Consider the following 50246-nt stretch of genomic DNA (forward strand, 5'->3'; position numbering starts at 1 on the left):
ACCCCCCAGGTCATCCGTTCGACAGAGGGGACACAGTCATACCGGGCCCGGAGGCCAGCAGCCCCATTGCAGGACCGCGAAAAACATAACGGGGGAGGCGGGTGGCTACGTTCGCCGAAAGAAGCTCGACGAACGCAAACAAGAACGGCCCCCGTCCAGGACTAGCACTCCTGGAGCGAGGGCCTCACCGATCAGGAAGCATAGGCCCTTCCCAATGGCTGATTGGCAGTCTAGCGCGCGCGTGCGCGCCGCCGCCGGAGCTCCGACATCCGGCGTGATTCATGTACGTACCCGCCTCACCACCGACTTCACCGTGATCTCCAACGCCCTCGCCCAGCGGCGCTGCAGCGCGGTCACCGTCGGCGTCGCGGTCTACATCTCCTCGCTGCCCGAGGGCTCCCCCGTGACGATCGCCGCCCTGTGCGCGCACTTCACCGAGGGCGAGATCCTCATCTCGCGCGCCCTGCGGGAACTGGAAGCCGCCGGCTACCTGGAACGCCGCCGCGAGCGGCTGCCGAACGGCCGGATCCGCACGCGGACGTACTTCTACGCCGTACCGGGCGCCGACGGCAGCACCGATCCGGACCCGGACGGGCCGCCGCCGCCCGAGCCGCCCGCTCCGCGAAGGGCCCGCGAACGGCCCGCCACCGCACCGGCCGCGACCGCGATCGTGACCGAGCCCGCGCCGCCGGTGGCACTCGCCGACGCCGACCCCGAGGCCGTTGCCGTTCTCAGTGCCCTGCAACGGGTCGATCCCCGCCTGAGCCTGTCCGTGCGGGAGGCGGCACGGCTCGCGCCGGCCGTCTCCGAGTGGCTCGCGGCGGGCCTCGGAAGGGTGCAGATCGTCAAAGTGCTGACAGAGGGCCTTCCCGACCACCTCCTGACCCGCCCGGCGGGCATCCTCGCCTACCGCCTGCGCGACGTCCCACTGGCCGCCCCACCCCTCGCACCGACACCGGCGCACGGCGACGCACACCCCGCCGTCCTCCCCTTCCAGACCTGCGACGGCTGCGACAAGGCGTTCCGAGCAGCGGAGCCTGGACAGTGTCGTAGCTGCCGGTCGGTGGGCCGTCTCCGTGTCGCCGGCTGAGCCGATGGCTGCGACCCCGTCCGGGCCGATCTCACGGCCGTGCGGCAGCACTCGGTCGCACGGCACGGTTCGCCGTATCCTGACCGCACAGGGGAAGGAGCCGTCCATGAGCGCCGACGCGATCGTGCACACCGAGTTTCCCGAGGGGTACACGGTCCTGTTCGGGGCCGACGGCAAGGTGATCATGACCCCGCAGAGCGAAGAGCACTCCAGCACCATCAGGTCGATGCAGATCGACTCCGCTCTCGCCCTCGGACGCCACGCGAAGGTCACCTCGGATGTCTGCATCGACTTTCCCGCCGACGAGAACTCCGCCCCCGATCTGGCGATCCTGCGCGAGGACGCCCGCCGGGAGGGCAAGCGTTACAGCTTCGAGGACGTCCTGCTGATCTCCGAGGTCGTCTCGACCTCCTCCGCACGCAAGGACTACGACGACTGCACGGAGAAGTACGGCCGCTACGGAATTCCCATCTACCTGGTGGTTGACCCCTACGCCCAGGAAGTCGTCCTCCACACGCAGCCGACCGGCACCGGTTACATCGCGGCCCACACCCACAAGTACGGCACGGGCAAGCTCCCCATCCCCCTGTCCGACGGCCGCACCTTCACTCTCGACCTCGACGAACTCCCCCGTCCGGAGCCCGAGACGACCACCGGTCCTTGAGGCGCCGGGCGGCCTCCTCCAGGACGGACGTCTTCTTGCAGAAGGCGAAGCGGACGAACGGGGCGCCCATGTCGTGGTGGTCGTAGAAGACGGCCGTGGGGATGGCGACGACGCCGGCGCGTTCGGGGAGGGTGCGGCAGAAGGTGATGCCGTCGGTCTCGCCCAGGGGGCGGATGTCGGCGGTGATGAAGTAGGTGCCGGAGGGGCGGTAGACGGTGAGGCCCGCTTGCTCCAGGCCGGTCGCCAGGAGGTCGCGCTTGGTCCGCAGGTCGTCCCGGAGCCCGGTGAAGTACGCCTCGGGGAGGGCGAGGGCCTCGGCGATCGCGTACTGGAAGGGGCCCGCGGAGACGTAGGTCAGGTACTGCTTCGCCGAGCGGACCGCCGTGATCAGGGGCGGGGCGGCCGTGACCCAGCCGACCTTCCAGCCGGTGAAGGAGAAGGTCTTGCCGGCGCTGGAGATGGTGACCGTGCGCTCGCGCATGCCGGGGAGGCCGGCCAGGGGGATGTGTTCGGCGTCGTTGAAGACGAGGTGTTCGTAGACCTCGTCGGTGACGACGAGCAGGTCGCGTTCCACCGCCAGTTCGGCGATCGCGGTCAGTTCCCCGCGGGTGAGGACCGTGCCGGTCGGGTTGTGCGGGGTGTTGAGCAGCAGCAGGCGGGTGCGGTCGGTGACGGCGTCGCGCAGTTCGTCCAGGTCGAGGCGGAAGCGGCCGTCGCGCGGGCGGAGCGTGACGGGGACGCGGGTGCCGCCGGCCATGGCGATGCAGGCCGCGTAGGAGTCGTAGTACGGCTCGAGGGCGATCACCTCGTCGCCGGGTTCCACCAGCGCGAGCAGGGCGGCCGCGATGGCCTCCGTGGCGCCCGCGGTGACCAGGACCTCGGTGTCGGGGTCGTAGGAGAGGTCGTAGCGGCGGCGCTGGTGCGCGGTGACGGCGGTGCGCAGTTCCGGGACGCCGGGACCCGGCGGGTACTGGTTGCCGCGGCCGTCGCGCAGCGCCCGTACGGCGGCGTCCCTGACCTCCTCGGGGCCGTCGGTGTCGGGGAAGCCCTGGCCCAGGTTGATGGAACCGGTCCGCAGGGCCAGGGCCGACATCTCGGCGAAGACCGTCGTCCCGAACTCGGCGAGCCGGCGGTTGAGGAGGGGGCGCGCGCTGGAGGTCATGGCGGTCATCCTGCGCCGAACCTCTGGAGTTGCTCAACTCCGCTTTGGGCCGCCCGGGCGCCGGGCATCTCCCGGTCACCCGCGTGAGCGAGGTGCCCACGGGGGGCTGCTTCGGGGGTCACGGGGGACGGAAGGAGGGGTGGGGCCATGGAGATCGGCGTCATCTCGATCGTGCTGGCCGTGCTGTTCTTCGGGATCGGCTGGGCCGGCACCAGGGGGTCCACGCGCCGGATGGAGCGTCGGGCGGGACGAGCGTCCGGGGGCCGCCGCGGGCGGGCCGGCAGCGAGAGCTGGTGGGCCCGCAGCGGCGACGGGGGTGGCGGGCACGCCGGGTGCGGATCGTCCTCCGGCGGTGGCCCGTCCTGCGGAGGCGGGTCGTCGTGCGGGGGCGGATGCGGCGGCGGAGGCGGCTGACACGGGGCAGCTCGCCTCCGCTTCGGGGGAAGGCGCATCCGCGCCGGCGGGGTCCGCACCTGGGCGGGCCCCGCCGATGTCGTGGAGCGGTGGCGGGGAGTCCGGTTCCGGTTGGCCTGCGGGCCGGTGGAGCGCGCGGGCGTACGCCGTCTCCCGGGGGCGTACTCACGTGTTGAACAGTTGAACTGGGGAGCCCCCGAGGGGATGTAAAGCCCCCGAAGTTGGGTAAAAACGCTGTGGTGGCGCCACAGTTCATGATTCCCTATAAATCACCAGCGCAGCCCTCGGACTCCCCGCGGATCCTTCCTCCGGCCGGGCGACCGGGCTGACGGGCCGAGTTCCCCGATGCGACCGGGGCGCGCGGACCCATATCTCCCCTCCTTGTGCGCTTGCGGAGCCGATCCATGCTCACGACCCTGAAGACCGCCTATTCCGACACGCGCGCGGCCGACCTCGCCTGGGCCCTGGGGCGTGAGCCGCTCCCCGCGCTGGCCGTACTCGACCTCGAACTGACCGGAGTGAAGCTCCAGTTGCGTCTGCTCGGCGCGTCCCACCAGGTGCTGGTGGAGGAGGAGCGGGGCGTCTGCTCGGAGACGGTGGCGTGCATTCCGGGCAGCAGTACGCCCCTTCCGCTGGGCGTGGCCAAGCGGGTGGGCGACTGGGAGTACGAGTTCGCCGCCCGGGTGGAGGTGCTGACGCCGGGTTCCTTCGCGGGCCGGGCGCAGGAGCTGCTGGCCCTGGTCTCCGACCATCCGCAGGGCCTCGCCGGGGTGTTCCCGGGCAGCCCGCACGCGTTCACGGCGATGCTCGCCCAGCGGCACGAGGGCCAGGTGCACTGGCGGACCTGGCACGCGTACCCGCAGGACGGGCAGTTGGTGGCCACCCGGACCCGGGTCGGGGTGCGGGCGATGGCCCATTCCGGAGTGGGGTGGGCGTAAACAAATTTCACGCGTGTGGGTGACGATGCGCGGTGGGGCCGTGACGTAACGTCGCTGGGGTGATCGAACCGCAGGCCCCCGCACCGCCCGGTTCCGCGCAGTCCTGGGACGGGCCCGGTGGCGACGCGGGGAGTGCGCTGCGGCTGCCCGTGCGGCAGGGCACCGGGCGGTTCCTGGTCCTCGCGGGCGTGTTCGTGTGCGCCGCCTGCGGACTCGTGTACGAGCTGGAACTGGTGGCGCTGGCCACGTACTTGATGGGCGACTCGGTCGCGCAGACGTCCGTCGTGCTGTCCGTGATGGTCTTCGCGATGGGTATCGGCTCGCTGGCCGCGAAGCGGCTGCGGCGGCACGCGGCGGCCGGTTTCGGCGCCGTCGAGGCGGCCCTGGCGCTGGTCGGCGGATGCAGCGCGATGGCCCTGTACGCGGTGTTCGCCTGGACGGGCGACTGGGGCGGCGTGTGGGCCGGCGGACCGCGCACGCTGCTGGTGGCCTTCTCCCTCGCCACCGGGTTGCTGATCGGGGCCGAGGTGCCGCTGCTGATGGAGCTGATCCAGCGGATCCGCCGGCAGGACGCGGGGGGCGCGGTCGCCGACCTGTCCGCCGCGGACTACGTGGGCGCCCTGGTGGGCGGGCTCGCCTTTCCCTTCCTTCTCCTGCCGCTGCTGGGGCAGTTGACCGGCGCGCTGATCACGGGCGCCGTCAACGCGGTCGTCGGCGCGGCGCTGGTCCTCGGACTGTTCCGGCAGGACCTCACCCGCCGCGCCCGCCGGCTGCTGGTGGTTGTCAACGTGTGCGTGCTCGCGGTCCTCGGCACCGCCGCCGCCCTGGTCGACGACTTCGAGCGGGCCGCCCGGCACGCCATGTACGGCCCGGACGTACGGGTGGCCCTGCACACCGGCGTGCAGGAGGTGCTGATCACCGGCGGCCGGGACGGGCGGCCGGTGAACCTGTTCCTCGACGGGCGGCTGCGGGTCAGCGGCCGGGACGAACTCCGCTACCACGAGGCGCTGGTGCGTCCCGCGATGAACGGGCCGCACACACGTGTGCTCGTCCTCGGCGGCGGGGACGGGCTGGCCGTGCGCGAGGTGCTGCGCCACGGCGGTGTGCGCCGGGTCGACGTCGTCGACCTCGACGCGGGCGTGGTGCGGCTGGCCCGCCGCGACCCGGCCCTGTCCGAGCTGAACGCGCACGCCCTGGACGACCCGCGCGTGCGCGTGACCACCGCGGACGCCTTCGACTGGCTGCGGGGCGCGCCCCCGGCCGCGTACGACGTGGTCGTCTCGGATCTTCCGCATCCCGGGATCACCGCGAGTACGAAGCTGTACTCGCAGGAGTTCTACGGGCTGGCCCGGCGGGTGCTGGCGCCCGGCGGGCGGCTCGTGGTGCACGGGGGAGCGGTGGCGCACCGCCCGCGCGACTTCTGGACGGTGGACGCGACGCTCCGCGCGGCGGGATTCCACACCGCCGCCTACCGGGTGCGCGGCCGGCAGGCCGGATTCGCCGCCGGGCCCGACCGCAGCCCCGTGAGCACCGCCCACGCCCACCGCGACTGGGGGTTCGTGCTGGCGGCCCGCCACCGTCGTCCCGAGCCGGCTCTGGACCCGTCCGGACCGCCCGCCCGCACGCTCACCGACGCCTCCCTCGCGGCGGACCTCCGCGCCGCCGAGCGCACCCGCGTGCGCGGTCTGCCGCCGTCCACGCTGCTCCACCCGCGCTACGCCGACTGAGCCCCATACCGCGTTCCGCACCGACGCGCGCGACTTCCCGCCGACGGGGGTGCAGCCACGCGTCGGCTGGGTAGGCTCCGCACTCATGGAGCACGAGGTGTTCGTTCCGGTCGAGGAGGAGCGGCTCAGGGAGGTGCTGGACGACCCCGCGCGGGTCGCCCGGGCGGTGCCCGGGCTCCAGCACGACGCCGGCGCGGATCCCGTCGCCGGCCGCCTGAAGGTCCGCGTCGGCAGCCACTCCGTCACCTACCGGGGGGCCCTGCGGGTCTCCGCGCGGGGCGACGGCTCCCACGCCGTCGAGGGTGAGGCGTCCGAGACGCGGGGCAGCGGCTCGGTGAAGCTGGCGCTGCGGTTGCGTACGCGGTCGGAGGACGCCGGCACGACCCTGGTCGTCACCGGCACGGCGACGGCCGACGGCCGCGTCACGGAACTGCCCCCGGAGGCGGTCGCGGCGGCCGTGACCCGCCTGCTGAACCGCTTCGCGCAGAACCTCGGACGCGTGGCGGCGGAGCCCGCCGCCGTGAACCCGGAATCACCCGAACTCCTCTCCACCGGTGACTTCGAGCCCCAGGCCACCACCGACTTCGAGACCACCCCGGACGCGGACGACACCCCGCCGCCGGTGCCCGCTCCGGACGAGTCCGGCACCTCCGTCTTCGACACGGAGATCCCGCCGCCCTCCCTCGCCGACGAGGCCGACGACGAGGATGGCGACGAGGCCGACGACGAGGCCGACGACCACGACTCCGGCGACATCCCCGACGGGGATTCCGTCGCGGAGGCGGCCCACGCCCGGCGGACGATGATCGGCCGCAGCGCCGAGGAGGTGGACCACGCTCCGCCCCGCGGCCGCTACGCCCCCGTCCCGGCCCCCCAGACGGTCTCCTCCCCCACCTCCCTGCGCTGGGCCGCCCCCGCGGCAGCCCTGGCGGTCGCCTCGGCGGTGGTGGCGATCCGCGCCCTCCGCAGACGCCGCTGAGCCCTGGCCGGGCGGGTGCGCGGCCGGCTCCGTCGCGCCGCGCGGTACGAACCGGGTGGGCGTGCGTGCGGGGTCGCCGCGGCGGCTCACGCGCTGTCGGGTGTTCGTGGTCCGTCCTGCGTGAACGTGGCGAGCGTTGCCCGCCGGGGCTGCCAAGGGTGGCCGGCTCCGTCGTGCCGCGTGGCCGCGGTCGGGGTTCGTGCGGTTCGGGGGTGTCTCGTGTCGGGCGACGTGTACCGGGCGGGCCCGGCGCGGTGGCTCAGGGGCTGTCGCGTGTTCGTGGTCCGGGCCGCATGGCGTGGCGGGGGGTGGTGGTCGCCCACCGCGCGGGAGGCGGCTCGGCGCTCCGGCTGTGGAGCGGGCGTCGGCCGTTGGGCAGGGCGCCCGTGCGGCGCGGGGCCTCGGTGGCCCCGCGGTTCCGGGCGAGAGCAGGGCGCGGGCGCGCTGCCGTACCGCTCGGGGCGAACCGGTACCCGTCGCCCACGTCGCGAGGGCGTCGCCCCGGCCGGGTGCCCGCGTTCCGGCAGGGGCACGTCCTCTTGATCGTCCCAGTAGGGTCGTTGGTGTGAGTAACGAACACATCACGCTGACCGCGGGCGACGCGGAAGCGGACGTGCTGCCGGGGAACGGCGGGCGGGTCGGTGGGCTGCGGGTCGGGGGCGTGGAGTTGCTGCGACAGGGGGAGCGGTTCGGGTGCTTCCCGATGGTGCCCTGGTGCGGACGGATCCGTGAGGGCCGCTTCCAGGACGGCGCCACCGTACGGCAGATGCCGCTCAACGCCCCGCCGCACGCCATCCACGGCACCGCACGCGACGCCGCCTGGCGCACCGCCCGCAAGACCGCCGACGAGGCCGTCCTCACGTACGACCTGGCCGAGCCGTGGCCGTACCCGGGGCGGGTCACCCAGCAGGTCGCGCTCACCGGGGACTCCCTGACGCTGACGATGAGCGTGGAGACGTACGAGTCGTCCTTCCCGGCGCAGATCGGCTGGCACCCCTGGTTCAACCGCGGCCTCGGCGGCGAGGACGTGGTGATCGACTTCGCGCCCGCCTGGCAGGAGGAGCGGGGCGAGGACCACCTGCCCACCGGGCGGCGGACCGACCCGCGGCCGGGCCCCTGGGACGACTGCTTCGGGATGCCCGGCGGCGTGGACGTCACCCTCACCTGGCCGGGCCTGCTGGAGCTGAAGGTGACCAGCCGGGAGGAGTGGGTCGTGGTGTACGACGAGCAGCGCGAGGCCGTCTGCGTGGAGCCGCAGACCGGACCGCCCAACGGGCTGAACACGCATCCGCGCCTGGTCACCCCCCTGGAGCCGCTCGAGGCGTCGACCACCTGGACCTGGACCCGCCTTTAAGCTGACCGGTATGACGGACACACGCGGCGCGCTGCTGCAGCAGATCAAGGACAAGGCCGTGGTGCACGGCAAGGTGACCCTCTCCTCCGGTCTGGAGGCCGACTACTACGTCGACCTGCGCCGCGTCACCCTCGACGGCGAGGCCGCCCCGCTGGTCGGGCAGGTGCTGCTGGACCTGACCGCGGAGCTGGAGTTCGACGCCGTGGGCGGGCTGACCATGGGCGCCGACCCGGTCGCCGCCGCGATGCTGCACGCCGCCGCCGCGCGGGGCCGGAGGCTGGACGCCTTCGTCGTGCGCAAGGCCGCCAAGGCGCACGGGCTGCAGCGGCGCGTGGAGGGCCCGGACATCAGGGGCCGGCGCGTGCTCGTCGTCGAGGACACCTCCACCACCGGCGGCTCCCCGCTGACCGCGGTCGAGGCCGTGCGCGAGGCCGGCGCGGAGGTCGTGGCCGTCGCGACCATCGTCGACCGGGCCACCGGCGCCGCCGAGAAGATCCAGGAGGGCGCCGGGGTGCCGTACCTCTTCGCCTACGGCAAGGACGAGCTGGGCCTGGACTGACCGGCAGGGCCCCGGGCCGGCGGGCCCGACCGGTCCGCGGACGGAGGGATGGACCTTCCGGCCGAGTCTGGAAGGATGGGCGCGACAATGACGTCGCTTCCAAGGTTCCAGGTCAGGGCCGACAGTACGCAGCACGCCACACCGCACGCTTAAGGAGCGGACAGATGCCCATCGCAACTCCCGAGGTCTACAACGAGATGCTGGACCGGGCGAAGGCGGAGAAGTTCGCCTACCCGGCCATCAACGTCACGTCGTCGCAGACCCTGCACGCGGCACTGCGCGGCTTCGCCGAGGCGGAGAGCGACGGCATCGTCCAGATCTCCACGGGCGGCGCCGAGTTCCTGGGCGGCCAGCACAGCAAGGACATGGTGACCGGCGCGGTCGCCCTGGCCGAGTTCGCGCACATCGTCGCCGAGAAGTACGACGTCAGCATCGCCCTGCACACCGACCACTGCCCGAAGGACAAGCTCGACGGGTACGTACGCCCGCTGCTCGCGGTGTCCGAGGAGCGCGTCAAGGCCGGCCGCAACCCGCTGTTCCAGTCGCACATGTGGGACGGCTCCGCCGAGACCCTCGCGGACAACCTCTCCATCGCCCAGGAGCTCCTCGAGCGCGCCCGCGCCGCGAAGATCATCCTGGAGGTCGAGATCACCCCGACCGGCGGCGAGGAGGACGGCGTCTCGCACGAGATCAACGACTCCCTCTACACCACGGTCGACGACGCGGTCCGCACCGCGGAGGCCCTCGGCCTCGGCGACAAGGGCCGCTACCTGCTCGCCGCGTCCTTCGGCAACGTGCACGGCGTGTACAAGCCGGGCAACGTCGTCCTCCGCCCCGAGCTGCTGAAGGAGCTCAACGAGGGCGTCGCCGCCAAGTACGGCAAGCCGGCCGGCTCCCAGCCGTTCGACTTCGTCTTCCACGGCGGCTCCGGCTCCACCCCGGAGGAGATCCTCACCGCGCTGGAGAACGGCGTCGTGAAGATGAACATCGACACCGACACCCAGTACGCGTTCACCCGTCCGGTCGCCGACCACATGTTCCGCAACTACGACGGCGTCCTGAAGGTCGACGGCGAGGTCGGCAACAAGAAGACCTACGACCCGCGCACCTGGGGCAAGCTCGCCGAGGCGTCCATGGCCGCCCGCGTCGTCGAGGCCTGCCAGAACCTGCGCTCGACGGGCACCCGCATCAAGTAGCACGCCCGTGGAACGTGAGCCCGGCACCGCACGCGGTGCCGGGCTCTTCCGTATGCTCGCCGCATGCCCGACGTCCGGCTGGCCTCACCGCAGGGCAAGTGGATCCTCCTCACCACGGTGCTCGGCGCCGGCATGGCCCTGCTCGACTCGACCGTCGTCAACGTGGCCCTCCCGCGCATCGGCCGCGACCTCGACGCCGACCTCGGCGCCCTCCAGTGGACCGTCAACGCCTACATGGTCACGCTGGCCGGGCTGATCCTGCTCGGCGGGGCGCTGGGCGACCGGTTCGGGCGGCGCCGGGTGTTCGTCGTGGGGGTGCTGTGGTTCGCGGCGGCCTCCCTGCTGTGCGGGCTCGCCCCGAACGCCGAGGCGCTCATCGCCGCACGTGCCCTCCAGGGCGTCGGCGGGGCGCTGCTCACCCCCGGCTCCCTCGCCCTCATCCAGGCCTCCTTCCACCCCGACGACCGGGGCCGCGCGGTGGGCCTGTGGTCCGGGTTCGGCGGGGTCGGCGCGGCGGTCGGCCCGTTCCTCGGCGGCTGGCTGGTGGACGGGCCCGGCTGGCGCTGGGTGTTCCTGATCAACGTGCCGCTCGCCCTGGTGTGCGCCCCCGTCGCCGTACGGCACGTCCCGGAGTCGTCGGGCGGGAAGGCCGAGGGCCGCTTCGACGTCCTCGGCGCCGCGCTCGGCGCGATCGCCCTCGCGCTGGTGACGTACGCGCTGATCGAGGCCGAGGGGGGTTCCCCGTCGGCCGTCGTCTCGGCCGTCGCCGGCCTGGCCGCCGCGGTCGCCTTCGTCCTCGTCGAAAGGCGCCGCCCGGACCCGATGCTGCCGCTCGGCATCTTCGCCTCCCGCCAGTTCTCGGCGGTCAACGCCGTCACGCTGTGCGTATACGCGGCGTTCGGCGGGTTCTTCTTCCTCGCCGCGCTCCAGCTCCAGGTCGTCGTCGGCTGGTCGGCGCTGGCCGCCGGTACGGCCCTGCTGCCCACCACCGCCCTGATGCTGCTGCTCTCCGCCCGCTCGGGCGAACTCGGCGACCGGATCGGCCCGCGCGTCCCGCTCACCGTCGGACCGCTGCTGTGCGCCGCCGGGATGCTGCTGATGCTGCGGGTCGGGCCGGGCGCCTCGTACGCCGGCGACGTCCTGCCCGCGCTGCTCGTGCTCGGCCTCGGCATGGTCACCCTGGTCGCGCCGCTCACCGCGACCGTCCTCGCCTCCGTGGACACCGCCCGGGCGGGCCTGGCCAGCGGCATCAACAACGCCGCCGCCCGCGCGGCCGGCCTGGTGGCGGTGGCGGCGCTGCCGCTGCTCGCCGGGATGGGCCCGGAGGCGTACCGGCTGCCCGACGCCTTCGACGGCGCGTTCCGGCGGGCGATGGTGCTGTGCGCGGCCGTCCTGGTGGCGGGCTCCGCCCTCGCCTTCACGACCGTGCGCCGCCCCACCCCGGACTGCCGCCGGCCCGAGTGCCGCACGCACGGCAGCGTGGCGGTGCCGCCGCTGGAGGCGGGGGAGCGGCGCGGCGGTGGGGCGCGCTGATGTACGAGACTGGACCCATGTCGATTCACGAGAACCTCCTCGGGGGCCCGCCCCCGACCCACCTCCCCGACGACCCCGGCCCGCGCGAGCTGCTCGCCTCGGGCACCTCGCCCGCCGACGTCGCCGGCAAGTACCCCACCTCCTCGCTGGCCTGGGCCCGGCTGGCCGACGAGGCGTTCGAGCGGGGCAGCGTCGTGGAGTCGTACGCGTACGCCCGTACGGGCTACCACCGCGGACTGGACGCGCTGCGCCGCAACGGCTGGAAGGGCCACGGCCCGGTGCCGTGGGAGCACGAGCCGAACCGCGGCTTCCTGCGCGCCCTGCACGCCCTCGCCCGCGCCGCGCAGGCGATCGGCGAGCAGGAGGAGTACGAGCGCTGTTCGCAGTTCCTGAAGGACTCCTCGCCGACGGCGGCACAGGTCCTCGGCTGATCCGTGATGCCCCCGGGCCCGCCTGTGCGCAGGTGGGCCTTGCGGTCGTGGGGGACGATTGCGCAGGATGCACCGTGGGGACCGGGGCCCCCGTGCCGGTAACGGCAGGGGCGGACCGCTACCCGGAGTACACGTACAGGAGACAGCGATGTCCCACGAGGCTCATGAGCCGGAGACCCCGCATCTCGACTTCCGAGGAACGACCCCTTACGAGGACTACGTCAAGGCCGATGTCCTCACCCACCTCCAGCACACCCTCTCCGACGATCCGGGAGAGATGGTCTTCCTGGTCACCACCCAGGTGATGGAGCTGTGGTTCACCGTCATCGTCCACGAGTGGGAGACCGCGGCGAAGGCGCTGCGCGAGGACGACGTACCGGCCGCGACCGACGCGCTGAAGCGCTCGGTGCGGGAGCTGGAGGCGCTGAACGCGTCGTGGACGCCGCTGAGCGGACTCACCCCGGCGCAGTTCAACTCCTACCGGGGCGCCCTCGGGGAGGGCTCCGGCTTCCAGTCGGCGATGTACCGGCGCATGGAGTTCCTGCTCGGCGACAAGTCCGCGTCCATGCTGGTCCCGCACCGGGGCGCGCCGCGCGTGCACGCCGAACTGGAGAAGGCGCTGCACGAGCCGAGCCTGTACGACGAGGTGCTGCGCTTCCTCGCCCGGCGCGGGCACACGGTCCCCGAGGACGTGCTGCGGCGGGACGTGTCGCGCAAGTACGAGCCGTCGGCGGAGGTGGAGGCGGTCTGGACGGCCGTCTACTCGGGTGACGAGCGGGACGAGGTGGCCCGGCTCGGCGAGGCGCTGACCGATGTGGCCGAGCTGGTGTGGCGCTGGCGCAACGACCACCTGGTCGCCACCCGCCGCGCGATGGGCGCGAAGACCGGCACGGGCGGCTCCGCCGGGGTGGCCTGGCTGGAGAAGCGCGCGCAGAAGAGCGTGTTCCCCGAGCTGTGGACGGCGCGGTCCCATGTCTGAGCTCGCGGTGAGGGCGGAGAAGCTCGACGGAGCCGATGAACTGCGGTCCCGGCGTGCCGGGTTCGTGCTCGACGACGTGGTCTACCTGGACGGCAACTCGCTGGGCGCGCTGCCGGTGGCCGTCCCCGGACGCGTCGAGGACGTGGTGCGCCGGCAGTGGGGCGAGCTGCGGATCCGGTCCTGGACGGAAGGCGGCTGGTGGACGGCGCCGGAGCGGATCGGTGACCGGATCGCCCCGCTGGTCGGCGCGGCGGCCGGGCAGATCGTCGTCGGCGACTCGACCAGTGTCAATGTCTTCAAGGCACTTGTGGGAGCGGTGCGGCTGGCCCGGCTGTCCGGCCCGGAGCGGGACGAGATCGTCGTCGACGCGACCACGTTCCCCACGGACGGCTACATCGCCGAGTCGGCGGCCCGGATGACCGGCTGCACCCTGCGCCCGGTGACGCCGTCCGAGGTCCCGGGCGCGCTCGGCGACCGCACGGCCGCCGTGCTGCTCAACCACGTGGACTACCGCACCGGCCGGCTGCACGACCTGCCGTCGCTGACGGCGGCGGTGCACGCGGCGGGGGCGTACGCCGTCTGGGACCTGTGCCACAGCGCGGGCGCGCTGCCGGTCGGGCTGGACGGGCACGGCGTGGACCTGGCGGTCGGCTGCACCTACAAGTACCTGAACGGGGGCCCCGGTTCGCCGGCGTTCCTGTATGTGCGCGCGGAGCTGCAGGACCGCTTCGACTCCCCGCTGCCCGGCTGGAACTCCCATGCGGAGCCCTTCGGGATGCGTGCGGAGTACGAGCCGGCGGCGGGCGCGGTGCGCGGGCGGGTCGGCACCCCGGACATCCTCTCCATGCTCGCCCTGGAGGCGGCGCTGGAGGTCTGGGACGGCGTGACGATCGACGCGGTCAGGGCCAAGTCGCTGGCGCTGACGGACTTCTTCCTGGAGTGCGTCGAGACGTACGTTCCCGGGGGCCGCGTGGAGTGCGTGACACCGCGTGCGCATCCGGAGCGGGGCAGTCAGGTCGCGCTGCGCTGCCCGGACGCCGGTGAGGTGATGAAGCGGCTGATCGAGCGGGGTGTGGTCGGCGACTTCCGGCAGCCGGACGTCCTCCGGTTCGGCTTCACCCCGCTGTACGTCGGTTTCGCCGATGCGGAGCGGGCGGCGCGGGTGCTGGCGGAGGTCCTGGCGGAGGTGCCGGCGTAGGCGCGGCCCGGGAGGCGGTGCCCGCGATGCGGTGCCGGGGGTGCCGCCTCCCGGGCGCGCTGACCGAGAGTGACATCCGCATGTCGGGGCGGTCGGACGCCCTGATACCGTCCCGGCCAAACGGCCGCGCGAGTCCCGTCGGACCGTCACCTACGTTGTATCGCTGAGAGGTTGAGCATGACGGACGACGTCGCAGCCGCCCGGGCCGCAGCCGAGGAGGAGTCGGCCCTCTCCCACACACCCGTGGAACCCGATGCCACGGCGGCCTACGGCGACGACCCGGACCAGCTGATCGACTTCCACGTCCCGCGCGGGGCGGGCGGGCCCGCGCCCGTGGTCGTGGTCCTGCACGGCGGCGCCTGGCGGGCACCGTACGACAGGCGCCACATCAGCCCGTTCGCGGCGTTCCTCGCCGGGCGGGGCTTCGCCGTGGCCAGCGTCGAGTACCGGCGCGGGGACGCGGGCGGCGACCCCGCGGTCGCCGGGCGGTGGCCGGACACCTTCGACGACGTCGCCGCCGCGATGGACGCGCTGCCCGCGCTGATACGCCGGCACCTGCCGCGGGCCGACCCGCGGCGGACCGTCCTCACGGGGCACTCGGCGGGCGGGCACCTGGCCCTGTGGGCCGCCGCGCGGCACGTCCTCCCGGCCGGCTCCCCCTGGCGCACCGCCGCCCCCGCGCCACTGCGGGGCGTCGTCGCCCTCGCCCCGGTCGCGGACTTCGCGGTCGCCGGCAAGCTCGGCGTCTGCGGCGAAGCGGCCCGGCAACTCCTCGGCGGAGACGACCACTTCGCCGAACGCCGCCCCCACGCCGACCCCGCCCTCCTGCTCCCCACCGGCATCGCCACCACCCTGGTGCAGGGACGCACCGACCTCGACGTCCCCCAGGCGGTCGCCGAGTCGTACGCGGAGGCGGCGGCGCAGGCGGGCGAGGTGGTGGGGATGACCCTCCTGGAGGACGTCGGCCACTTCCCCCTGATCGACCCGGCGGCGGACGCCTGCGCGGTGGTCGCGGAGGAGATCGCCCAACTGGCCTGGTGAGCCACCCGGGCGGGGGCTCCCGTCATACCCGTAATACCTGAGAGCCACCTCGCGGCTGAGTTCCCCGGCGGGACGCGGGTCACGTGCGGTGATCCGTAACTTCCCTTACCGACGGGCCCGGTGGGCGGGCCGGCGAGGAGGGTGGCGATGAGGAGCCGGCGTGGGGCGGGGGGCACGGGGGCACCGGTGTCGGTACGGGCCGGGCGGTGGTGGCGTGGAGTGCTCGCGCTGGTCGTGGCGGGGGCCGTCGCCGTACCGCTCGCCGGGGCGGCCCGGCCGCGGGTCCCCGCACCGGGGCCCGCCGAGCTCGCGGCGCCCACCGCGACGACCCTCGACGCGACCTACGCGGCCCACCGGGCCAACGCCCTGGAAGCGGCCCGTATGGCCGACGCGTACGGGGACCGGAAGCGAGCGTCGGTCGACCGGGCCCTGGCCGGGCGGCAGTTGCTGTACTTCGACGGGCGGGGGGACGGGCTGGTCACCGAGGTGTTCGGTGACCTCCCGCGAGCCGACCGCGTCGCCGTTCTCGTGCCCGGCTCCGACACCGGACTCGACACCTACGGCCGGTTCCGTGCCGCCGCCCTCGCCCTGCACGAACGCCTTGGTACGCGTACGGCCGTCGTGGCCTGGCTCGGTTACGAGACGCCCGGCACCGTCAGCACCGCCGTCGCCACCACGGGGCGGGCGGAGGAAGCGGCTCCCGGACTCCGGGACGCCGTACGCGACCTGCGTGCCGTCGCCGGACGGCAGGCCCGCGTCTCCCTCCTCTGCCACTCCTACGGCTCTGTCGTCTGCGCCGAGGCGGCACCCGGCCTCGACGCCGACGACATCGTCCTCCTCGGCAGCCCCGGCACCGGCGTCGACACCGCCGCCGCGCTGCGCACCCGGGCCAGGATCTGGGCCGCCCGCGGCGCCGACGACTGGGTCGGGAGCGTTCCCCATCTCAGCGCCGGCCTCTTCGGCACCACGATCGGCTTCGGCGCCGACCCCGTCTCCCCGGGCTTCGGTGCCCGGGTTTTCGCGGCCGGGGACGGCGGCCACAGCGACTACTTCGACCCCCGCTCCACCTCCCTGACCAACCTGACCCGGATCGTCCTCGGCCAGACCCGGGCGGTGACCCCGTGAGCCACCTCACCACCGCGATACGCACGCGCGCCGCGCGGCTCGACACCGCCACCCCCACCCACCGCGACCGCGCTGTCGACGCCCTGCGCGCCCTCGCCATCCTCGGTGTGGTCCTGGGCCACTGGCTGGTCACCGCCCTCGTCTCCGACGGCCGCACCCTGCACACCGCCAGCCCGCTCCAGCACATGCCGTGGCTGGCTCCCGTCTCCTGGGCGTTCCAGACCCTCGCCGTGTTCTTCCTGGTCGGCGGCCATGTGGCGACCCGCGGTTACGTTTCGGCGCGCTCCCGCGGCGTCCCGTACCACCACTGGCTGCGCGACCGGCTGACCCGGCTGTTCGCACCGGTCGCCGCCGTCCTCACCCTGTGGACGACCGTCACCGCCGCGCTGCTGCTCTCCGGGGCCGAGTACGGGACCGTCCGCACCCTGGTGAAGCTGGCCCTGTCCCCGCTCTGGTTCCTCCTGGTCTTCGCCGCCCTCACCGCCGCGACCCCGCTCCTCACCCGCCTCCACCCGCTGTGGCCCCTCGCCGTCGTCCTCCACGTCGACCTGCTCCGCTTCGGCCTCGGCGCCCCCGACCGGCTCGGCTGGCTGAACCTGGCAGCCGGCTGGCTGGTGCCGTACACCCTGGGCGCGGCCTGGACACTCGGTGAGCTGGAACGTCGTAGGACCGGCTGGGTCCTTCTCCTCTCCGGTACGGCCGCCACGGCCGCGCTCGTCGCCTGGGCCGGCTACCCGGCGTCGATGGTCGGCGTGCCGGGTGCCGGGGTCTCCAACCTCGATCCGCCGACGCTGGCCGCCGTCACGTTCGGCCTCGCCCAGTGCGGGGCGGCGCTGCTGCTGCGGGACCGGCTGCGCGGCGCGATGCGGCGTCCCGTCGCGTGGGCGGCGGTGACGCTGGTCAACCTCTCCGCGATGACGGTCTTCCTCTGGCACCAAACCGCCCTGATGGCGACCACCGCCACCGGCCTGCTCGCCGGCCGCCTGCCCGGCCTGCACACCGTCCCCGACGGCCTCGGCTGGGTCGCCGCCCGGCTGGTGTGGCTGCCGGTGTTCGCCGTCGCCCTCGCGGTCTGCAGGTCGGCGTTCCGGTCCTGGGAGCGGGGCGGTGGCGGACGGCGTCGCGGACGGAGCCGGGTGGTCCGCGAACACGGGCCGGCGGCGAAGGACGTACGGCATGTCTAAGCTGAACCGCGTGACGGACAAGGGGGCGGGGCTGGTCCGGCGGTGGCTGGGGGTGCTGCGCAACGACCTGTTGACGGTCCGTGTGGACCCGATGCCCCCGTCCGTGTGGCTGCGCTGGGTGCCGCACGGGTTCGTGTGCCTGGCCGCGCTCGGCATCCTCCTCGGCAACCTGAACCAACTCATGGGGTACGGGCGGCTCCCGCAGGGCGGCTCCGTGCTGGTCGCGGTCGGACAGAGCGGTGCGGCCGTCCTCGCGCTGCGGCGTCCGGTTCCGGCGTTGTGGCTGTCGCTCACCGCCACGCTCGCGGGAGCCGTCCTGCTGCGCCGCATGCTGATGGCCGGCCAGATCGACGGTTTCCCGTGGCCCTGGACCCCGTGGGGGGCCGCGGCCCACCTGTTCGTGCTGCTGCTGCTCGCCCTGCGCATGCCGACCCGGGTGTCCGTCGAGGCGATCGCTCTCACGGGACTGCTCACCTACGTGCTCCAGGGCCTTTGGGGAGCGTGGAACTACTCGCCCACCGGCCAGAACGCCGTCCTGCTGTTCGCCGTCGCCGTCGTCCTCGGTATCGCCCTGCGCGGTCGTCACGAGGCCCGTGCCGAACTCGGCCGGCAGACCACGCTCACCGCAGAGGAACGCGCCCGCCGCACCCTCCTGGAGGAGCGCAGCCGGATCGCGCGTGAGCTGCACGACGTGGTGGCCCACCACATGTCGGTGATCTCCATCCAGGCCCAGGTCGCCCCGCACCTCGTGCGGGACCCGACGGACGAACTCAAGGAGAACCTCGCCGGTATCCGCCAGAACGCGGTCGAGGCACTCACCGAACTCCGCCGCGTGCTGGACGTCCTGCGCTCGGAACACCCCGCCCCCGGTGAACGCGCCGACGCCCCGCAGCCCACCCTCGACCGGATCGAGTCGCTGGTGGAGAACACCCGCGCCGCCGGGCTCACCGTCACCACCGAACTCACCGGTGAGCGGCGCCCGCTGCCGCCCGGCGTGGAGCTGTCGGCGTACCGGATCGTCCAGGAGGCGCTGAGCAACGTGCTGCGGCACGCCCCCGGCGCGACCGCCCACGTCACCCTGGCCTACGACCCGCGAGGGCTGCGGGTGCAGGTCGTCAACACCGGCCCCGACCGGGAGGCGCCCCCGTCCGCGGGGGCCGGGCACGGACTGCTCGGCATGCGGGAGCGGGCCGTCATGCTGGGCGGCAGGCTGACGACGGGCCCCTGGTCCGGCCGGGGCTACAAGGTCGACGCCTACCTCCCGGTCTCCGCCCCGCCCGCTTCCGAACTTCCCCACCAGGACGGCACCGCATGATCCGCGTACTCATCGCCGACGACCAGCAGATGGTCCGCCAGGGCTTCACCCTGCTGCTCAACACGCAGCCCGACATCGAGGTGGTCGGCCAGGCGGTGGACGGACTCGACGCGGTCGCGAAGGCCGCCGAACTCGCCCCGGACGTCGTCCTGATGGACATCCGGATGCCCGAACTCGGCGGTATCGAGGCCACCGCCCGCATCACCACCGCGACCCCGGACATCAGGGTCCTGGTGCTGACCACTTTCGACCTCGACGAGTACGTGTACGAGGCGCTGCGCGCCGGGGCGTCCGGCTTTCTGCTGAAGGACGCCTCCGCCGACCAACTCGCCGAGGCGGTACGGGTGGTGGCGGCCGGTGACGCCCTGCTCGCCCCGGGCATCACCCGCCGGCTGATCGCCGAGTTCTCCCGGCTGGACCCCCGGCCCCGCACCACCTCGCTCCGGCGGCGCGTCGGTGAGCTGACCGAGCGGGAGACGGAGGTGCTCGCGCTGATCGCGCAGGGCCTGTCCAACGCGGAGATAGCCGTACGGCTGGTCGTGGCCGAGCAGACCGTGAAGACGCACGTGGGCCGCATCCTGGTGAAACTGGGCCTCAGGGACCGCACCCAGGCCGCGGTGTTCGCGTACGAGTCCGGACTGGTCCGCCCTTCCGGATACTGATCCGCCCCCCGGACCGAGGGGGCGGTCCGTCTTCCCGGGTACCGGGAGGTGCCCCGGTCGTGGCCTGCGTAGTACCTGAGACGGACGTCCCGGAACCCGTCTCAGCGGGGACGACCGGGGCCACCCGGTCGGCCTACCGTGTGAGCGTGACCGAGACGACGCACCAGCAGCAGTCCCCGGGCGCCCCGCGCGGCGCGGGGGACGGGACCGGGACCCGCAGCCCGGAGTACCGGCTGGCCCAGGACTCCCTGCGGGGACTGCGCCAGGACCTGTTCCACGACGCCTTCGCCTACCGCCCGCTGCCGCCCCGGCACACGGACGGCCCGTTCGTCCGCCGGCTGCCCGCGCGGCTGCGGGCGGGCGCGCGGCACCTCCCGCACGCGGTGGTGGCGGGGTTCGCGCTGCTCGCCCTGAGCGCGGGCGCGCTGAGCGGCGGCCTGCCCGGCGGTGACGTACTGGCCCTGTTCACCGGCATGCTGTGCGCGCTCCCGGTGCTCGCGACGCTGGTCCGGCCGGTCGGCGCGTTCTGGCTGTCCCTCGGCGTGACCCCGGTGGTCGCCCTCATCAACGGTGACGGCTGGGACTGGCCGTGGATGCCCGGCGCGTTCATCTGCCACCTGGCGGTGCTGGTCGTCGTGGCCCTGCGCACCCGGCCCCGTACCGCCGTCTGGATGTGGGTCATGACCGCGCTGTACGCCTTCGTCGCGGACGTCGTCCTCGGCGGGTCGTACTACTACACCAACGGCGGGCCCATGATGGTGACGTCCGCCTTCGCCCTGCTCGTGGTCTCCCTCTGGCACGTGCGGCACATCGCCCAGCAGGAGGTGACCGCCCAGCAGACGGTCACCGCGCACGAGCGGTCCCGGCGCACGGCGCTGGAGGAGCGCACCACCATCGCGCGCGAGCTGCACGATGTGGTCGCCCACCACATGTCGGTGGTCGCCATCCAGGCCGAGGCCGCCCCGTACCGGGTGGAGAACCCGCCGCCGGAGCTGGAGCGGGCCTTCGCCACCATCCGGGAGAACGCGGTCGCCGCCCTCACCGAGCTGCGCCGCATCCTCGGTGTGGTCCGCGCGGAGGACTACGAAGCGCCGGACGCCCCGCAGCCCACCCTCGCCGACCTGGACGCGCTGCTCGTCAACGTGCGGGGCGCCGGGCTGGAGGTGGAGAAGGTGGTGACCGGCGCGGTGCGGGAGCTGCCCCAGGGCGTGGAGCTGTCGGCGTACCGGATCGTGCAGGAGGCGCTGAGCAACAGCCTGCGCCACGCACCCGGCGCGAGCGCCCGCGTGGAGATCGGGTACGTCCTCGGCGGGCTCGGCGTGCGCGTGGTCAACGGCCCGGCGCCCGAGCCGAGCCTCGTGAAACCCTCCCCCGGAGCGGGTCACGGCATCACCGGCATGCGTGAACGGGTCACCATGCTGAACGGCGGGATGACGGCCGGCGCGACGGACGACGGCGGCTACGAGGTGGCCGTGTTCCTGCCGGTCGCCACGGTGAACGAAGGTGACGCATGACCATCCGCGTGCTGATCGCCGACGACCAGATGATGGTGCGCGAGGGCTTCTCGGTCCTGCTGAACGCGATGCCCGACATCGAGGTCGCCGGTGAGGCGGTCAACGGCCGGGAGGCGGTCGAGCGGGTCCGCGAACTCGCCCCCGACGTCGTCCTCATGGACATCCGCATGCCGGAGCTGAACGGCATCGAGGCGACCCGGGAGATCGTCGCCGCGGGCGGCCCGTCCAAGGTGCTCGTGCTCACCACCTTCGACCTCGACGAGTACGTCTACCAGGCGCTGCGCGCGGGCGCCTCCGGCTTCCTGCTCAAGGACGCCTCCGCCCGGCAGCTCGCCGACGGGGTGCGGGTCGTCGCGTCCGGGGAGGCGCTGCTCGCCCCCACGGTGACCAAACGCCTGATCACCGAGTTCTCCAAGCTGTCCGAGGCGCCCAAACTGATGCCGTCCGCGCAGGCGGCGTACGGGGAACTGACCGAGCGGGAGACGGAGGTGCTGGTGCTGATCGCGCAGGGCCTGTCCAACTCGGAGATCGCCGGGCGGCTGGTGGTCGCCGAGTCGACGATCAAGACGCACGTCAGCCGCATCCTGGTGAAACTGGGGCTCAGGGACCGCACCCAGGCGGCGGTCTTCGCCTACGAGGCACGGCTGGTCACGCCCGGCTGACCCCCTGGTCAGAGGCCCGGTTCCGGGCTACCGTCCGTTCATGGCAGCCCTCGACGACCTCGCCTTCGACCCGTGGGACCCCGCGTTCGTCGCCGACCCGTACCCCGCCTACGCCGAGCTGCGGGCAGCGGGCCGGGTGCGGTACTTCGAGCCGACGAACCAGTGGCTGGTCGCCCACCACGCGGACGTCTCGGCCCTGCTGCGCGACCGGCGCCTGGGACGGACGTACGGGCACCGCTTCACCCACGAGGAGTTCGGCCGCACACCGCCCCCGCCGGAGCACGAGCCGTTCCACACCCTCAACGACCACGGCATGCTCGACCTGGAGCCGCCGGACCACACCCGCATCCGGCGCCTTGTGTCGAAGGCCTTCACCCCGCGCACGGTGGAGCGGCTGAAGCCGTACGTCGAAGGGCTGGCCGGCGACCTGGTGGCCGCGCTGGTCGAGGCCGGCGGCGGCGATCTGCTCACGGACGTCGCCGAGCCGCTGCCGGTCGCGGTGATCGCGGAGATGCTGGGCATCCCGGAGGCGGACCGGGCCCCCTTGCGTCCCTGGTCGGCGGACATCTGCGGGATGTACGAGCTGAACCCGTCCGGGGAGGCGGCGGCGAAGGCGGTCCGGGCGTCGGTCGAGTTCTCCGCGTATCTGCGCGAGCTGATCGCCGAGCGCCGCAAGAACCCCGGCGACGACCTGATCTCGGGGCTGATCGCCGCCCACGACGAGGACGACGACCGGCTCACCGAGCAGGAGATGATCTCCACCTGCGTCCTGCTGCTGAACGCCGGCCACGAGGCCACCGTGAACTCCACGGTCAACGGCTGGTGGGCCCTGTTCCGCCACCCCGGCCAGCTCGCCGCCCTCCGCGCGGACCACTCCCTCGTCCCCTCCGCCGTGGAGGAGCTGATGCGCTACGACACCCCGCTCCAGCTCTTCGAACGCTGGGTGCTCGACGAGATCGAGATCGACGGCCGGGTGATCCCGCGCGGCGCGGAGATCGCGATGCTCTTCGGCTCCGCCAACCACGACCCGGCCGTCTTCACCGACCCGTCCCGCCTGGACCTCACCCGCCGCGACAACCCGCACATCTCCTTCAGCGCCGGCATCCACTACTGCATCGGCGCACCGCTGGCCCGTATCGAACTGGCGGCGTCCATGACGGCGTTGCTCCAGCAGGCCCCGACGCTGCGCCTGGCAGCGGAGCCGAGGCGCAAGCCGAACTTCGTGATCCGGGGGCTGGAGGGGCTGGCGGTCGAGGTCTGAGCCCGCCGGGCGCGGCGCGCTGCCGCGCCCGGCTCACTTCGTCTCCAGGTCCCGTCGCCGGAAGCCCGCCAGGCCCAGCCACACCAGACCGGCGGCGACGAGGGACAGCAGGAGCAGCGGGAGCCAGTCCATGTCCGCGGCGGGCAGCCGGGGGACGTGGCCGAACGGGGAGAGGTTGTTCATCCAGTCCGGGAACTGGAGGATCTGGCCGAGATAGCCGACCACGAAGGCGTAGACCGGCACGATCCAGGCCGCCTGGCTCGCCCGGGGGAACCAGCCGAAGAGCACCACGGCCACCCCGACCGTCACCCACAGGGCGGGCGCGTGGGCGAGGGCCGCCCCCACCAGCTTCGGGAGCAGCGAGCCGTCCCCGGTCGAGGCCGCGCCGGCGATGCCGAACCCCAGCCCGGCCAGCAGCAGGACGACCGTACCGCCGCCCATGGCCACGGCCAGGTGGCCGCCGGCCCAGCGGGTGCGCGAGAGGCCGGTGGCGAGGAGCGGCTCGGCGCGGCCCGCCGTCTCCTCGGAACGGGGCCGCAGGGCCGCCATGACGACGTACACCGCCGCGACGACGGCGAGGACGACCATCACCATGGAGGCGAAGGACTCGGCGACGCCCGCCCCGCCGATGCGCTCCAGGGCCTCCTGGACCTCGTCGATGCCCTCCAGCATCTCCTCGGCGTCGCCGAGGATCGACCCGTACATCGCGCCCATCAGGAACAGGCCCGCGCCGAAGCCGGCCAGCGTGCCGCGGTGCAGGCGCAGGGCGAAGCCGACCGGGGTGGTGAGCACGGCGGAGGCCGTGGGGCTGCCCAGCTTCTCCGGACGCAGGCCCGCGCCCACGTCCCGCCGGGTGGACAGCAGGAAACCCGCCGCCGCGCACGCCACCGCGCACACCAGGCACAGCAGCAGCGGCCACCAGCGGTTGTCGACGTACGGGTAGGCGCGCTGCACCCAGCCGATCGGGGAGAGCCAGGACAGGGCGCCGCTCCCACCGCTGTCACCGGCGGCGCGCAGCACGTAGGCGGCCCCGATGACCGCGAGCGCCATGCCGGAGGCGCCACGGGTGTGCGCGGTGGCCTGGACGGTGACCGCGGCGACGGCGGCGAAGACCAGACCGGCGGCGGCGTGGGCGAAGCCGTAGACCAGCGAGCCGGCCGTGTCCATGCCCTCCACACCGAGGCCGGCCAGGCCGAAGGCCAGCAGCAGGGCGAGGGCGAGGTTGGCCAGGACGGCGACGGACAGGGCGGCGGCGAGGTGGGCGTGGCGGCCCACCACGGTCGAACGCACCAGCTCGGCGCGGCCGGTCTCCTCCTCGGCGCGGGTGTGCCGGGTGATGATCAGTACGCTCATGAGGCCGACCAGGACGGCCATGAAGCCGAGCATCTGGTGGCTCAGGATGGAGCCGAAGCCGTCGTCGGTGAGGTAGTGGCGGGGGCCGGACAGGGCGAGGCCCGCCGGGCTGTCCACGCCCTCGACCGCGTTCGCCCGGTCCTGCGGGTCCTTGTACAGGGTCGTGAAGCTGTTCGCCGTCATGAGCGTGCTGAGGGCCAGGGCCAGGATCCACACCGGGAGCCGGACCCGGTCGCGGCGCAGGGCGAAGCGGATCAGGGTCCGGGTCCCGGCCAGCGCGTTGCCGCCGGCGACCGGTGGGGCGGGCGCCCGGGTGCCGGGGGCGGCGGTCGCGGCGGTCACCGCGGCTCTCCGTCCGCGGTCTGCGCGGTGCCGGTGGCGTGCGCGTCGTCCGCGGCCTGCCCGGTGCCGGTGCCGGTGCCGGTGTCGGTGTCGGCGTCGGTGGCGTGCCCGTTCGCGGCCAGTTCGTCGCCGTAGTGGCGCAGCATCAGTTCCTCCAGCGTCGGGGGATGGCTGATCAGGCTGCGGATGCCGAACTCGGTGAGCTTGCGGACCGCGCCGTCGACCTGGCCGCCGTCGACGGCGAAACGGACCCTGCCGGTGGCCTCGTCGACGGTCCGCAGGTCGTGGACGCCGGGCAGAGCGTCCAGGCCGGTCGCGGGCCGCTCGGTCTCCACCTCGATGGTGGTGCGCGTCAGGTGGCGCAGTTCGCCGAGGGTGCCGGACTGCACGCAGCGCCCCAGCCGGATGATGCTCACGCGGTCGGCGAGCTTCTCCACCTGGGCCAGGATGTGGCTGGAGAGCAGGACGGTCCGGCCCGCCGCCTTGGCCTCGCCGATGACGTCCTGGAAGACGACCTCCATCAGCGGGTCGAGGCCCGCGGTCGGCTCGTCGAGGAGCAGCAGTTCGGCGTCGGAGGCGAGCGCGGCGACGATGGCGACCTTCTGCCGGTTGCCCTTGGAGTAGGCGCGGCCCTTCTTGGTCGGATCCAGGTCGAAGCGCTCGATGAGCTCGGCGCGCCGCTTCCTGTCCAGGCCGCCGCGCAGCCGCGCCAGCAGGTCGATGGCCTCGCCGCCGGTGAGGCCCGGCCAGAGCTCCACGTCGCCGGGGACGTAGGCGAGACGGCGGTGGAGTGCCACGGCGTCCGCCCACGGGTCCTGACCGAGCACCCGGGCGGCGCCCGAGTCGGCGCGCAGCAGGCCGAGCAGGACACGGATGGTGGTGGACTTCCCCGAGCCGTTGGGGCCGAGGAAGCCGTGGACCTCGCCGGTTTCGACGTTCAGGTCGAGCCCGTCCAGTGCGCGGGTCCGGCCGAACGCCTTGTGCAGACCGGACACGGTGATGGCCTTCGTCATGCTCCGGAACGTACGCTGGTTTCAGAAATTTGTGAAGTTAAGGAAACGTATAAATCGACGGCTAGACTTGATCCAAGGCGTCTGAGCAGGGGAGATGATCGGGTCATGGCGGAACCGAGCGGGACGGCCCGGGATCCGGAGGCGGTCTCGCGGTTCGTGGAGCACTTCGCGGCACAGCTGGTGGAAGCCGGACTCCCGCGCATGCCCGCCCGCGTCTTCGCGGCCCTGCTCGCCTCCGACACGGGCGCCCTGACCTCCGCCGAGCTGGGCGAACGGCTCCGGATCTCACCGGCCGCGGTGTCCGGCGCGGTGCGCTACCTCGCGCAGCAGCACATGGTCTCCCGCGAGCGCGAACCCGGCTCCCGCCGCGACCGGTACCGGGTCCACGGCGACCAGTGGTACGAGGCCCTCACCAACCGCGAGACCGTCATCCGCCGCTGGCAGGACGGCCTCCGGGAAGGCGTCGCCAACCTGGGCCCGGACACCCCGGCGGGGCGGCGGCTGGCGGAGACGCTGGCCTTCTTCGAGTTCGTGGAGAAGGAGGTCGAGGCGATGATGGGGCGCTGGCGGACGTATCGGGAGGAGCGGTTCGGTAGGGAGTGATCAGTCCGCTACGCTGTGTGGTGGCTGGTCCGCATCACGGGGAGGGCGCATCATGACAGTCATGGCAGAGCGACCGACGATAAGCGGCACCGAGTTCGGCGGCTTCGAGGAGATGCTGGGCCTTCTCGACGACATGCAATTGCGCGACGGCTTCCAGGCCGAGATCATCAGGGGGAACATCGTCGTGTCGCCGTGGTCGAAGGCGTTCTACCTCGACGTCATGGAGCTGGTGTGTGAACAGCTTCGGCCGTACCTCCCCGAGGGGCACCGGATCAGTTACGGTCCTTTCCTTTACCTGTTTCCAGGCCTCGAGCGCGCTTACGGACCCGACATTCACGCGGCGCATCGAAGGGTGAGCCGGAGTACCAGCAATCACCTGGATGGGGAAGCCCTCTCCTTTGTCGCCGAGTTGACCTCGCCCTCCACCCGGGACGAGGACCGGACCGACAAGGTCGAGATCTACGGAAAGGCGGGCGTCCCCGTCTACCTGCTCCTCGACATGCAGGAGGAACAGGCCACGGTCTTCTCGATGCCTTCGGCCAAGGGCTACGAGTCCCGCGACACCAAGCCCTTCGGCGAGAAGCTGTCGATCCCCGCGCCGTTCGACTGCGTCCTGGACACCACCGAGTTCAAGGCCCCCTGACGCCCACCCCTTATCGCGCCGGCAGCACCAGCCCCAGGGACGCCTCCTGTACCACCCACGTCCGCGTCCGTACCGGCCCCGCGACCGCCCCGTCCGCCCGGTACCGGAAGTGCGCGCCCGACACGGTCACGGTCCGGCCCTCCGCCAGCAGCGGGGACGCCTCCGCGCCCACCGACACCGGACGTACCTCGACCCGGGCCCTCCCCGAGGCGCCGGGTACGACGGAGACGCCCTCCACCGGCCGGCCCAGATCGACGAGCGTCTCCCCGTCCACCTCCACCCGCAGCCGCGCTGGCCCCGACTCGAGCGCGGAGACGGTCCCGGACGGCAGCGCCGGCACCAGGGTCCGTACCAGCGACCGGCACGTCCGCAGCCACGGACGGCCCACCCCGCCGTCCGCCTCCCGCAGCCTCGCCACACCCCCCGCCGGCGGGATCCGCAGCGTGCCGAGCACCACCCCGTCGCTGTCGTCCACCAGCAGGTCCATTCGCCGCTCCACCCCCTCCAGCACGGCCCGCGCGGCCGCCACCGTGCCCGTCGGCACGCCCAGCGACCGGGCGAGGGCGACCGCACCCCCCACCGGCACCAGCGACAGCGCGCATCCGGCCAGCTCCCGCTGCCGGTGCAGCAGCTCCACCGCCCGCACCAGGGCCCGGTCGTCGCCCACCACCACCGGCCGCCGCGCACCGCGCCGGGCCAGCGCCCGCGCGAACTCCTCCGGTCCGTTCGGCAGGCACACCTTCGTGCCCGCCGCACCCGCGCCGATCACGTCCTTCGCGATCCGCACGGACTCGCCGTCCGCCCGCCGGGCGACCGGATCGACGACTACCAGGAGCTGATCGGACGTCGCGGAAAAGGTCCTGGAAGTCGCCACCTCGGCCCTGCCTCGCTTCCTCGGGTAGCATCTTTGTGCAAGAGCCCCTTGCGCTGTTGCGCCAGGGGCTTCGTCTATTCCGGGGCACCCGGTCCGACGGTCGGCGGCCAACGGTGGTCGCGCGGTGCACGCGGCGGTGATCCTCCGTGTGCGCCCCTGACCTTGGACATGCCCCGCCCGGAAGGGGTGTACGCGCGTGCCCGCACTTGTGCTGCTCGGTGCTCAGTGGGGTGACGAAGGCAAGGGAAAGGCGACGGACCTGCTCGGTGGCTCCGTCGACTATGTGGTGCGCTACCAGGGCGGCAACAACGCCGGCCACACGGTAGTCGTGGGCGACCAGAAGTACGCCCTCCACCTGCTCCCTTCGGGAATCCTGTCCCCCGGCTGCACGCCGGTCATCGGCAACGGCGTCGTCGTCGACCCGTCGGTCCTGCTCTCCGAGCTGAGCGGTCTGAACGAGCGCGGCGTCGACACGTCGAAGCTCCTGATCAGCGGAAACGCTCACATCATCACGCCGTACAACGTGACGGTGGACAAGGTGACCGAGCGCTTCCTCGGCAAGCGCAAGATCGGGACCACGGGCCGGGGCATCGGCCCGACCTACGCCGACAAGATCAACCGCGTCGGCATCCGCGTCCAGGACCTGTACGACGAGTCGATCCTCACCCAGAAGGTCGAAGCGGCCCTCGACGCCAAGAACCAGATGCTCACCAAGCTCTACAACCGGCGCGCGATCGCCGTCGACCAGGTGGTCGAGGAGCTGCTGGGCTACGCGGACAAGCTCGCCCCGTACGTCACCGACACGGTGCTGGTGCTGAACCAGGCCCTCGACGACGACAAGGTGGTCCTCTTCGAGGGCGGCCAGGGCACGCTCCTCGACATCGACCACGGCACGTACCCCTTCGTCACCTCGTCCAACCCGACCGCGGGCGGCGCCTGCACGGGCGCGGGTGTGGGACCGACGAAGATCAGCCGCGTCATCGGCATCCTCAAGGCGTACACGACCCGTGTCGGCGCCGGACCGTTCCCGACGGAGCTGTTCGACGAGGACGGCGAGGCGCTGCGCCGCATCGGCGGCGAACGCGGTGTCACCACCGGCCGCGACCGCCGCTGCGGCTGGTTCGACGCGGTGATCGCCCGCTACGCCACCCGCGTCAACGGCCTCACCGACTTCTTCCTCACCAAGCTCGACGTCCTCACCGGCTGGGAGCAGATCCCGGTCTGCGTGGCCTACGAGATCGACGGCAAGCGCGTCGAGGAGCTGCCGTACTCGCAGACCGACTTCCACCACGCGAAGCCCGTCTACGAGATGCTCCCCGGCTGGTCCGAGGACATCACCGGCGCCAAGTCCTTCTCCGACCTCCCGAAGAACGCCCAGGCGTACGTCAAGGCCCTGGAGGAGATGTCCGGCGCCCCGATCTCCGCGATCGGCGTGGGCCCGGGCCGCGACGAGACGATCGAGATCAACTCGTTCCTCTGAGTTCTCCCTCCGGGGACCCGGAGATCTCCTGGACGGCCGGTGCGGTGAATCCGCCCGGCCGTCCTGCTTGGGACAAGGCGGTGAGTTCGACGAGTTGCTCTGACCGGCTCGTCCTCCTCCGTCAGGTAGGAAGATGGGGCGCATGCCTGTCAGAAAGCCGTCCACCGAACGGCAGCGCCGCCTCGGAGCCGAATTGCGCAGCATGCGTGAGCGCATCGGCATGACGATCAACGAGGCCGCCACCGTGCACCGTACCGACCGGACGACGGTGAGCAACACGGAGTCGGCCCGTTCCGGGGTGAGCAGCGACCGGGTCCGGGTGTGGGCCGCCAACTACCGCTGTCCGGACGCCGCATACATCGATGCGCTTGCTGAGATGGCTCGGGAGCGTGGGCCGCATTGGTGGGACGAGTACCGGGGCCTGCTGCCCGCCGGGCTGTTGGACATCGCGGAGATGGAGCACCACGCGGCGGCGTTGCGTTCCGCCCAGATCATGCACATGCCGGGCCTGCTTCAACTGCCCGACTACATGCGGGGCGTCTTCGCGGAAGCGGTCCCGGCCATGGCGCTCGCCGACCTGGAGCAGCATGTCGCCTTCCGGCTGAGAAGGGCGGAGATTCTCGACCGCCCGGATCCGCCGTCCTGTGAGTTCCTGGTCCACGAGTCCGCGCTGCGGATGAGGTTCGGGGACCGTGGCGTCCTGCTACGGCAGATCGAGCACCTGCTCAAGCAGGCGGAACGGCCCAACGTCGCCGTGCGTGTGGTGCCATTCGGTGCCGGAGGCTTCGCCAACGCGGGGAGTTCGACGCTCTACGCCTGCGGCCCGGTGCCGCAGTTGGACACGGTGCAGATCGACGTGCCCACCGGTGTCGCCTTCCTGCATGCCGATACCTACTTGGTGAACTACCGTGCCGTACTCGACCGGATGGGTGAACGCGCCCTGGAGGCAGGGGAGTCGCTCAACTTCATCCGGCAGGTTGCGGAAGAGATCTGAGGCAGGGGTCCGGTGGAACTTCACTGGCGCAAGTCGTCCTTCTCGGCGGACACCGGGAGTTGCATAGAGGTAGCGGAACACGACGGATGGATCTTCCTGCGGGAGGGAGACGACCCGGACGTGGTGGTGCGGACGACGCGCCGCAAGCTCCGGGCCTTCCTGCAAGGAGCCAAGGCGGGTGAGTTCGACCGCTTCGTGTCGTAGTGCTTGCGGGCTTGGCCCTTTCGCCTATGCCACTTCGCGGACTTCGCGCAACGTGTTGTCTCACACATCACCATGCGCGTACTGTGTGTAGTGCTCGATGGTCACTCCGTGACGGTCGGGCGGACTTCGAGCACACAGAAGTGCCCCGGCGGTGAGCGACCACCCCGGGGCAGGTCAACGCTGCAAAGGAGCGTCAACATGCCCAAGCCTATCCGGCATGCCCTCGAACGGGCACTCGCCCTGGTCCTCACCCACCTCCTTCCCGCCACGGGTCGGCGCCGACGGCAAGGCCGGCCGAGGCATGCCTACGCGACCCCGCGCACCCTCTCCGGCCTGCGGCTGCTCGTCCAGCGGGCCGCTGTACCCGCCCTGAGTGAAGCGCTGCCGGCGAAGGCGAAATCCCGCACGGCGAAACGTCCCGACACCACCGCCCCGCTCGACGACACCGGTCCTCTCGTCCGCCCCTATCTCCTCGCCCACGAACGGCGGCAGCGGCAGGCCGAACGCCGCGCAGCCCTCGTCCTCGCCCTGGAAGGGATCGACATCGGGCCGTGGGTCATTCACGGCCACCGGGTCGGCACCCCCGCCGTGGCCCTGGGGGCGACGGCCTGATGAGCGCGACGCCGAACACGCGGGTGCAGGTGGACCGCATCCCCAGCAAGCCCGTCCGCCGACAGGACGACGGAACCATCGCCATCGATCTCTGGCTGCGCCGGGACGGGATCTTCGACACGGACACGGTGCTGCGCCTCAGCCCCGCCGAGGCCGAGGTGCTGCACGCCCAGCTCTGCTATGCCCTCGACGACGGGGCCTGGATCCGTCTCCGCGACGAGGGCACCCGGTCGACGCTCACGCTCAAGCAGGTCACCGACGCCACGACGATCGACGGCACCAAGGAGATCGAGACCGAGGTGTCCGACCTGCACGCGACGGCCGACATCCTGCGCCGGGTCGGTCTCACCGAGGTGCGCTACCAGGAGAACTACCGTGAGGAGTGGCGCTTGGGCGAGGTCGCCTTCGACTTCGACACCTGGCCCGGCCTTGCCACCTTCCTGGAGATCGAGGGGCCCGACGAGGCATCGGTCCGGCAGGCCGCCGCGCTGCTGGACCTCGACTACTCCGAAGCACGCTTCGGCAGCGTCGACGAGATCTACAAGAGCGAGGCAGGGCGGGACATCCTCGCCGAGTCAACCCTCCTTTTCTCCGACGCCGACCGGGCCGCCGGCAGCATCGCCTGATCGCTACCGCGGCCGGTCGGTCGTGTTCCCCGGTGCCCGCGCGGGTGCCGGGGAACGGGCATAGCCTGAAGCCGTACCGCCGCGTGCGTCGACCAGAAGAAGGTGAGTGCGATGCGCGTGCTGCTCAAGGCGACCATGGACACGGAGAAGACGAACGAGCTCATCCGCAGTGGGAAGATGCCCGAGGTGATGAAGGAGGCGCTCGACCGGCTCCAGCCGGAAGCGGCGTACTTCGGGCCCGTGGACGGGCAGCGTACGGCGCTGCTGGTCTTCGACATGGCGGACAGCTCCGAACTGCCTCCGGACGGCGAGCCGTTCTTCACCGAGATGAACGCCCGTGTCGAGGTGACCCCGATCATGAACGCCGAGGATCTGCAGAAGGGGCTCTCCCGGCTGGGCTGACGCTCAGCTGAAGACGATCATCGATCCCTGGGCCAGGCTCCGGGTCGCCGCCGCGTGCAGGCCCAGCCAGACGTGGCGTTCGCGGGCGAAGGGGCTGGGGTCGTACGGGGCCGGGACCGCCGGCTCCTCGAGTTCGGTCGGGCCGCGCGGGGGTTCCGGTGCCGCCGGGGGGTTGGCCGGGTCGATGCCGATCGACGGGGCGACGAGCTCCAGTTCGCGCAGCAGCGCGTGGGAGGAGCCCAAGGGGCCGCCCCCGGCGAGGAGTTCGTCGCTGGAGAGCGGGACGGGGAAGTCGACGGGGACGTACGCGCCCGCGTGGTCGTAGTGCCAGACCAGGTGCGACTGCTGGGCCGTCGCCTCGAACATCTCCAGCAACTGCTCGTAGTCGCCGCCCAGTTCGTCCACCGGCGTGACGGGGAGCCCGCACACCTGGAGCAGGTACACGCGCCGCAGGAAGTGCAGCGCGTCGTAGTCGAACCCCGCGACCGGGGCCACCTCACCGGTCAGTCCCGGCATGTACTGGTACACCGGCACCGGTGGCAGGCCCGCCTCGGCCAGCACCGCGTTGTACTGCGCGAGTTCCTCGGCGAACGGATTGTCGGGCGTGTGGCACAACACGTCGACGAGCGGTACCAGCCACAGGTCACAGGCCAAAGAGGGCTCCTCGTATCGCGCGGGCGTCGGAAGTCGTCGGGGCGGCGGGTGGTCGTCCCGGTCAGGGAAGCGTATCCGCGCCCGGGGCGGGCGGCTCCCCCCGTGCGGGCCGTGGTGCGGGTCGTTTACCCGCCCCGCCGGCCGTCAGCCCTCGACGAGGGCCAGCGAGTGCGCGTTGTACGCCTCGACGATCGCACGGGCGGTGTCGGTGTCACGGCGCGCCAGCGCGTCGACGAGAGGTGTGTGCTGCGACCACAGCCGCCCGCGGAGGTCGGGCAGCCGCCGCAGCCGCTGCACCGCGTACACCCATCCCTGGACGCGGAGCCGGTGCAGGAAGTCGGTGAGGTACGGGTTGCCGAACACGGACGTGAGTTCGCGCCAGAAGCGCAGGTCGTAGCCGATGAGGACGGTGAGGTCGCCGGCGAGGGCCGCGCGCTGGGCCTCCTCGCCGCGTCGGCGCACCCCGGCGAGGGCGGCCGCGATCCGGGGCTCCTCCGGCCGCAGATGCGTCAGCCGGCCGGTGGCCAGCGCGTGGAACATCCCGTCGATGACGAGACTGCGGGCCTCGATCATGCCGCGGAAGTCGTCGGCGGAGTACTCGCGCACCCGGAAGCCCCGGTGCTGGTCGGCGTCGAGCAGCCCCTGCGCCGACAGGTCGACCAGCGCCTCGCGGACGGGGGTCGCGGACACGCCGTACTGCTCGGCGATCTCCTTGACGGTGAACGCCTGCCCCGGCTGGAGCCGCCCGGCCAGCACCTCGTCACGGAGCGCGTCGGCGATCTGCTGCCGCAGGGTGCTGCGGGTCACAGTGCCGTTGCCGGTGATGCCGGGCATGGTCGGGCGTCTCCCTCGTCGCGTTCGAGTGGCGTGCGCGCACAGCGGCACGGGCACGCCACCTTACGCCGTCGGGTGAGGCGTGGAGTGTTCGAACGGGCGCGGGACGGAAGCCGCCTCGCGCCCGCTCCGGCGAGGGTCGCACCGGCCCGCCCTCCCGGTTACGCCACGTAGCCGTCCGCCACGGTCAGGGCCGCGTCCAGCGCCGCGAGACCCTCCTTCAGCTCCGCCTCGCTCGCGTTGCACGGCGGCACCACGTGCGTCCGGTTCATGTTCACGAACGGCCAGATGCCGCCCTCCTTCGCGGCGGCCGCGAACGCCGCCATCGGGGCGTTCGCCTCACCGGCCGCGTTGTACGGCACCAGCGGCTCGCGGGTCTCCCGGTCGCGCACCAGCTCCAGCGCCCAGAACATGCCCACACCGCGGACCTCGCCCACACAGGGGTGCCGCTCGGCCAGCTCCCGCAGCCCCGGCTCCACGACGGACGCGCCGAGCCTCGCCGCGTTGCCGACGACGTCCTCCTCCTCCATCACGTTGATCGTGGCGACGGCGGCGGCGCAGGCCAGCGGATGCCCCGAGTAGGTCAGACCGCCCGGGTACGGCCGCCTGGCGAAGGTCTCCGCGATCGCCCCCGAGATGGCGACCCCGCCCAGCGGCACATAGCCGGAGTTCACCCCCTTGGCGAAGGTCATCAGGTCCGGGACGACGTCGTACAGGTCGGCCGCGAACCACGTCCCGGTCCGCCCGAACCCGGCCATGACCTCGTCGAGGACGAGGACGATGCCGTACTTGTCGCACAGTTCGCGGACACCGGCCAGGTAGCCGGCGGGCGGCAGCATGATGCCGGCCGTGCCGGGGACGGTCTCCAGGATGACCGCGGCGATCGTCGACGGCCCCTCGAAGGCGATCGTCGTCTCCAGGTGCTCCAGCGCCCGCGCGCACTCCTGCTCCTCCGTCTCGGCGTAGAAGCGCGAGCGGTACAGGAACGGCGCCCAGAAGCGCACGACCCCGGCGGTGCCGCTGTCGGAGGCCCAGCGGCGCGGGTCACCGGTGACGTTCACGGCCTGCTGGGTGCCGCCGTGGTACGAGCGGTAGGCGGAGAGCACCTTGGGGCGCCCGGTGTGCAGCCGCGCCATGCGCAGGGCGTGCTCGACGGCGTCGGCGCCGCCGTTGGTGAAGAAGATCCTGTCCAGGTCGCCGGGGGTCCGCTCGGCGATCAGGCGCGCCGCCTCCGAGCGTGCCTCGACGGCGAACGCGGGCGCGAACGTCGTCATCGTCGCCGCCTGCTCCTGGATCGCGGCGACGACCTTCGGGTGCTGGTAGCCGATGTTCGTGTAGACGAGCCCGCTGGCGAAGTCGAGATAGCGGCGGCCGTCGTAGTCCCAGAAGTACGACCCCTGCGCCCCGGCGACGGCGAGCGGGTCGATGAGCTCCTGCGCGGACCAGGAGTGGAACACATGCGCACGGTCGGCGGCCTTGACGGCGGCCCGGGCCTCGGGGTTCGGCTGAGGGGTCATGCCGCAGAGGGTAGGCGGGGCGGGCGGGTCCGCGACATCGGCGGCCTGTCTGCGGTCGGGGGCTTTCCGCGACAGGTTGTCGAACGGGGAGCCGGGGGAGTGTTGACAGTCTACTGTCATAGTGACAGGGTTCTGTCATAAGGGAGCGTGTTCACCATCGGACAAGGGAGCGGTCATGACCCGCAAGCCCGTGCACCTCGCCGTCTACGACACCTACGCCGACTGGGAGACCGGTCACGCCACCGCCCATCTCGCGGGCGCCGGCCACCGGGTGCGCACCGTCGGCCCGGCCGGGGAACCGGTCACCAGCATGGGCGGACTGCGCGTGCTGCCCGACCTCGCCCTCGACCGGCTGCGCCCCGAGGACAGCTCGCTGCTGATCCTCCCCGGCGCCGCCCGCTGGGACGAGGGCGACGACCTGGCCCCCTTCGCCCGCGCCGCCCGCGCCTTCCTCGACGCCGGTGTGCCCGTCGCCGCGATCTGCGGGGCCACCGCCGGGCTCGCCCGGGAGGGGCTGCTCGACGACCGGGCGCACACCAGCGGCGCCGCCCCCTACCTCGCCCTGACCGGATACGCGGGCGCCGGGCGGTACGTCGAGGCCGACGCGGTCACCGACGGCCTCCTCGTCACCGCGGGCCCGACCGAACCCGTCGCCTTCGCCCGCGAGATCTTCCGGCTGCTCGGCGCCTACGACGACCGGGTGACCGACGCCTGGTACCGGCTGTTCCACGACTCCGACCCGGAGGCGTACGCCGCCTACGAGGAGGCGCTGAGCCGGTGAGCCGACAGCAGCAGGACCTGCTCAGCCGGGGCGCGCTCGGCAGCTTCCGGCTGAACGGCCAGTTCCTCGCGGTCGCCGAGGAACTGGCCCGGCCCGCCGGCATCACCGCCGCCTGGTGGCAGGTGCTCGGCGCGGTCCTCGGCGAGCCGCTGCCGGTCTCCGGGATCGCCAGGACCATGGGCATCACCCGGCAGAGCGTGCAGCGCATCGCCGATCTGCTGGTGGAGCGCGGACTGGCCGAGTACCGGCCCAACCCGGCCCACCGCCGCGCCAAGCTCCTCGCCCCGACCGACGCGGGCCGGGCCGCGATCGGCCGCATCGACCCCGGTCACGCGGCCTTCGCCGAGCGGCTGGCACGGGCGTACGGGGAGGAGTACGGCGAGGAGGGCCTCGACCAGGCGGTACAGGCGCTGGAACGGCTGTCCCGGGTGCTCGACACCCTCGGCCGGCCTGTTACGGAACCGTAGACCTCGCCCGGCTCCCCCCGTGCCGGCCCCGCACTATCCTCGATCCGTTGCCCACTGCAGGGGGAAGGCGGCGCAGCGATGGAGAAGCTCGGGGCGGGGGATCCGCGGAGCATCGGGGCGTACCGGCTGCTGGCGCGGCTCGGGGCCGGCGGGATGGGACACGTCTACCTCGCCCGCTCCGACCGGGGACGCACCGTCGCCGTGAAGCTGGTCCGCGAGGAACTGGCCCGGGAGGAGGAGTTCCGGGCGCGGTTCCGCCAGGAGGTGCGGGCGGCGCGGCAGGTCGGCGGCTACTGGACGGCGCCGGTGCTGGACGCGGACACCGAGGCGCCCGTGCCCTGGGTCGCCACCGGGTACGTCGCCGGTCCCAGCCTCCAGCAGGTGGTCGGGCACGACCACGGGGCGCTGCCCGAGCGTTCGGTGAGGATCCTCGCCGCCGGTCTCGCGCACGCCCTGAAGGACATCCACGCCGCCGGGATCATCCACCGCGACCTCAAGCCGTCCAACGTGCTCGTCACGATCGACGGCCCGCGCGTCATCGACTTCGGGATCGCGCGGGCGCTGGAGACGGTGACCGACGGCGGGCTCACCCGCACCGGCGCGCTCGTCGGCTCGCCCGGGTTCATGGCGCCCGAGCAGGTGCGCGGCGACCGCATCACGCCCGCCTGCGACGTGTTCTGCCTCGGCTCCGTGCTCGCCTACGCCGCGACCGGAGAGCTGCCCTTCGGCACCGCCAACAGCGGTGTGCACGCCCTGATGTTCCGCATCGCCCAGGAGGAGCCCGACCTGGAGCGGGTGCCCGAGGGCCTGGCCGGGCTCGTACGCGACTGTCTGCACAAGGACCCGGCCGCGCGGCCCACGCTCGACCAGGTCCTGGAACGCACCGGCGCCGAGGACACCGTCGTCGGCGGCCGGTCCCGCGACCCCTGGCTGCCGAGCGCCCTGGTCGCCCAGCTCGGCCGCCACGCGGTACGGCTGCTGGACACGGAGGACCCCGAGGCACCGCGGCAGCACCCGCCGACCGCGGTCTCACCGGACCCGCCGGCGGAGCCCGCCGGCGAGGCCCCCGAACACGCCCGCGCCGCCGACGACTCCACCACGCCGGCACCCCCCGCCACGCCCGCCCCGCCCCCGCCGGGGCAGCCGGGGGTGAACCAGCTCCCCACCCTGGTCGCGGGCCAGGACGGACCGAACGCCCCGCCCCCGGCCCCCGGCCCGGCCCCGGCCGGCGCGTACGGCCAGGCCCAGCAGCACCCGCAGCCCCCCGCGTACGGCTATCCGTACGGCAACGGCCACGGCGCCGGGCAGACCCCGCCGTACGGCCCGCCGCCCCCCGGGATGATCCCGCCCCACGGGCCGGTGGCCGAGCCGCGCCGGGACGGCCGCTCCACCGCGCTGCTCGTCGTGATCGCGCTGGTCGTCGCGCTCGCCGCGGGCGGCAGCGTGTACGCGCTGATGAGCGGCGGCGCCGACGACGACCGCGCCTCCGGCGACCCGTCGACGCCCGCCGCGTCGAGCAGCGCGCCTCAGTCCACGGGGCCGGCCACACCGGACGACCGGCCGACGGCCGGCACCGGCCCGCCGAGCAGCTCCGCGCCCGCGGACGGGACGGTCCCGGCGGAGTTCCTCGGCAACTGGTCCACCACCATCGACAACGCGAGCGGGCAGCACAGCCGCCGGCTCACCGTCCAGCAGGGCGAGATCGGGGACACGGTGATGTCCCTCGTCGCCGACGGACCCACCGGCAACGGCAGCTACCACTGCGTCTTCGAGGCCCGGCTCACCGGCAGTTCCGGCGGCCGGCTGGACCTCGGCCCGTCCTCCGTGACGGTCGGCCCGCGCAGCACCTGCACCCCGGGCGCCGCCAGCCGGGTCACCCTGCTCCCCGACGGCTCCCTCCAGCGGGTCAACACCGGCAGCGGCGAGCAGCTCACTTACACCCGGGATTGACCAGCGCCCCAAGTCGGCGCCGGACGCGGGTGGTTGAACGTCCGGCGAACGCCGGTGAACCACCTCACGCGGGGCAACGGCCAGGACGTGATCCGCACGCACGGGCACCTGCCGTGCTGGACGCCGGAGCGAACGCAACTGTGCGCACGGCGCACACCGTGACGGCCGGGCGGCATGGCGCACACCGTGACGGTCGGTCCGTGCGGCGCTCGCCGTGGCGGTCGGTCCGTGCGGCGCTCACCGTGACGGCCGGTCCGTGTAGGGCTCACCGTGGCGGTCGGGTGGCGCTGGCGGTCGGGCGGCACGGTGCTCGCCGTGGCGGTCGGTCCGTGCGGCGCTCACCGTGGCGGCCGGGCGGCGCGGCACTCACCGTGACGGCCGGGCGGCGCGGCGCTCACCGTGGCGGTCGGGTTCAGCGCGGCTCCGGTGGGCGCTGCCTCGGCATGTTGGGGCGGGCCGGTCCCGGCGGCGTGGGGAAGCGGCCGTGCGGGAGGGGTCCCTCCGGGCGTCCTGCGCCCGCCAGCGCCGTCTGCACGCCCAGTGGGGCACCCCCGCTGCGGAACTCCACCATCCAGTCGGCCGTCTCGACCCTGACCAGCTCCGTCACGTCCTCCGAGAACCGCCTGAGCACGGTCAGGCACCGCTCGGCCGCCTCGCTCGCCGTGCCCTCCGCCGGGCCCAGCACCTCACGGATGCACTCCGACGCCCAGTCGAACTGGAACGTCTGCAGCCGCCGCTGCAGGGCCTGCGCCGTCGCCACGTCCCGCATCCAGCCGGACGTCATCCCGAAGAACCGGTCCCCGGCGACACACGCCACCGCGAGCAGCAGCGCCAGATACCCCCAGGGCGCGCCCCCGTCGGCCACCCCGGTCAGATCGAGCAGGGGCAGCGCCGCCCCGGTCAGCGCGCCCGCCGCGGTCCCGGCGCGCAGCGACCACGCGCACCGCCGCTTCCACGCGCGGTCCGCGAGATACCAGGCGGCGGTGTCCAGCGCCCCGCGCTCCACCCACCGGTACAGCTCGTCCAGGCGGGCCGCCGGGTCGCCCCAGTCCCCGAGCGGGAACTCCCGCCCGGCCGGGTCGTCCGGCCATGGCCCGGCCGCCCCCTCGCCCCGCCGGTCCTGAGACCGACCCTCGGGCTGCATCTCCGGCTGACCCACCCGGTATCTCCCTACTGCACCGACCCTGCCCTGTGCTCACGCGGCTGACCCTTCCTACCTCCCAACGGGTGGCGGCGTCGGGGGTTCGGGCGCTCTTTCCCCCGGAAGGAGGCCGTGATCAGGTATAGGGCCCTCGGCGGGACTCACTCGAAAGAGTGCTGCGGCGACGGCTGTCCCGACCACGTAGGCTCGTGCCGAACGGCAAAACCGTGAGAACCGTGAGAACGGACCGGCGGACCGAGGACGGACGGACCGAGTACGGACGGACCGCGGACCGACGGCCGACGGACGACCAAGGAGCTGAATCGTGATCCCCGGTGGTGGCCAGCCCAACATGCAGCAGCTGCTCCAGCAGGCCCAGAAGATGCAGCAGGACCTGGCCAGGGCGCAGGAGGAACTGGCGCGTACGGAGGTCGACGGACAGGCGGGCGGCGGACTGGTGAAGGCCACCGTCACCGGCTCCGGCGAACTGCGCGCGCTGAAGATCGACCCGAAGGCGGTGGACCCGGAGGACACCGAGACCCTCGCGGACCTGGTCGTCGCGGCGGTCCAGGCGGCCAACGAGAACGCCCAGACCCTCCAGCAGCAGAAGCTCGGCCCGCTCGCCCAGGGCCTGGGCGGCGGCGGCATCCCCGGTCTCCCCTTCTAAGACGGCCCGCGGGCCTCTACCGTACGTACAGAGCGAACACCAGGAAGGGACGGCAGTCCGTTGTACGAAGGCGTGGTCCAGGACCTCATCGACGAGCTGGGGCGGCTGCCCGGCGTCGGTCCCAAGAGCGCGCAGCGGATCGCCTTCCACGTCCTGCAGGCGGAACCGACGGACGTGCGGCGCCTCGCGCACGCGCTGATGGAGGTCAAGGCGAAGGTCCGCTTCTGCGCGACCTGCGGCAACGTGGCGCAGGAGGAGCACTGCGCCATCTGCCGTGACGCCCGCCGCGATCCCGCGGTGATCTGTGTGGTGGAGGAGCCCAAGGACGTGGTCGCCATCGAGCGCACCCGTGAGTTCCGCGGCCGCTACCACGTCCTCGGCGGCGCGATCAGCCCCATCGACGGGGTGGGCCCCGACGATCTGCGCATTCGGGAACTCCTGGCCCGTCTCGCCGACGGTACGGTCACGGAGCTCATCCTGGCCACGGACCCGAATCTCGAAGGCGAGGCCACGGCGACGTACCTCGCCCGGATGATCAAGCCCATGGGCCTGAAGGTCACCCGCCTGGCCAGCGGCCTCCCGGTGGGCGGCGACCTGGAATACGCGGACGAGGTGACCCTCGGCCGCGCCTTCGAGGGGAGACGACTCCTAGATGTCTGACGCCACGCTGCACGCGACCGACCGGAACCCGGACGACTTCGCGGTCCAGGTCGCGGACCAGATCGAGAGCTTCCTGGTCGCCGTCACGGAGGTCGCGAAGGGCGACGAGCCGGACTCGGCGGTCCCCTTCCTCCTCCTGGAGGTCTCCCAGCTCCTCCTGGCCGGCGGCCGCCTGGGCGCCCACGAGGACATCGTCCCCGACGAGCGCTACGAGCCCGACCCGGGCCCCGAGCCCGACGTGGACCAGCTCCGCGAGAACCTGGCCCGTCTCCTCGAACCGGTCGACGTCTACTCCGAGGTCTTCGACCCCTACGAGCCCCGCAAGGCGCCCGTCCCCGCCCGCATCTCCGACGACCTCACCGACGTCATCACCGACCTCCGCCACGGCATGGCCCACTACCGCGCCGGCCGCACCACGGAGGCGCTGTGGTGGTGGCAGTTCTCCTACTTCTCCAACTGGGGCTCCACGGCCTCCGCCACCCTGCGCGCCCTCCAGTCGGTGGTCGCCCACGTCCGCCTGAACCAGCCCCTCGCCGAACTCGACGGCCTCGACACCGACCAGGGCATGGGCGACGACACCCTGGAATTCGAGGCGGGCCAGGTCATGGCCGAGGAGATCGGCGTCCCTCTGGGCGTCCGCGTCCGCCCGGTCACGTGACCTTCACGACGGCGCGTGTGTGACGCGGGGCACTTTTCCGAGTGGTCCGCGCCGGGATGGGCATGAGCCCCCCTGCACGGGCGCCGGAAGTCTCACGATGCGATATCGCGGAGGGGTTTTTCGGACGCTCGATAGACTGAGCCGACCGCGACGCACACATGTGTGTGCGGACTGTGGAAAAACGACGGATTGAGCGAGGAGCGCACGTGGGCCTTGTCGTGCAGAAGTACGGAGGCTCCTCCGTAGCCGATGCCGAAGGCATCAAGCGCGTCGCCAAGAGGATCGTGGAAGCCAAGAAGAACGGCCACCAGGTGGTCGCCGTGGTTTCCGCGATGGGCGACACGACGGACGAGCTGATCGATCTCGCCGAGCAGGTTTCCCCGATCCCTGCCGGGCGCGAGCTCGACATGCTGCTGACCGCCGGAGAGCGGATCTCCATGGCCCTGCTGGCCATGGCGATCAAAAACCTGGGCCACAACGCCCAGAGCTTCACCGGCAGCCAGGCAGGTGTCATCACCGACTCGGTCCACAACAAAGCCCGCATCATCGATGTCACGCCGGGCCGGATCAAGACCTCGGTGGACGAGGGCAACATCGCCATCGTGGCCGGCTTCCAGGGCGTCAGCCAGGACTCCAAGGACATCACCACGCTCGGCCGCGGCGGCTCCGACACCACCGCCGTGGCCCTCGCCGCCGCGCTCGACGCCGAGGTCTGCGAGATCTACACGGACGTCGACGGCGTGTTCACCGCCGACCCCCGCGTGGTGGCGAAGGCCAGGAAGATCGACTGGATCTCCTTCGAGGACATGCTCGAACTGGCGGCCTCCGGTTCCAAGGTGCTGCTCCACCGCTGTGTGGAGTACGCCCGCCGGTACAACATCCCGATCCACGTCCGCTCGTCCTTCAGCGGACTGCGGGGCACGTGGGTCAGCAGCGAGCCGCTGGTTCGCAAGACACAGCAGCAAGGGGAAATGCAGGTGGAGCAGGCTCTCATCTCCGGCGTCGCGCACGACACCTCCGAGGCCAAGGTCACGGTCGTCGGTGTGCCGGACAAGCCCGGCGAGGCGGCTTCGATCTTCCGTACGATCGCCAATGCCGAGATCAACATCGACATGGTCGTGCAGAACGTGTCCGCCGCCTCCACGGGCCTGACGGACATCTCCTTCACCCTCCCGAAGACCGAGGGCCGCAAGGCCATCGACGCCCTGGAGAAGAACAAGGGCGCCATCGGCTTCGACTCCCTGCGCTACGACGACCAGATCGGCAAGATCTCCCTGGTCGGCGCGGGTATGAAGACCAACCCGGGCGTCACGGCCGACTTCTTCACGGCGCTCAGCGACGCGGGCGTGAACATCGAGCTGATCTCGACCTCCGAGATCCGCATCTCGGTCGTCACCCGCAAGGACGACGTGCCCGAGGCCGTCCGCGCCGTGCACTCCGCCTTCGGACTGGACTCCGACAGCGACGAGGCCGTGGTCTACGGAGGCACCGGCCGCTGATGGCCGGCCCCGAAGGTACCGGACGTTCCGGGCGGCCGACGCTCGCGGTCGTGGGAGCGACCGGGGCCGTGGGCACGGTCATGCTCCAGATCCTGTCCCAGCGGGCGGACGTCTGGGGCGAGATCCGGCTCGTCGCCTCCCCCCGCTCGGCCGGCCGCAAGCTGGCCGTGCGCGGTGAGGAGGTCGAGGTCGTGGTGCTCACCGAGGAGGCCTTCGACGGGGTCGACGTCGCGATGTTCGACGTACCCGACGAGGTCGCCGCACGGTGGGCGCCCATCGCCGCCGCCCGTGGCGCGGTGGTCGTCGACAACTCCGGCGCCTTCCGCATGGACCCGGACGTGCCGCTCGTCGTGCCCGAGGTCAACCCGCACGCCGTACGCAGGCGCCCGCGCGGGATCGTCGCCAACCCGAACTGCACCACCCTGTCGATGATCGTCGCGCTGGGCGCGCTGCACGCCGAGTTCGGCCTGCGCGAACTGGTCGCCTCCTCGTACCAGGCGGTCAGCGGCGCCGGGCACGCGGGCGTGCGCACCCTGCGCGAACAGCTCTCCCTCGTGGCCGGTACGGAACTGGGGACCAGCCCCGGCGACGTACGGCGGGCCGTGGGCGACAACACCGGTCCGTTCGCGGAACCGGTCGCGCTGAACGTCGTACCGTGGGCCGGGTCGCTGCGCGAGGACGGCTGGTCCTCGGAGGAGATGAAGGTCCGGGACGAGTCCCGCAAGATCCTGGGCCTGCCCACGCTCCCCGTCGCGGTCACCTGCGTCCGCGTCCCGGTGATCACCACCCACTCCCTCACCGTGCACGCCCGCTTCGAGGGCGAGGTCACTGTCGACAAGGCGCGCGAGATCCTCGCCACCGCACCCGGCGTCGTGCTGTTCGACAACCCGGCCGCGGGGGAGTTCCCCACCCCCGCCGACGTCGTCGGCACCGATCCGACCTGGGTCGGGCGGGTACGGCGGGCCCTGGACGACCCCACGGCACTGGAGCTCTTCGTGTGCGGGGACAACCTGCGCAAGGGATCGGCGCTCAACGCCGTACAGATCGCCGAACTGGTGACGGTTGGTGGTTGAACAGTGAAAAGTTCTGGATCACTGAGGAATCGTTTGTAGGATCTGTGTAAGTCCCGCAGCCCGGGTTCTCGGTCTGGACCACTTGTCACCGCGGATACGGCAACCGAGGATTGCACGAGGATTCACCTCCCCGTCTTCCGCAACCGAGCGGACGGCGGGGAGCGTCTTTGCGGTCGCCCTTTCCGGGGCACGGGGACGCTGCCTTTCAGGCGTGGGGACGTCTGGAGCCGGACGTGGGGACGTCCGTTCATATGGAATACAGGGGAAGAGCGGGTCGCATGAGGGCATTTGATGTGCTGTCGGTGGTGCTGCCTGACGCGGGCGGGTGGCCGGCGGCACCGGCCGCCGGAAAAGTGACGCCCGGCGCGTACAACCCTCGCGGGGGGAAGCGTGTCCAACTTGCGTGGCTGAGGTACTCGACTTCACAGCGCCGCGCGGCACGGCCCTCCGGCCGCCCCGCAAGGCTCTCCGACCCCGCATGCCCGGCGCGTCCGGCGGCGGCATGCCGGTGATCGCCCCCATGCCCGCAGCGCGCCCCGCCCGCATACCCGGTCAGCGTGACGGCGCCGACGACGTCGTGGCGGCCGGTACCACCGTCGACCACCTCACCGAGACCTACCGCGCGCACTACCGCTCGCTGCTGGGCCTCGCGGCGCTGCTCCTCGACGACACCGCCTCCTGCGAGGACGTCGTCCAGGAGGCGTTCATCCGTGTCCACTCCGCCCGCAAACGGGTCCGGGACCCGGAGAAGACCCTGGCCTATCTGCGCCAGACCGTCGTCAACCTGTCCCGGTCCGCGCTGCGCCGCCGCATCCTCGGCCTGAAGCTGCTCTCCAAGCCCATGCCGGACATGGCGAGCGCGGAGGAGGGCGCCTACGACCAGCTGGAGCGGGACTCCCTCATCAAGGCGATGAAGAACCTCCAGCGCCGCCAGCGCGAGGTGCTGGTGCTGCGCTACTTCGCGGACATGACCGAGGCCCAGGTCGCCGAGACGCTCGGCATCTCACTGGGTTCGGTGAAGGCGTACGGCTCACGCGGTATCGCGGCGCTGCGGCTGGCCATGGGGGCGTCGGCATGAGCGACGGCAGGAACGCGCACCACGAGGAGCGCGAACCCCAGGGCCCACCCACGCCGGACACGGAACAACAGCCGGCGGACACACCGACCACCGACACCGCCCGAGCGACCGGAGACGTACGGGACGCAGCCGCCGGTGGGGATGCCGACACCGGACCGGATTCCGCGGGTAGTCGGGATGCCGACGCCGGTGGGGATGTTGACGCCGGGCCGGATTCCGCGAGTGGACCGGGTTCCGCGGGCGGTCGGGAGGCCGTTGCCGGGCGGGAGTCCGAGGGTGTACGGGATGCTGACGCCGGCCGGGAGGCTGTGGGCGTGCGGGATGCCGACGCCGGCCGGGATGCCGACGCCGGCCGGGGTGCCGGTGCCGGGCGGGAGCACGGAGGCGTGGGGGAGACCGGGGACGGGCCGGCGCGGTTGCGCGGGCTTCTGACGCCGCACGGGCAACAGCCGAAGCACACGCACGCTGGGAACGGAACTGTGAACCACGGCCTGGACGACCGAGGCCCCGAGGGGCTCGACTCGGACGAGCTGGAACTGCGCACCCTGCTGCACCAGGCGGTGCGCGAGGTGGAGCCGGGCGACGGCACCCTGGACTATCTGCGCCGGGCCGTCCCCGCCCGCCGGGCACGCAAGCGCCAGGCCCTCGTCGGCATGGCCGCCGCCGCCCTCTTCGTCGGCACGGCCGTCCCCGCCCTCGTGCACGTCACGAACACCGGCGGCTCCGACGCCAACCCGTCGGCCGTCGGCCACGCCTCGCAGACGCAGGGCGGCACCGGGGAGGGCAAGGACCCCAGCGGCGGCGAGAGCACCGCCGGCGGCTCCTCGGACCGGCTCGACGCCGGAGGCAAGGGCGAGAAGAAGGACGAGGACAAGGGCGGCACCAGCACCGGTTCCGACACGGGAGCCACCGACGGGGCCGGCCCCTCGGCCGACGCCACCGCCGCGGCGCCCGCCTGCACCCCCGCCCAGCTGGGCCCGGCGGCCGCGAGCAGCGCCGCCCCCGACTCGACCGGCGCGGTCTACGGCTCCTTCCGGGTCACCAACGTCTCCACCGCCGGCTGCACGGTCGACGGCGCCGGCGAGGTGGGCGTCACTCCGCAGGGCGCCGCCTCCGCGGCCAAGGTGGGCACGGCACGGCACGTGGCGGGCGACGCCGCGGCCGGACTGCCCGACCCCTCCCTGGAGGCGCGCTCGCTGGTCCTCGAGCCGGGTGCCGCCTACGAGGTGCAGTTCGCGTGGGTGCCCTCCGAGACGTGCCCCACCCCCGGCGGCACGCCGGGCGGCAGCACCGGCGGGCCCTCGCCGGACCCGTCACCCAGCGACGACCCGACCACGACGACCGGCGCGTCGACGGGCACCGACAGCGGCACGGCCACCCAGCTGGTCCGGGAGGACGGCGGGACCGAGGGCAGCGTGGCGGTGTCGTACACGGCGTCGACGGGCGCAGGCTCGGCCACCACGACGGTGGCCAACGCGTGCGCCGGGACGGTCTACTGGACGGGGCTGCTGACGCCCGCCGGCTGACGGGCAGCGTCCCCGTCCTCACCGCCGGCCGCGTCCTCGTCCCCGCCCTCCGCGAGACCCAGCTCCGCGTCGCGGGCGAGCTCCAGCTCACGGCGGAGCAGACGGAACCACATGAAGATCACGAAGCCGATGAAGGCGAACCACTCGGCGGTGTAGCCGAGGTTCTGGAACGCCTTCAGGTCCAGCCCGGTACCGCCCGGCGCGGACGCCGGTACCGCCTTCATCCCCGAGTCCCCGCGGTTGAGCGTGACCCAGGCGTCGTACACGTCGTACGGCACCAGGTTCACCAGCGAGGCGGAGCTGATCGCCCCCGCCTGGCCCTCCGGCAGGCCGCCGCGGGCGCTGACGCCGTTGCTGCCAGGCGTCTCGGACGCCTGGAGCGCTCCGGTGACGGTCACCTCGCCGGAGGGCGGCGCGGGCACCTTCGCCGGGTCGGGTTCGCCGGGCAGCCAGCCCCGTACGACGGGCAGGGCGCGGCCGGTGTCGGTGCGCAGCAGGGTGAGGACGTAGTAGCCGTCCTCGTCGTCCAGCTTGCGGTCGGGCACGAGCAGCTGGGTGTCGTACCGGCCGCTCGCGGTGGTCTGCTTTCCGGAGGTGGCCTTGGTCACGGGCAGCAGGCCGTCCAGCGGCCGGGCCTCCTCCCGCTGGTCCGAGACGACCCGCTCCTCGGCGGCGCGGTGATTGTCCACCCGGTCCTCGAACCGGCCCAGCTGCCAGGACCCCATGAAGACGCAGAAGGGGATGGACAGCAACAGGAAGACGTTGATCCCCCACCAGCGGGGTGTCAGCAGAAACCGGTACACGCCCCCAACGGTACGGGGCCGCGGGCGGTTCCCGGCCCGCGGGGTCGGCGCGGACGCGGTCACACCGGCGCCGCGGACGGCTCTCCCGTCACCGCTCGACCAGATGTTCGCGTCCCGCCGGGGGCTCGTACGGCTCGGGCCAGAAATCGGTGATCGTCGCTATGCGCCCGGAGGCGTCCGCGGTGAAGAAGGAGAGGCCGTCCATCGTCTCCTCCCCGACCGTGAACCGGGCCCACGTGACCACCTGGCCCGGCTCGGCGACGACACGCTCCAGGCGCAGGTGCCAGTCGCCCGGGTACTCGCGGTTGAACCGCACGTACCGCTCCCGGCCGCTGACCTGCTCCCCGGTCTGGGGCAGCGCATAGACGACGTCCTCCGCCAGTGTGGCGGCGAACGCGGTCCAGTCACGGGTCTCGGCGGCCTTCCAGAAACGCTCGACGTTCTCGCGCAGATCGGTCATGCCGTGCAGTGTGCACCCCGCCACTGACAATCCCGCCCGGCCGCCCGGCCCCACGCCCCCGACCTGCGGCGCGAGGCAGCCGGCGCCTGTGGACACGACGGCCGTGACGGATCCGGTGGAGGTTGTCCACAGGGCTGGGGACTGTGTCGGTGGAATGCCCGCCGGGCGGGCAAGATGGGGTCATGACTGAGAGCAACGGGTCCGACGCGCCGGGCCGGGCGGACCACCAGACCGAGCGAGTGGAACAGGGCGCGGGCATGCCCGACTGGGAGAAGCGCTTCCGCGCGCCCCGGGTGTCCCTGCCCGACTGGGCCGAGGACGCCCCCGACCGCTCCCTGTTCGTGTCGAACGCGACGGGGACCTACGAGCTGTACGCGTGGGACCGGTCGACGGACGACCAGCGTCAGGTGACGCACCGGCCCAACGGCACGACGGACGGCGTGCTCTCGCCGGACGGCGAGTGGATCTGGTGGTTCGACGACAAGGACGGCGACGAGTTCGGCGTCTGGCGCCGGCAGCGGTTCACGGGCGGCGAGGACGAGCTCGCGGCCCCGGGTCTGGACCCCTCCTACCCCGCGGGTCTCGCGCTGGGCAGGAACGGCCGTACGGCGGTCGTGGGCCGTTCCACCGACGAGGACGGTACGACGATCCACCTGGTCCGCACCGGTGAGCCGCCGGTGGAGCTGTACCGGCACCGTGAGTCGGCGGGCGTCGGCGACCTCTCCTACGACGGTTCGCTGATCGCCGTCGAGCACACCGAGCACGGCGACGCGATGCACTCCGCGCTGCGGGTGATGCGCCCCGACGGTACGACGGTGGCCGAGCTCGACGACACCGAGGGCGGCACGCGGGAGCTGGGCCTTGAAGTGCTGGGCTTCGCGCCGGTGCAGGGCGACACCCGGCTGCTCATCGGTCACCAGCGGCGCGGACGCTGGGAGCCGCTGGTGTGGGACGTGGCGACGGGGGAGGAGAGCGACCTCGCGCTGGAACTGCCCGGCGACGTCAGCGCCGAGTGGTACCCGGACGGCACGGGGCTGCTCATCGCGCACGGCTTCGAGGCGCGCGGCGAACTGTTCCGCTACGACCTCGCCGAGCGCCGGCTGGTGGAGATCCCCACCCCGCGCGGCGCCGTCTCGGGCGCGACGGTCCGCCCCGACGGCAGCGTGGAGTACCTGTGGTCGTCGGCGGCCGAACCGCCGGCGGTGCGTTCCACGGCGGGCGGGGTGGTCCTCGACCCGCCCGGGATGAAGTCGCCCGGGTCGGTGCCGGTGGAGGACGTGTGGGTGGAGGGGCCCGGCGGCCGTATCCACGCGCTCGTGCAGAAGCCGGCCGGCGCGACCGGCCCGCTCCCCACGGTCTTCGACATCCACGGCGGCCCCACCTGGCACGACAGCGACTCCTTCGCCGCGGGCCCGGCGGCCTGGGTCGACCACGGCTACGCGGTGGTCCGCGTCAACTACCGGGGCTCCACGGGGTACGGGCGGGCCTGGACCGACGCGCTGAAGCACCGGGTGGGCCTGATCGAGCTGGAGGACATCGCGGCGGTCCGCGAGTGGGCGGTCGGCTCCGGCCTGGCGGACCCCGCCCGGCTGATCCTCACCGGCGGCTCCTGGGGCGGCTACCTCACGCTGCTCGGCCTCGGTACGCAGCCGGAGGCGTGGGCGCTGGGCATCGCGGCGGTCCCGGTCGCCGACTACGTCACGGCGTACCACGACGAGATGGAAGCGCTGAAGGCGATGGACCGCACCCTGCTCGGCGGCACACCGGAGGAGGTCCCCGACCGCTTCGAGGCGTCGTCCCCCATCACCTACGTCGATCAGGTGAGGGCCCCGGTCTACATCTCGGCCGGCGTCAACGACCCCCGCTGCCCCATCCAGCAGATCGAGAACTACGTCAAGCGCCTGGAGTCCCGCCACGCGGTCCACGAGGTCTACCGCTACGACGCCGGCCACGGCTCCCTGGTCGTCGACGAACGCATCAAACAAATCCACCTGGAACTCGACTTCGCCGCCAAACACCTCCCCTAACCACCCCCACGACCCCAGCCGCGGGACCGGCAGGCAGCCACCTGCGGGCAGTCGTGCCGCCCCACCCCACCCGCAGGCAGCCATCTCACCGCGCCCCAACTGCGGGCAGTCGTGCTGTCCCCCCCCCACCCGCAGGCAGCCACCTCACCGCGCCCCAGCTGCGGGCAGTCGTGCCGCTGGGGCGGCACGGGTGGGCGCAGCGGCACCCCGCAAGCGCGGGCAAGCAAAACCCACCCCCGCCCACCCCGGCGGGGGGGGGGACTCCAAAAAGAACAGGGGGGCAGGCCACCCCCAGACCAACTCCCCCCAAACCGGGG

At 72.8% G+C, this 50246-nt stretch carries 50 protein-coding genes; 40 read left to right on the forward strand and 10 right to left on the reverse strand.

Annotation, left to right across the window (positions count from 1 at the left end):
* Positions 1–214: 214 nt before the first annotated feature.
* Both ACZ434_RS31635 and ACZ434_RS31640 read left to right on the forward strand, forming a co-directional pair.
* Positions 215–1090, forward strand: a complete 876-nt coding sequence (locus ACZ434_RS31635) for a hypothetical protein (protein ID WP_468461965.1) — start codon at positions 215–217, stop codon at positions 1088–1090.
* Positions 1091–1196: 106 nt separating this feature from the next.
* Positions 1197–1754 carry a Uma2 family endonuclease gene (locus ACZ434_RS31640; protein WP_468461967.1) on the forward strand — a complete coding sequence of 186 codons (558 nt, stop codon included), beginning with the start codon at positions 1197–1199 and terminating at the stop codon, positions 1752–1754.
* Here ACZ434_RS31640 and ACZ434_RS31645 read toward each other — a convergent pair.
* Positions 1696–2925: a pyridoxal phosphate-dependent aminotransferase gene (locus ACZ434_RS31645; protein WP_468461969.1), complete on the reverse strand. Its 1230-nt coding sequence runs from the start codon at positions 2923–2925 to the stop codon at positions 1696–1698. The genes ACZ434_RS31640 and ACZ434_RS31645 overlap by 59 nt on opposite strands.
* 138 nt (positions 2926–3063) lie before the next feature.
* Here ACZ434_RS31645 and ACZ434_RS31650 point away from each other — a divergent pair, with 138 nt between their 5' ends.
* The 19 genes from ACZ434_RS31650 (at position 3064) to ACZ434_RS31740 (ending at position 22988) form a co-directional block, all read left to right on the forward strand.
* Positions 3064–3330: a hypothetical protein gene (locus ACZ434_RS31650; protein ID WP_468461971.1), complete on the forward strand. Its 267-nt coding sequence runs from the start codon at positions 3064–3066 to the stop codon at positions 3328–3330.
* Positions 3331–3734: 404 nt separating this feature from the next.
* Complete coding sequence (locus ACZ434_RS31655) at positions 3735–4268, forward strand: DUF2617 family protein (protein ID WP_468461973.1); 534 nt, start codon at positions 3735–3737, stop codon at positions 4266–4268.
* A gap of 59 nt (positions 4269–4327) precedes the next feature.
* Entirely contained in the window at positions 4328–5995 is a 1668-nt protein-coding gene (locus ACZ434_RS31660; RefSeq protein ID WP_468461975.1) for a polyamine aminopropyltransferase, read from the forward strand.
* A gap of 85 nt (positions 5996–6080) precedes the next feature.
* Entirely contained in the window at positions 6081–6974 is an 894-nt protein-coding gene (locus tag ACZ434_RS31665; RefSeq protein ID WP_468461977.1) for an SRPBCC domain-containing protein, read from the forward strand.
* Positions 6975–7539: 565 nt separating this feature from the next.
* A complete protein-coding gene (locus tag ACZ434_RS31670; RefSeq protein ID WP_468461979.1) occupies positions 7540–8328 on the forward strand; it encodes an aldose epimerase family protein in 789 nt (262 codons plus the stop codon).
* A 10-nt stretch (positions 8329–8338) separates the two neighbouring features.
* Positions 8339–8887, forward strand: a complete 549-nt coding sequence (gene pyrE, locus ACZ434_RS31675; RefSeq protein ID WP_468461981.1) for an orotate phosphoribosyltransferase — start codon at positions 8339–8341, stop codon at positions 8885–8887.
* Between the two features lie 164 nt (positions 8888–9051).
* Positions 9052–10083 (forward strand): class II fructose-bisphosphate aldolase, encoded by a 1032-nt coding sequence (gene fbaA / locus ACZ434_RS31680; RefSeq protein WP_468461983.1) that lies wholly within the window; start codon positions 9052–9054, stop codon positions 10081–10083.
* 63 nt (positions 10084–10146) lie between these two features.
* Complete coding sequence (locus ACZ434_RS31685) at positions 10147–11616, forward strand: MFS transporter (protein WP_468461985.1); 1470 nt, start codon at positions 10147–10149, stop codon at positions 11614–11616.
* 17 nt (positions 11617–11633) lie between these two features.
* A complete protein-coding gene (locus ACZ434_RS31690; RefSeq protein ID WP_468461987.1) occupies positions 11634–12047 on the forward strand; it encodes a DUF3151 domain-containing protein in 414 nt (137 codons plus the stop codon).
* Between the two features lie 148 nt (positions 12048–12195).
* Positions 12196–13026 carry a tryptophan 2,3-dioxygenase family protein gene (locus ACZ434_RS31695; protein ID WP_468461989.1) on the forward strand — a complete coding sequence of 277 codons (831 nt, stop codon included), beginning with the start codon at positions 12196–12198 and terminating at the stop codon, positions 13024–13026.
* Positions 13019–14224, forward strand: a complete 1206-nt coding sequence (gene kynU / locus ACZ434_RS31700) for a kynureninase (protein ID WP_468461991.1) — start codon at positions 13019–13021, stop codon at positions 14222–14224. The genes ACZ434_RS31695 and kynU overlap by 8 nt, the downstream gene beginning before the upstream one ends.
* Before the next feature lie 177 nt (positions 14225–14401).
* Entirely contained in the window at positions 14402–15265 is an 864-nt protein-coding gene (locus ACZ434_RS31705) for an alpha/beta hydrolase (protein WP_468461993.1), read from the forward strand.
* A 147-nt stretch (positions 15266–15412) separates the two neighbouring features.
* Positions 15413–16390, forward strand: a complete 978-nt coding sequence (locus ACZ434_RS31710; protein ID WP_468461995.1) for an alpha/beta hydrolase — start codon at positions 15413–15415, stop codon at positions 16388–16390.
* Complete coding sequence (locus ACZ434_RS31715; protein WP_468461997.1) at positions 16387–17574, forward strand: acyltransferase family protein; 1188 nt, start codon at positions 16387–16389, stop codon at positions 17572–17574. Before ACZ434_RS31710 ends, ACZ434_RS31715 begins: the two co-directional genes overlap by 4 nt.
* Entirely contained in the window at positions 17567–18889 is a 1323-nt protein-coding gene (locus tag ACZ434_RS31720; RefSeq protein ID WP_468461999.1) for a sensor histidine kinase, read from the forward strand. The genes ACZ434_RS31715 and ACZ434_RS31720 overlap by 8 nt, the downstream gene beginning before the upstream one ends.
* Positions 18886–19551 carry a response regulator gene (locus tag ACZ434_RS31725; protein WP_468462001.1) on the forward strand — a complete coding sequence of 222 codons (666 nt, stop codon included), beginning with the start codon at positions 18886–18888 and terminating at the stop codon, positions 19549–19551. The genes ACZ434_RS31720 and ACZ434_RS31725 overlap by 4 nt, the downstream gene beginning before the upstream one ends.
* 59 nt (positions 19552–19610) lie before the next feature.
* Positions 19611–21065, forward strand: coding sequence for a sensor histidine kinase (locus ACZ434_RS31730; protein ID WP_468462003.1), 1455 nt, complete (start codon positions 19611–19613; stop codon positions 21063–21065).
* Positions 21062–21727, forward strand: a complete 666-nt coding sequence (locus ACZ434_RS31735) for a response regulator (protein WP_468462005.1) — start codon at positions 21062–21064, stop codon at positions 21725–21727. The genes ACZ434_RS31730 and ACZ434_RS31735 overlap by 4 nt, the downstream gene beginning before the upstream one ends.
* A gap of 40 nt (positions 21728–21767) precedes the next feature.
* Complete coding sequence (locus tag ACZ434_RS31740) at positions 21768–22988, forward strand: cytochrome P450 (protein WP_468462007.1); 1221 nt, start codon at positions 21768–21770, stop codon at positions 22986–22988.
* Between the two features lie 33 nt (positions 22989–23021).
* On the opposite strand, the gene ACZ434_RS31745 is transcribed toward ACZ434_RS31740, so the two are convergent.
* Together ACZ434_RS31745 and ACZ434_RS31750 are read right to left on the reverse strand one after the other, a co-directional pair.
* Positions 23022–24683: an ABC transporter permease gene (locus ACZ434_RS31745; RefSeq protein ID WP_468462009.1), complete on the reverse strand. Its 1662-nt coding sequence runs from the start codon at positions 24681–24683 to the stop codon at positions 23022–23024.
* On the reverse strand, positions 24680–25696 hold the full coding sequence (locus ACZ434_RS31750; protein WP_468462011.1) for an ABC transporter ATP-binding protein: 1017 nt from the start codon (positions 25694–25696) through the stop codon (positions 24680–24682). The genes ACZ434_RS31745 and ACZ434_RS31750 overlap by 4 nt, the downstream gene beginning before the upstream one ends.
* Before the next feature lie 105 nt (positions 25697–25801).
* On the opposite strand from ACZ434_RS31750, the gene ACZ434_RS31755 reads away from it, so the two are divergent.
* Both ACZ434_RS31755 and ACZ434_RS31760 read left to right on the forward strand, forming a co-directional pair.
* Positions 25802–26299: a GbsR/MarR family transcriptional regulator gene (locus tag ACZ434_RS31755; protein ID WP_468462013.1), complete on the forward strand. Its 498-nt coding sequence runs from the start codon at positions 25802–25804 to the stop codon at positions 26297–26299.
* A 52-nt stretch (positions 26300–26351) separates the two neighbouring features.
* On the forward strand, positions 26352–26942 hold the full coding sequence (locus tag ACZ434_RS31760) for a Uma2 family endonuclease (protein ID WP_468462016.1): 591 nt from the start codon (positions 26352–26354) through the stop codon (positions 26940–26942).
* A 10-nt stretch (positions 26943–26952) separates the two neighbouring features.
* On the opposite strand, the gene ACZ434_RS31765 is transcribed toward ACZ434_RS31760, so the two are convergent.
* The gene (locus tag ACZ434_RS31765) at positions 26953–27816 is read right to left on the reverse strand and encodes a diacylglycerol kinase family protein (RefSeq protein ID WP_468462018.1); all 864 of its coding nucleotides are present in this window, start codon (positions 27814–27816) and stop codon (positions 26953–26955) included.
* Positions 27817–28012: 196 nt separating this feature from the next.
* Here ACZ434_RS31765 and ACZ434_RS31770 point away from each other — a divergent pair, with 196 nt between their 5' ends.
* The 6 genes from ACZ434_RS31770 (at position 28013) to ACZ434_RS31795 (ending at position 32134) form a co-directional block, all read left to right on the forward strand.
* Positions 28013–29296, forward strand: coding sequence for an adenylosuccinate synthase (locus tag ACZ434_RS31770; protein ID WP_468462020.1), 1284 nt, complete (start codon positions 28013–28015; stop codon positions 29294–29296).
* A 142-nt stretch (positions 29297–29438) separates the two neighbouring features.
* Positions 29439–30290: a helix-turn-helix domain-containing protein gene (locus tag ACZ434_RS31775; RefSeq protein ID WP_468462022.1), complete on the forward strand. Its 852-nt coding sequence runs from the start codon at positions 29439–29441 to the stop codon at positions 30288–30290.
* Between the two features lie 12 nt (positions 30291–30302).
* Positions 30303–30494: a DUF397 domain-containing protein gene (locus tag ACZ434_RS31780; RefSeq protein WP_468462024.1), complete on the forward strand. Its 192-nt coding sequence runs from the start codon at positions 30303–30305 to the stop codon at positions 30492–30494.
* Between the two features lie 198 nt (positions 30495–30692).
* Positions 30693–31106: a hypothetical protein gene (locus ACZ434_RS31785; protein WP_468462026.1), complete on the forward strand. Its 414-nt coding sequence runs from the start codon at positions 30693–30695 to the stop codon at positions 31104–31106.
* The gene (locus tag ACZ434_RS31790) at positions 31106–31732 is read left to right on the forward strand and encodes a CYTH domain-containing protein (RefSeq protein WP_468462028.1); all 627 of its coding nucleotides are present in this window, start codon (positions 31106–31108) and stop codon (positions 31730–31732) included. Before ACZ434_RS31785 ends, ACZ434_RS31790 begins: the two co-directional genes overlap by 1 nt.
* A 111-nt stretch (positions 31733–31843) precedes the next feature.
* Positions 31844–32134 (forward strand): hypothetical protein, encoded by a 291-nt coding sequence (locus ACZ434_RS31795; protein WP_468462030.1) that lies wholly within the window; start codon positions 31844–31846, stop codon positions 32132–32134.
* 3 nt (positions 32135–32137) lie between these two features.
* Here the strand turns inward: ACZ434_RS31795 and ACZ434_RS31800 are convergent, their stop codons facing one another.
* The 3 genes from ACZ434_RS31800 to ACZ434_RS31810 form a co-directional block, all read right to left on the reverse strand.
* Positions 32138–32788: a hypothetical protein gene (locus tag ACZ434_RS31800; protein WP_468462032.1), complete on the reverse strand. Its 651-nt coding sequence runs from the start codon at positions 32786–32788 to the stop codon at positions 32138–32140.
* Between the two features lie 144 nt (positions 32789–32932).
* Positions 32933–33622 carry a GntR family transcriptional regulator gene (locus ACZ434_RS31805; RefSeq protein ID WP_468462034.1) on the reverse strand — a complete coding sequence of 230 codons (690 nt, stop codon included), beginning with the start codon at positions 33620–33622 and terminating at the stop codon, positions 32933–32935.
* Positions 33623–33783: 161 nt separating this feature from the next.
* A complete protein-coding gene (locus ACZ434_RS31810; RefSeq protein WP_468462036.1) occupies positions 33784–35139 on the reverse strand; it encodes an aminotransferase class III-fold pyridoxal phosphate-dependent enzyme in 1356 nt (451 codons plus the stop codon).
* 175 nt (positions 35140–35314) lie between these two features.
* Between ACZ434_RS31810 and ACZ434_RS31815 the strand changes: the two genes are divergently transcribed.
* The 3 genes from ACZ434_RS31815 to ACZ434_RS31825 all read left to right on the forward strand — a co-directional run bounded on the left by ACZ434_RS31815 (position 35315) and on the right by ACZ434_RS31825 (position 38337).
* Positions 35315–35920 carry a DJ-1/PfpI family protein gene (locus ACZ434_RS31815; protein ID WP_468462038.1) on the forward strand — a complete coding sequence of 202 codons (606 nt, stop codon included), beginning with the start codon at positions 35315–35317 and terminating at the stop codon, positions 35918–35920.
* Positions 35917–36387, forward strand: a complete 471-nt coding sequence (locus ACZ434_RS31820; protein ID WP_468462040.1) for a MarR family winged helix-turn-helix transcriptional regulator — start codon at positions 35917–35919, stop codon at positions 36385–36387. Before ACZ434_RS31815 ends, ACZ434_RS31820 begins: the two co-directional genes overlap by 4 nt.
* Positions 36388–36465: 78 nt before the next feature.
* On the forward strand, positions 36466–38337 hold the full coding sequence (locus ACZ434_RS31825; protein WP_468462042.1) for a serine/threonine-protein kinase: 1872 nt from the start codon (positions 36466–36468) through the stop codon (positions 38335–38337).
* A 412-nt stretch (positions 38338–38749) separates the two neighbouring features.
* On the opposite strand, the gene ACZ434_RS31830 is transcribed toward ACZ434_RS31825, so the two are convergent.
* Complete coding sequence (locus tag ACZ434_RS31830; RefSeq protein ID WP_468462044.1) at positions 38750–39496, reverse strand: SLATT domain-containing protein; 747 nt, start codon at positions 39494–39496, stop codon at positions 38750–38752.
* Between the two features lie 307 nt (positions 39497–39803).
* Here ACZ434_RS31830 and ACZ434_RS31835 point away from each other — a divergent pair, with 307 nt between their 5' ends.
* From ACZ434_RS31835 to ACZ434_RS31865, 7 genes are all read left to right on the forward strand, one after another.
* Positions 39804–40145: a YbaB/EbfC family nucleoid-associated protein gene (locus ACZ434_RS31835; protein ID WP_468462046.1), complete on the forward strand. Its 342-nt coding sequence runs from the start codon at positions 39804–39806 to the stop codon at positions 40143–40145.
* A 60-nt stretch (positions 40146–40205) separates the two neighbouring features.
* Entirely contained in the window at positions 40206–40805 is a 600-nt protein-coding gene (gene recR, locus ACZ434_RS31840) for a recombination mediator RecR (RefSeq protein WP_468462048.1), read from the forward strand.
* Positions 40798–41463 carry a DUF5063 domain-containing protein gene (locus ACZ434_RS31845; RefSeq protein WP_468462050.1) on the forward strand — a complete coding sequence of 222 codons (666 nt, stop codon included), beginning with the start codon at positions 40798–40800 and terminating at the stop codon, positions 41461–41463. The genes recR and ACZ434_RS31845 overlap by 8 nt, the downstream gene beginning before the upstream one ends.
* A 206-nt stretch (positions 41464–41669) precedes the next feature.
* Positions 41670–42962, forward strand: coding sequence for an aspartate kinase (locus ACZ434_RS31850; protein WP_468462052.1), 1293 nt, complete (start codon positions 41670–41672; stop codon positions 42960–42962).
* Positions 42962–44035: an aspartate-semialdehyde dehydrogenase gene (locus ACZ434_RS31855; protein WP_468462054.1), complete on the forward strand. Its 1074-nt coding sequence runs from the start codon at positions 42962–42964 to the stop codon at positions 44033–44035. Before ACZ434_RS31850 ends, ACZ434_RS31855 begins: the two co-directional genes overlap by 1 nt.
* 478 nt (positions 44036–44513) lie before the next feature.
* Positions 44514–45113 carry a SigE family RNA polymerase sigma factor gene (locus tag ACZ434_RS31860; protein ID WP_468462056.1) on the forward strand — a complete coding sequence of 200 codons (600 nt, stop codon included), beginning with the start codon at positions 44514–44516 and terminating at the stop codon, positions 45111–45113.
* A gap of 479 nt (positions 45114–45592) precedes the next feature.
* Positions 45593–46639, forward strand: a complete 1047-nt coding sequence (locus tag ACZ434_RS31865; RefSeq protein ID WP_468462058.1) for a hypothetical protein — start codon at positions 45593–45595, stop codon at positions 46637–46639.
* Here ACZ434_RS31865 and ACZ434_RS31870 read toward each other — a convergent pair.
* Both ACZ434_RS31870 and ACZ434_RS31875 read right to left on the reverse strand, forming a co-directional pair.
* Positions 46606–47442, reverse strand: coding sequence for an SURF1 family protein (locus tag ACZ434_RS31870; protein WP_468462060.1), 837 nt, complete (start codon positions 47440–47442; stop codon positions 46606–46608). The two genes, ACZ434_RS31865 and ACZ434_RS31870, sit on opposite strands and share 34 nt — an antisense overlap.
* 88 nt (positions 47443–47530) lie before the next feature.
* Positions 47531–47902 carry a nuclear transport factor 2 family protein gene (locus tag ACZ434_RS31875; protein WP_468462062.1) on the reverse strand — a complete coding sequence of 124 codons (372 nt, stop codon included), beginning with the start codon at positions 47900–47902 and terminating at the stop codon, positions 47531–47533.
* 182 nt (positions 47903–48084) lie between these two features.
* Here ACZ434_RS31875 and ACZ434_RS31880 point away from each other — a divergent pair, with 182 nt between their 5' ends.
* Positions 48085–49929, forward strand: a complete 1845-nt coding sequence (locus ACZ434_RS31880; RefSeq protein ID WP_468462063.1) for a S9 family peptidase — start codon at positions 48085–48087, stop codon at positions 49927–49929.
* The last annotated feature ends 317 nt before the right edge of the window (positions 49930–50246 follow it).

Source organism: Streptomyces sp. NPDC030893 (assembly GCF_055571535.1).

What these genes read in the sequence shown, in the direction of transcription:
- ACZ434_RS31740 (WP_468462007.1), top strand. Translation starts at nt 21,768, where the DNA reads ATGGCAGCCCTCGACGACCTCGCCTTCGACCCGTGGGACCCCGCGTTC.
- ACZ434_RS31845 (WP_468462050.1), top strand. Translation starts at nt 40,798, where the DNA reads ATGTCTGACGCCACGCTGCACGCGACCGACCGGAACCCGGACGACTTC.
- ACZ434_RS31665 (WP_468461977.1), top strand. Translation starts at nt 6,081, where the DNA reads ATGGAGCACGAGGTGTTCGTTCCGGTCGAGGAGGAGCGGCTCAGGGAG.
- kynU (WP_468461991.1), top strand. Translation starts at nt 13,019, where the DNA reads ATGTCTGAGCTCGCGGTGAGGGCGGAGAAGCTCGACGGAGCCGATGAA.
- ACZ434_RS31805 (WP_468462034.1), bottom strand. Translation starts at nt 33,622, where the DNA reads ATGCCCGGCATCACCGGCAACGGCACTGTGACCCGCAGCACCCTGCGG.
- ACZ434_RS31795 (WP_468462030.1), top strand. Translation starts at nt 31,844, where the DNA reads ATGCGCGTGCTGCTCAAGGCGACCATGGACACGGAGAAGACGAACGAG.
- ACZ434_RS31705 (WP_468461993.1), top strand. Translation starts at nt 14,402, where the DNA reads ATGACGGACGACGTCGCAGCCGCCCGGGCCGCAGCCGAGGAGGAGTCG.
- ACZ434_RS31875 (WP_468462062.1), bottom strand. Translation starts at nt 47,902, where the DNA reads ATGACCGATCTGCGCGAGAACGTCGAGCGTTTCTGGAAGGCCGCCGAG.
- ACZ434_RS31710 (WP_468461995.1), top strand. Translation starts at nt 15,413, where the DNA reads ATGAGGAGCCGGCGTGGGGCGGGGGGCACGGGGGCACCGGTGTCGGTA.
- ACZ434_RS31855 (WP_468462054.1), top strand. Translation starts at nt 42,962, where the DNA reads ATGGCCGGCCCCGAAGGTACCGGACGTTCCGGGCGGCCGACGCTCGCG.
- ACZ434_RS31760 (WP_468462016.1), top strand. Translation starts at nt 26,352, where the DNA reads ATGACAGTCATGGCAGAGCGACCGACGATAAGCGGCACCGAGTTCGGC.
- ACZ434_RS31645 (WP_468461969.1), bottom strand. Translation starts at nt 2,925, where the DNA reads ATGACCGCCATGACCTCCAGCGCGCGCCCCCTCCTCAACCGCCGGCTC.
- ACZ434_RS31650 (WP_468461971.1), top strand. Translation starts at nt 3,064, where the DNA reads ATGGAGATCGGCGTCATCTCGATCGTGCTGGCCGTGCTGTTCTTCGGG.
- ACZ434_RS31685 (WP_468461985.1), top strand. Translation starts at nt 10,147, where the DNA reads ATGCCCGACGTCCGGCTGGCCTCACCGCAGGGCAAGTGGATCCTCCTC.
- ACZ434_RS31815 (WP_468462038.1), top strand. Translation starts at nt 35,315, where the DNA reads ATGACCCGCAAGCCCGTGCACCTCGCCGTCTACGACACCTACGCCGAC.
- pyrE (WP_468461981.1), top strand. Translation starts at nt 8,339, where the DNA reads ATGACGGACACACGCGGCGCGCTGCTGCAGCAGATCAAGGACAAGGCC.
- ACZ434_RS31690 (WP_468461987.1), top strand. Translation starts at nt 11,634, where the DNA reads ATGTCGATTCACGAGAACCTCCTCGGGGGCCCGCCCCCGACCCACCTC.
- ACZ434_RS31635 (WP_468461965.1), top strand. Translation starts at nt 215, where the DNA reads ATGGCTGATTGGCAGTCTAGCGCGCGCGTGCGCGCCGCCGCCGGAGCT.
- ACZ434_RS31775 (WP_468462022.1), top strand. Translation starts at nt 29,439, where the DNA reads ATGCCTGTCAGAAAGCCGTCCACCGAACGGCAGCGCCGCCTCGGAGCC.
- ACZ434_RS31825 (WP_468462042.1), top strand. Translation starts at nt 36,466, where the DNA reads ATGGAGAAGCTCGGGGCGGGGGATCCGCGGAGCATCGGGGCGTACCGG.
- ACZ434_RS31790 (WP_468462028.1), top strand. Translation starts at nt 31,106, where the DNA reads ATGAGCGCGACGCCGAACACGCGGGTGCAGGTGGACCGCATCCCCAGC.
- fbaA (WP_468461983.1), top strand. Translation starts at nt 9,052, where the DNA reads ATGCCCATCGCAACTCCCGAGGTCTACAACGAGATGCTGGACCGGGCG.
- ACZ434_RS31640 (WP_468461967.1), top strand. Translation starts at nt 1,197, where the DNA reads ATGAGCGCCGACGCGATCGTGCACACCGAGTTTCCCGAGGGGTACACG.
- ACZ434_RS31880 (WP_468462063.1), top strand. Translation starts at nt 48,085, where the DNA reads ATGACTGAGAGCAACGGGTCCGACGCGCCGGGCCGGGCGGACCACCAG.
- ACZ434_RS31860 (WP_468462056.1), top strand. Translation starts at nt 44,514, where the DNA reads ATGCCCGGCGCGTCCGGCGGCGGCATGCCGGTGATCGCCCCCATGCCC.
- ACZ434_RS31755 (WP_468462013.1), top strand. Translation starts at nt 25,802, where the DNA reads ATGGCGGAACCGAGCGGGACGGCCCGGGATCCGGAGGCGGTCTCGCGG.
- ACZ434_RS31725 (WP_468462001.1), top strand. Translation starts at nt 18,886, where the DNA reads ATGATCCGCGTACTCATCGCCGACGACCAGCAGATGGTCCGCCAGGGC.
- ACZ434_RS31720 (WP_468461999.1), top strand. Translation starts at nt 17,567, where the DNA reads ATGTCTAAGCTGAACCGCGTGACGGACAAGGGGGCGGGGCTGGTCCGG.
- ACZ434_RS31735 (WP_468462005.1), top strand. Translation starts at nt 21,062, where the DNA reads ATGACCATCCGCGTGCTGATCGCCGACGACCAGATGATGGTGCGCGAG.
- ACZ434_RS31785 (WP_468462026.1), top strand. Translation starts at nt 30,693, where the DNA reads ATGCCCAAGCCTATCCGGCATGCCCTCGAACGGGCACTCGCCCTGGTC.
- ACZ434_RS31810 (WP_468462036.1), bottom strand. Translation starts at nt 35,139, where the DNA reads ATGACCCCTCAGCCGAACCCCGAGGCCCGGGCCGCCGTCAAGGCCGCC.
- ACZ434_RS31655 (WP_468461973.1), top strand. Translation starts at nt 3,735, where the DNA reads ATGCTCACGACCCTGAAGACCGCCTATTCCGACACGCGCGCGGCCGAC.
- ACZ434_RS31695 (WP_468461989.1), top strand. Translation starts at nt 12,196, where the DNA reads ATGTCCCACGAGGCTCATGAGCCGGAGACCCCGCATCTCGACTTCCGA.
- ACZ434_RS31750 (WP_468462011.1), bottom strand. Translation starts at nt 25,696, where the DNA reads ATGACGAAGGCCATCACCGTGTCCGGTCTGCACAAGGCGTTCGGCCGG.